General features: G+C 64.6%; 56 protein-coding genes and 1 tRNA gene (2 of these 57 running past the window's edge). 39 read left to right on the top strand and 18 right to left on the bottom strand.

The window, feature by feature from the left end; genetic code table 11:
• The 3 genes from KYE46_RS10595 to mazG all read right to left on the bottom strand — a co-directional run.
• Positions 1–153: the 5' portion of an OmpP1/FadL family transporter gene (locus KYE46_RS10595; protein ID WP_219000592.1), read on the bottom strand. The gene continues 996 nt to the left of window position 1, outside the view; the window shows 153 of its 1,149 coding nt (coding positions 1–153); its start codon is at positions 151–153; its stop codon lies beyond the left edge, outside the window.
• Between the two features lie 159 nt (positions 154–312).
• The gene (locus KYE46_RS10590; RefSeq protein ID WP_219000591.1) at positions 313–1,248 is read right to left on the bottom strand and encodes a DMT family transporter; all 936 of its coding nucleotides are present in this window, start codon (positions 1,246–1,248) and stop codon (positions 313–315) included.
• Between the two features lie 29 nt (positions 1,249–1,277).
• Complete coding sequence (gene mazG, locus KYE46_RS10585; RefSeq protein WP_219000590.1) at positions 1,278–2,075, bottom strand: nucleoside triphosphate pyrophosphohydrolase; 798 nt, start codon at positions 2,073–2,075, stop codon at positions 1,278–1,280.
• Positions 2,076–2,187: 112 nt separating this feature from the next.
• Here mazG and KYE46_RS10580 point away from each other — a divergent pair, with 112 nt between their 5' ends.
• Both KYE46_RS10580 and KYE46_RS10575 read left to right on the top strand, forming a co-directional pair.
• Positions 2,188–3,348 (top strand): M20 aminoacylase family protein, encoded by a 1,161-nt coding sequence (locus KYE46_RS10580; RefSeq protein WP_219000589.1) that lies wholly within the window; start codon positions 2,188–2,190, stop codon positions 3,346–3,348.
• A gap of 90 nt (positions 3,349–3,438) precedes the next feature.
• Entirely contained in the window at positions 3,439–4,677 is a 1,239-nt protein-coding gene (locus tag KYE46_RS10575; protein WP_219000588.1) for a DUF2254 domain-containing protein, read from the top strand.
• Positions 4,678–4,683: 6 nt separating this feature from the next.
• Here the strand turns inward: KYE46_RS10575 and KYE46_RS10570 are convergent, their stop codons facing one another.
• Positions 4,684–5,181, bottom strand: a complete 498-nt coding sequence (locus KYE46_RS10570) for a flavin reductase family protein (RefSeq protein WP_219000587.1) — start codon at positions 5,179–5,181, stop codon at positions 4,684–4,686.
• A 139-nt stretch (positions 5,182–5,320) separates the two neighbouring features.
• Between KYE46_RS10570 and speB the strand changes: the two genes are divergently transcribed.
• The 7 genes from speB to KYE46_RS10535 all read left to right on the top strand — a co-directional run bounded on the left by speB (position 5,321) and on the right by KYE46_RS10535 (position 11,097).
• The gene (speB, locus tag KYE46_RS10565) at positions 5,321–6,283 is read left to right on the top strand and encodes an agmatinase (protein ID WP_219000586.1); all 963 of its coding nucleotides are present in this window, start codon (positions 5,321–5,323) and stop codon (positions 6,281–6,283) included.
• Between the two features lie 91 nt (positions 6,284–6,374).
• Positions 6,375–7,331, top strand: a complete 957-nt coding sequence (locus KYE46_RS10560; RefSeq protein ID WP_428845054.1) for a lysophospholipid acyltransferase family protein — start codon at positions 6,375–6,377, stop codon at positions 7,329–7,331.
• Positions 7,331–8,140: a glutamate racemase gene (locus KYE46_RS10555; protein ID WP_219000585.1), complete on the top strand. Its 810-nt coding sequence runs from the start codon at positions 7,331–7,333 to the stop codon at positions 8,138–8,140. The genes KYE46_RS10560 and KYE46_RS10555 overlap by 1 nt, the downstream gene beginning before the upstream one ends.
• Positions 8,141–8,350: 210 nt before the next feature.
• Entirely contained in the window at positions 8,351–9,379 is a 1,029-nt protein-coding gene (gene argC / locus KYE46_RS10550) for an N-acetyl-gamma-glutamyl-phosphate reductase (protein WP_219000584.1), read from the top strand.
• A 33-nt stretch (positions 9,380–9,412) separates the two neighbouring features.
• Entirely contained in the window at positions 9,413–9,859 is a 447-nt protein-coding gene (gene ccmE, locus KYE46_RS10545) for a cytochrome c maturation protein CcmE (protein ID WP_219000583.1), read from the top strand.
• A 99-nt stretch (positions 9,860–9,958) separates the two neighbouring features.
• Positions 9,959–10,570 (top strand): holin-associated N-acetylmuramidase, encoded by a 612-nt coding sequence (locus KYE46_RS10540; protein WP_219000582.1) that lies wholly within the window; start codon positions 9,959–9,961, stop codon positions 10,568–10,570.
• Complete coding sequence (locus KYE46_RS10535; protein WP_219000581.1) at positions 10,561–11,097, top strand: holin family protein; 537 nt, start codon at positions 10,561–10,563, stop codon at positions 11,095–11,097. The genes KYE46_RS10540 and KYE46_RS10535 overlap by 10 nt, the downstream gene beginning before the upstream one ends.
• Before the next feature lie 7 nt (positions 11,098–11,104).
• On the opposite strand, the gene KYE46_RS10530 is transcribed toward KYE46_RS10535, so the two are convergent.
• A complete protein-coding gene (locus KYE46_RS10530; protein WP_219000580.1) occupies positions 11,105–12,475 on the bottom strand; it encodes a M20/M25/M40 family metallo-hydrolase in 1,371 nt (456 codons plus the stop codon).
• 55 nt (positions 12,476–12,530) lie between these two features.
• Positions 12,531–13,430: a LysR family transcriptional regulator gene (locus KYE46_RS10525; protein WP_219000579.1), complete on the bottom strand. Its 900-nt coding sequence runs from the start codon at positions 13,428–13,430 to the stop codon at positions 12,531–12,533.
• A 102-nt stretch (positions 13,431–13,532) separates the two neighbouring features.
• Between KYE46_RS10525 and KYE46_RS10520 the strand changes: the two genes are divergently transcribed.
• Entirely contained in the window at positions 13,533–14,558 is a 1,026-nt protein-coding gene (locus tag KYE46_RS10520) for an NAD(P)-dependent alcohol dehydrogenase (RefSeq protein WP_219000578.1), read from the top strand.
• Between the two features lie 73 nt (positions 14,559–14,631).
• On the opposite strand, the gene KYE46_RS10515 is transcribed toward KYE46_RS10520, so the two are convergent.
• Positions 14,632–16,596, bottom strand: coding sequence for a bifunctional 2',3'-cyclic-nucleotide 2'-phosphodiesterase/3'-nucleotidase (locus KYE46_RS10515; RefSeq protein WP_219000577.1), 1,965 nt, complete (start codon positions 16,594–16,596; stop codon positions 14,632–14,634).
• 241 nt (positions 16,597–16,837) lie between these two features.
• On the opposite strand from KYE46_RS10515, the gene KYE46_RS10510 reads away from it, so the two are divergent.
• Entirely contained in the window at positions 16,838–17,812 is a 975-nt protein-coding gene (locus tag KYE46_RS10510) for a cupin domain-containing protein (RefSeq protein WP_247716817.1), read from the top strand.
• A gap of 19 nt (positions 17,813–17,831) precedes the next feature.
• Here the strand turns inward: KYE46_RS10510 and KYE46_RS10505 are convergent, their stop codons facing one another.
• The 3 genes from KYE46_RS10505 to KYE46_RS10495 all read right to left on the bottom strand — a co-directional run bounded on the left by KYE46_RS10505 (position 17,832) and on the right by KYE46_RS10495 (position 22,338).
• Entirely contained in the window at positions 17,832–19,478 is a 1,647-nt protein-coding gene (locus KYE46_RS10505) for an FAD/NAD(P)-binding protein (protein WP_219000576.1), read from the bottom strand.
• A 200-nt stretch (positions 19,479–19,678) separates the two neighbouring features.
• Positions 19,679–21,103, bottom strand: coding sequence for a UdgX family uracil-DNA binding protein (locus tag KYE46_RS10500; RefSeq protein ID WP_219000575.1), 1,425 nt, complete (start codon positions 21,101–21,103; stop codon positions 19,679–19,681).
• Complete coding sequence (locus KYE46_RS10495; RefSeq protein WP_219000574.1) at positions 21,103–22,338, bottom strand: putative DNA modification/repair radical SAM protein; 1,236 nt, start codon at positions 22,336–22,338, stop codon at positions 21,103–21,105. The genes KYE46_RS10500 and KYE46_RS10495 overlap by 1 nt, the downstream gene beginning before the upstream one ends.
• 208 nt (positions 22,339–22,546) lie before the next feature.
• On the opposite strand from KYE46_RS10495, the gene KYE46_RS10490 reads away from it, so the two are divergent.
• From KYE46_RS10490 to KYE46_RS10480, 3 genes are all read left to right on the top strand, one after another.
• On the top strand, positions 22,547–22,711 hold the full coding sequence (locus KYE46_RS10490) for a hypothetical protein (RefSeq protein WP_219000573.1): 165 nt from the start codon (positions 22,547–22,549) through the stop codon (positions 22,709–22,711).
• Between the two features lie 60 nt (positions 22,712–22,771).
• Positions 22,772–22,927 (top strand): hypervirulence associated TUDOR domain-containing protein, encoded by a 156-nt coding sequence (locus KYE46_RS10485; RefSeq protein WP_219000572.1) that lies wholly within the window; start codon positions 22,772–22,774, stop codon positions 22,925–22,927.
• 269 nt (positions 22,928–23,196) lie between these two features.
• Complete coding sequence (locus KYE46_RS10480; protein WP_219000571.1) at positions 23,197–24,246, top strand: Hint domain-containing protein; 1,050 nt, start codon at positions 23,197–23,199, stop codon at positions 24,244–24,246.
• Between the two features lie 45 nt (positions 24,247–24,291).
• Here the strand turns inward: KYE46_RS10480 and KYE46_RS10475 are convergent.
• Positions 24,292–24,381 (bottom strand) — tRNA-Ser (locus KYE46_RS10475).
• Positions 24,382–24,590: 209 nt separating this feature from the next.
• On the opposite strand from KYE46_RS10475, the gene KYE46_RS10470 reads away from it, so the two are divergent.
• The 15 genes from KYE46_RS10470 (at position 24,591) to phoB (ending at position 39,733) form a co-directional block, all read left to right on the top strand.
• Positions 24,591–25,505, top strand: a complete 915-nt coding sequence (locus tag KYE46_RS10470; RefSeq protein ID WP_219000570.1) for a hypothetical protein — start codon at positions 24,591–24,593, stop codon at positions 25,503–25,505.
• A 192-nt stretch (positions 25,506–25,697) separates the two neighbouring features.
• Positions 25,698–26,456, top strand: coding sequence for a 50S ribosomal protein L21 (locus KYE46_RS10465; protein ID WP_219000569.1), 759 nt, complete (start codon positions 25,698–25,700; stop codon positions 26,454–26,456).
• A 7-nt stretch (positions 26,457–26,463) separates the two neighbouring features.
• Positions 26,464–26,733, top strand: coding sequence for a 50S ribosomal protein L27 (gene rpmA, locus KYE46_RS10460; RefSeq protein ID WP_219000568.1), 270 nt, complete (start codon positions 26,464–26,466; stop codon positions 26,731–26,733).
• A 155-nt stretch (positions 26,734–26,888) separates the two neighbouring features.
• Positions 26,889–27,428 carry a GNAT family N-acetyltransferase gene (locus KYE46_RS10455; protein WP_219000567.1) on the top strand — a complete coding sequence of 180 codons (540 nt, stop codon included), beginning with the start codon at positions 26,889–26,891 and terminating at the stop codon, positions 27,426–27,428.
• Between the two features lie 92 nt (positions 27,429–27,520).
• Positions 27,521–28,555 carry a GTPase ObgE gene (gene obgE, locus KYE46_RS10450; protein WP_219000566.1) on the top strand — a complete coding sequence of 345 codons (1,035 nt, stop codon included), beginning with the start codon at positions 27,521–27,523 and terminating at the stop codon, positions 28,553–28,555.
• The gene (gene proB / locus KYE46_RS10445) at positions 28,543–29,649 is read left to right on the top strand and encodes a glutamate 5-kinase (RefSeq protein ID WP_219000565.1); all 1,107 of its coding nucleotides are present in this window, start codon (positions 28,543–28,545) and stop codon (positions 29,647–29,649) included. Before obgE ends, proB begins: the two co-directional genes overlap by 13 nt.
• A gap of 66 nt (positions 29,650–29,715) precedes the next feature.
• Positions 29,716–30,999, top strand: coding sequence for a glutamate-5-semialdehyde dehydrogenase (locus tag KYE46_RS10440; protein WP_219000564.1), 1,284 nt, complete (start codon positions 29,716–29,718; stop codon positions 30,997–30,999).
• A gap of 84 nt (positions 31,000–31,083) precedes the next feature.
• Positions 31,084–32,274, top strand: a complete 1,191-nt coding sequence (locus KYE46_RS10435; protein ID WP_219000563.1) for a trans-sulfuration enzyme family protein — start codon at positions 31,084–31,086, stop codon at positions 32,272–32,274.
• Between the two features lie 106 nt (positions 32,275–32,380).
• Positions 32,381–33,421: an ATP-binding protein gene (locus KYE46_RS10430; protein WP_219000562.1), complete on the top strand. Its 1,041-nt coding sequence runs from the start codon at positions 32,381–32,383 to the stop codon at positions 33,419–33,421.
• A gap of 136 nt (positions 33,422–33,557) precedes the next feature.
• Positions 33,558–34,592, top strand: a complete 1,035-nt coding sequence (locus tag KYE46_RS10425; protein WP_219000561.1) for a PstS family phosphate ABC transporter substrate-binding protein — start codon at positions 33,558–33,560, stop codon at positions 34,590–34,592.
• Between the two features lie 73 nt (positions 34,593–34,665).
• Positions 34,666–36,114 (top strand): phosphate ABC transporter permease subunit PstC, encoded by a 1,449-nt coding sequence (pstC, locus tag KYE46_RS10420; protein WP_219000560.1) that lies wholly within the window; start codon positions 34,666–34,668, stop codon positions 36,112–36,114.
• The gene (gene pstA, locus KYE46_RS10415) at positions 36,111–37,466 is read left to right on the top strand and encodes a phosphate ABC transporter permease PstA (protein ID WP_219000559.1); all 1,356 of its coding nucleotides are present in this window, start codon (positions 36,111–36,113) and stop codon (positions 37,464–37,466) included. The genes pstC and pstA overlap by 4 nt, the downstream gene beginning before the upstream one ends.
• A 26-nt stretch (positions 37,467–37,492) precedes the next feature.
• Positions 37,493–38,329, top strand: coding sequence for a phosphate ABC transporter ATP-binding protein PstB (pstB, locus tag KYE46_RS10410; protein WP_428845089.1), 837 nt, complete (start codon positions 37,493–37,495; stop codon positions 38,327–38,329).
• Positions 38,330–38,332: 3 nt separating this feature from the next.
• Positions 38,333–39,043, top strand: a complete 711-nt coding sequence (phoU, locus tag KYE46_RS10405) for a phosphate signaling complex protein PhoU (RefSeq protein WP_219000557.1) — start codon at positions 38,333–38,335, stop codon at positions 39,041–39,043.
• A gap of 3 nt (positions 39,044–39,046) precedes the next feature.
• Positions 39,047–39,733, top strand: coding sequence for a phosphate regulon transcriptional regulator PhoB (phoB, locus tag KYE46_RS10400; RefSeq protein ID WP_219000556.1), 687 nt, complete (start codon positions 39,047–39,049; stop codon positions 39,731–39,733).
• A 4-nt stretch (positions 39,734–39,737) separates the two neighbouring features.
• Here the strand turns inward: phoB and KYE46_RS10395 are convergent, their stop codons facing one another.
• The 3 genes from KYE46_RS10395 to KYE46_RS10385 form a co-directional block, all read right to left on the bottom strand.
• Complete coding sequence (locus tag KYE46_RS10395; protein ID WP_219000555.1) at positions 39,738–40,667, bottom strand: amidohydrolase family protein; 930 nt, start codon at positions 40,665–40,667, stop codon at positions 39,738–39,740.
• 84 nt (positions 40,668–40,751) lie between these two features.
• Positions 40,752–41,093: a RidA family protein gene (locus tag KYE46_RS10390; RefSeq protein WP_219000554.1), complete on the bottom strand. Its 342-nt coding sequence runs from the start codon at positions 41,091–41,093 to the stop codon at positions 40,752–40,754.
• Complete coding sequence (locus KYE46_RS10385) at positions 41,090–42,991, bottom strand: propionyl-CoA synthetase (RefSeq protein ID WP_219000553.1); 1,902 nt, start codon at positions 42,989–42,991, stop codon at positions 41,090–41,092. Before KYE46_RS10385 ends, KYE46_RS10390 begins: the two co-directional genes overlap by 4 nt.
• Positions 42,992–43,112: 121 nt before the next feature.
• Here KYE46_RS10385 and KYE46_RS10380 point away from each other — a divergent pair, with 121 nt between their 5' ends.
• From KYE46_RS10380 to KYE46_RS10365, 4 genes are all read left to right on the top strand, one after another.
• On the top strand, positions 43,113–43,511 hold the full coding sequence (locus KYE46_RS10380; RefSeq protein ID WP_219000552.1) for a rhodanese-like domain-containing protein: 399 nt from the start codon (positions 43,113–43,115) through the stop codon (positions 43,509–43,511).
• 76 nt (positions 43,512–43,587) lie between these two features.
• Positions 43,588–44,025 carry a type II 3-dehydroquinate dehydratase gene (gene aroQ / locus KYE46_RS10375; protein ID WP_219000551.1) on the top strand — a complete coding sequence of 146 codons (438 nt, stop codon included), beginning with the start codon at positions 43,588–43,590 and terminating at the stop codon, positions 44,023–44,025.
• 6 nt (positions 44,026–44,031) lie between these two features.
• A complete protein-coding gene (locus KYE46_RS10370) occupies positions 44,032–44,835 on the top strand; it encodes a helix-turn-helix transcriptional regulator (RefSeq protein WP_219000550.1) in 804 nt (267 codons plus the stop codon).
• A 498-nt stretch (positions 44,836–45,333) separates the two neighbouring features.
• The gene (locus KYE46_RS10365) at positions 45,334–45,519 is read left to right on the top strand and encodes a hypothetical protein (RefSeq protein WP_219000549.1); all 186 of its coding nucleotides are present in this window, start codon (positions 45,334–45,336) and stop codon (positions 45,517–45,519) included.
• A gap of 160 nt (positions 45,520–45,679) precedes the next feature.
• On the opposite strand, the gene tsf is transcribed toward KYE46_RS10365, so the two are convergent.
• Together tsf and rpsB are read right to left on the bottom strand one after the other, a co-directional pair.
• Positions 45,680–46,555 carry a translation elongation factor Ts gene (gene tsf / locus KYE46_RS10360; protein WP_219000548.1) on the bottom strand — a complete coding sequence of 292 codons (876 nt, stop codon included), beginning with the start codon at positions 46,553–46,555 and terminating at the stop codon, positions 45,680–45,682.
• A 78-nt stretch (positions 46,556–46,633) separates the two neighbouring features.
• The gene (gene rpsB, locus KYE46_RS10355) at positions 46,634–47,428 is read right to left on the bottom strand and encodes a 30S ribosomal protein S2 (RefSeq protein WP_219000547.1); all 795 of its coding nucleotides are present in this window, start codon (positions 47,426–47,428) and stop codon (positions 46,634–46,636) included.
• 316 nt (positions 47,429–47,744) lie between these two features.
• Here rpsB and KYE46_RS10350 point away from each other — a divergent pair, with 316 nt between their 5' ends.
• From KYE46_RS10350 to KYE46_RS10340, 3 genes are all read left to right on the top strand, one after another.
• On the top strand, positions 47,745–48,635 hold the full coding sequence (locus KYE46_RS10350) for a PfkB family carbohydrate kinase (RefSeq protein WP_219000546.1): 891 nt from the start codon (positions 47,745–47,747) through the stop codon (positions 48,633–48,635).
• Entirely contained in the window at positions 48,632–49,540 is a 909-nt protein-coding gene (locus tag KYE46_RS10345) for a pseudouridine-5'-phosphate glycosidase (protein ID WP_219000545.1), read from the top strand. The genes KYE46_RS10350 and KYE46_RS10345 overlap by 4 nt, the downstream gene beginning before the upstream one ends.
• Positions 49,541–49,628: 88 nt before the next feature.
• Positions 49,629–50,327 carry a DUF502 domain-containing protein gene (locus tag KYE46_RS10340; RefSeq protein ID WP_219000544.1) on the top strand — a complete coding sequence of 233 codons (699 nt, stop codon included), beginning with the start codon at positions 49,629–49,631 and terminating at the stop codon, positions 50,325–50,327.
• 120 nt (positions 50,328–50,447) lie between these two features.
• Here KYE46_RS10340 and KYE46_RS10335 read toward each other — a convergent pair whose 3' ends face one another.
• Positions 50,448–52,256: an extracellular solute-binding protein gene (locus KYE46_RS10335; RefSeq protein WP_219000543.1), complete on the bottom strand. Its 1,809-nt coding sequence runs from the start codon at positions 52,254–52,256 to the stop codon at positions 50,448–50,450.
• A gap of 284 nt (positions 52,257–52,540) precedes the next feature.
• Here KYE46_RS10335 and KYE46_RS10330 point away from each other — a divergent pair, with 284 nt between their 5' ends.
• From KYE46_RS10330 to KYE46_RS10320, 3 genes are all read left to right on the top strand, one after another.
• On the top strand, positions 52,541–53,326 hold the full coding sequence (locus KYE46_RS10330; protein WP_219000542.1) for a 3-hydroxybutyrate dehydrogenase: 786 nt from the start codon (positions 52,541–52,543) through the stop codon (positions 53,324–53,326).
• Positions 53,327–53,391: 65 nt separating this feature from the next.
• Positions 53,392–53,739 carry a pentapeptide repeat-containing protein gene (locus tag KYE46_RS10325; protein ID WP_219000541.1) on the top strand — a complete coding sequence of 116 codons (348 nt, stop codon included), beginning with the start codon at positions 53,392–53,394 and terminating at the stop codon, positions 53,737–53,739.
• 67 nt (positions 53,740–53,806) lie between these two features.
• Complete coding sequence (locus tag KYE46_RS10320) at positions 53,807–54,835, top strand: patatin-like phospholipase family protein (RefSeq protein ID WP_219000540.1); 1,029 nt, start codon at positions 53,807–53,809, stop codon at positions 54,833–54,835.
• Between the two features lie 10 nt (positions 54,836–54,845).
• Here KYE46_RS10320 and KYE46_RS10315 read toward each other — a convergent pair whose 3' ends face one another.
• Positions 54,846–55,074 carry the 3' end of a helix-turn-helix domain-containing protein gene (locus tag KYE46_RS10315; protein ID WP_219000539.1) on the bottom strand. 398 nt of this gene lie beyond the right edge of the window, so 229 of the gene's 627 nt are visible here — the last part of the coding sequence; its start codon lies beyond the right edge, outside the window; it ends in the stop codon at positions 54,846–54,848.

Below are 55,074 nucleotides of genomic sequence, written 5' to 3'. Positions count from 1 at the left end.
ATCGGCATAGCTAAAGCTCAGTTCTGCGTATGCGCCTTCTTCGAAAAGAATGCCCATGGATTGCGCTGAGCGTTCCACGCCACCCGCGCTTGCGATGGTGGTTGTGGCCAGAAGTGCCGCGAGGGCGGTGGTGGTCGTTGTGAAGCGGGTCATGATGAGTGCCTCCCCGTCGATATGTCCCAATGATCGTTTTCTGCGCTCTCCCACGCAGGGCTGCTCAATCTAAGGGCAAAATATCGTCATTCGGGCAAATGTTCCCCTGCGTCATATGACGTCGGTGGCCATATATGCGCGGACGCTGTGTCACAAAAGTTACACCTGACGGCGGCTGCGGCGGTGTTCGGTCAGGATGTTCATGTAATTCGCCCCGAAGATCAGGACCGCACCGGCGAAGACGGCGAGCTGCAGGGGCTCGTTGTAGAGGGTCATGCCGACGATCGCGATCAGGGGCAGGCGTGCGAAGTCGATGGGCATGACGACCGAGGCCGGCGCGCAGGAGAAGGCCGAGGTCATGCAGAAATGTGCCACCAGCCCGCAGAGGCCGATCAGGACGACGAGCGGCAGGATCGACAGCGAGGGCAGCGCGATCTCTCCGTCATAGAGGCAGAAGGCCAAGCCGAGGACGAGTTGGATCGTGGTCAGCCAGAATAGGATTCCCATGATCGACTGGTCCCGCGTCAGGCGCTTGGTGAAGATCGCGGTGATGGCGAAACTCACCGCCGCGCCCAGTGACGCGGCCATGCCGAGCGAGAAAGGCACGGCGCCGGGCTGCACTACGATCAGGATGCCTATGAACCCGATAAGGCCCGAGGCGATCTTCGCCACGGTCAGCCTCTCGCCAAGGAATAGCGCGGCGAAGATGATCACCCAAAGCGGCGCGGTGAACTCCAGCGCGAAGACCTGCGCGAGCGGGATGGCCCCGACCGCGAAGAACCACAGGTTCTGCCCGAGGAAATGGAAGATGTTGCGGAAAATATGGGTGGGCATCCGGTCGGTCCGGATCTCGCCCAAGCGCCCGGTGAGCCCGCCGATCAGCACCACGAGGATCAGGCCCACGATGGAGCGATATGTCATCAACTCGAAGGTATCGAGCTCGGCCACGACCTCGCGGCCCGCGACCGCCATGGCGGAGAAGGCGACGATCGCGCCGGCCATGAAGCCCGCCGCCTTGGGGATGTTGGAGGCCGGTGCCTCGGGGCGCACGGGATCGGGGCGCACGGGCTCCGGCGTCACCGGTTTGGGGGTCATGGGCCGCGAAGCGGTCGGTGGCTTGTCCATCACAGGCCCTCGGCCTTGGCGGCGTCCCAGAGGGCGTCCATTTCCTCCAGCGAGCTGTCCGCCGGTCCTGTGCCGCGGCTGGCCAGTTGCTGTTCGATATAGGCGAAACGGCGGACGAACTTGGCGTTGGCGCCGCGCAGGGCGGTTTCGGGATCGACCTTCAGGTGCCGCGCGAGGTTGGCCATGACGAAGAGCAGATCGCCCATTTCCTCGGCGATCTTTTCCTGCGGCAAGGTCTCGCGCGCCTCGGCCAATTCGCGGGCCTCCTCGGCGATCTTGTCGATGACGGAGGTGATCTCGGGCCAGTCGAAGCCCACGCGGGCCGCGCGTTTCTGCAGCTTCTCGGCGCGCATCAGGGCGGGCAGGCCGAGCGCTACGTCGTCCAGCACGCCACCGGCATCCTTGGCTGCACGCTCCGCGGCCTTCACCGTCTCCCAATCCGCGACCTGCTGGTCGGCGGACTTGGCGTTGCTCTCGTCGCCGAAGACATGGGGGTGGCGGGCGATCATCTTGTCGCCGATGGCGCGCGCCACGTCGTCGAAGTCGAAATGGCCGCCATCCTCCGCCATCTGGGCGTGGAAGACGGACTGGAACAGCAGGTCGCCCAGCTCGCCGCGCAGCTCTTCCATGCTGCCGCGCTCGATGGCGTCGGCGACCTCGTAGGCCTCTTCGATGGTGTAGGGCGCAATGCTGGCGAAGGTCTGCTCCACGTCCCAGGGGCAGCCGTGAACGGGGTCACGCAGCCGCGCCATGATGGCGCGCAGGCGGTGCATCGGGTCGGTAGGAAGCGTTTCCATGGCGCAAGGGATGGGCCATGCAGCGCGCTTGTGCAAGCTCAGAAGCGACAGCCCCTTGCGCCCGGGCCGCGCGACATATCAAACTCTGCGCGAACCAGAACCGGAGAGCCCCATGCCCATCATCAATTCCATTGCCGCGATGTCCGACGACATGAAAACCTGGCGCAGGCATTTGCATAAGCACCCGGAATTGCAGTTCGATTGCCACGAGACGGCGCGCTTCGTGGTCGACCGTCTGAAGGAATTCGGCGTGACCGAAATCCACGAGGGCATCGCGACGTCGGGCGTCGTGGCGATAATCGAGGGGAAGGGCGCGGGGCCCACGATCGGCCTGCGCGCGGACATGGACGCGCTGCCGATCGAGGAGGCGACCGGGGCGGAACATGCCTCCACCGTGCCGGGCAAGATGCACGCCTGCGGCCATGACGGACATACAACAATGCTGCTAGGGGCGGCGAAATATCTGGCGGAGACGCGCAACTTCAACGGCCGCGTGGCGCTGATCTTTCAGCCGGCGGAAGAGGGCGGCGGCGGGGCCGGCGTGATGGTGGAAGAGGGGATCATGGACACCTTCGACATCGCGCAGGTCTTTGCGCTGCACAATGTGCCGGGCAAGGACTTCGGCCACGTCTTCACCACGCCCGGTCCGATCATGGCGGCGGCTGATACCTTCCATGTCCATGTGAAGGGCAAGGGCGGCCACGGCGCCTACCCCCATGAGACGCTGGACCCGATCCCGGCGGCTCTGTCGGTGGCACAGGCCTTTGGCACTATCGTATCCCGCAATCACCGCTCGCTCGACGATCTGGTGGTGTCGGTGACCCAGATCCATTCCGGCTCTGCGGACAACGTGATCCCCGACAAGGCCTATCTCAACGGCACCGTGCGCACCTTCGATGCCGAGGTGCGCGACATGGTGGAGCGCCGGATGGGTGAGATCGTTCGCGGGCAGGCGGAAAGCTACGGGGTGGAGATCGATTTCACCTACGAGCGCGGCTACCCGCCCACGATCAACGATGCCGAGGCCACGTCCTTCGCCGCAGATGTGGCGCGCGAGGTTGCGGGCGAGGACCGCGTCGATGCGGAAAGCTACAAGGAGATGGGGGCCGAGGATTTCGCCTATATGCTGGAGGCAAGGCCCGGCTCTTACCTGTTCATCGGCGCGGGCGAGGGCGCGGGGCTGCACCACCCCGAGTTCGATTTTAACGACGAGATTTCGCCCATCGGCGCGAGCCTTCTGGCCCGCATCGTGGAGACGGCGAACCCTGCATAGGCGCGCCGCGCGCCGCATCGCGTCTATATTCATCGAATTAATCGTCGACCCGGCCATTGCCGGGCGGCGTGCATAGGTTAGGTTCGCAGAATGATTAGCAAATGGCTCTGGACCCTGCGCTCGGTGTTGCGCGAACTCTGGGTGCGCGTGGCGGCCTTCGCGCTGCTGGCGATCCTCACCGCGGCGATGGCGCCGCTTCTGGCGCCGCTGATCCCGCAGGGATGGGCCGAGGCTTTCGGCGGCGGGGCTGTTTCGGCGGTCTTGCAGATCCTTGCCTCTTCCATGCTTGCGGTGACGACCTTCTCGCTCTCCATCGCGGCCAACGCCTTCACGGCGGCCGAGAACTCTGCCACGCCGCGCTCGACCGCGCTGTTGCAGAAGGACACGACGACCCAGACGACCCTCGCGACCTTTCTGGGCGCTTTCGTCTATTCCGTCGTCGGCATCGTCGGCTTGAACGCGGGCTACTACAGCGCCGGAGCGCGGGTGGTGCTGTTCGGCGCGACGGTGCTGGTGCTCATGATCGTCGTCGTGGCGCTGTTGCGGTGGATGGGCTACCTGCCGGACTTCGGTCGCATGGACAACACGCTCGACCGGGTGGAGGAGGCCGCCCACGACGCGCTGGCCACCCGGCTCGACAAGCCGTGGATGGGCGGACATCCCTACAAGGGTGACGTGCCCGCCGGGGCCGTGCCGGTCCGCGCGACGGAAACCGGCTACGTGCAGCATGTCGACATGGGGGCGCTGAATGAGGCGGCCACCGAAAGGGGATGTCAGATCTACCTGTCGCTTCTGCCCGGCGATTTCGTCTACAACGGTGCCCCGATGCTCTATTGTCTGGGCGAGATCGGCGAGGCCGACGTCCTGCGCGGCGCCATCACCATCCGGCGCACCCGCACCTTCGATCAGGATCCCCGCTACGGCATGATCGTGATGGCCGAGATCGGCTCGCGCGCCCTGTCGCCGGGGGTGAACGACCCCGGCACCGCCATCGCCGTGATCAATCGCGAGCTGGCGGTTCTGGCGCGCTGGCGCAGCCGCGAGGGGCCGGACGTGCATTTCGACGCGGTCCACGTGCCGTCGTCGGAGCCACGCGACCTTGTCGAAAGCGCGTTCCGCCCGATCATCCGCGACGGAGCCTCCAACGCCGAGGTGCAGCTCCACGTGATGGACGCGCTCGACGCGCTCAACAAGATTGCGCCCGATGTCTTTGGCGAGGTGGCGAAAGATCTGCTGAACGAGATCATGGAGCGCACTTCGGAAGGCGTGGGCCTCTCGACGCGCGATCGGGACGATCTGGCCAAACGGCGCGCGGCGACGGGGATCTAGGGGCCGCTAGTGGTCTTCGGCGCGCAGGTAGCGCCGCATGCCGTAGAGCAGCGGCTCACCCTCCTCGGCCACGCGCACGGCCTCGACCGCGCCGATGCAGATGTGATGCGTGCCCAGTTTCTCGGCCGAGACCAGCCGGCAATCAAACCCCACCAGCGCGGCTTTCAGGTACGGTGCGCCCGTTTCCAACGCCATGTGCTCGACCGCGTTGAACTTGTCACCACCGGGCGGCGGCACGCGGGAGGAGAAGACGTCCGAAATCTCCGTCTGTCCGGTGCTCAGCACGTTGATGCAGAAGCACCCGTTCTCCAGCACCAGCGGCAGCGAGGAGGCATCGGCGTTCAGGCAGGTCAGCATCGTCGGCCGCTCGCCATCTGCCGAGATCGAGGTCATCGCCGAGACGGTCACGCCACCGCGTCCCGCCGGGCCGTCGGTCGTCACCACGCAGACCGAGGCCGCCGCACGGCTCATTCCTTCGAGAAATCTTGCCTTCAGATCGTTCATCGTCATTCCTCTATGCGCGGCCAGTCGGTTGCCCGGACACTCGCCCACGCGGCCGGGCGGTACAAGATGGATCAATTCAGGGGTTCGTCTTGTGAAAACTTGCGTATAGCAAGGAAAAATCAAAGCGGAAGGGCATGTCATGGCGCTGGAAGATGCAAAGAACGAAGTGGACGGGGCGATCACGCGGGAGGACCTCAAGGGGCTCGCGTTCGAGAACGCCTTCGCCGGGGCGCCGTCGTTTCTGCGGCGCAAGTACACCAAGGATTTGAGTGGCGTGGACGTGGCGATCACGGGCATTCCCTTCGATCAGGCGGTGACGAACCGCCCCGGCACGCGCCTTGGGCCGCGGGCGATCCGTGCGGCCTCCAGCCTGCAGCCTTACGATCCGCCCTACGGGTGGGAGGGTTATTCGCCGCTCGAGGCGCTCGCCATCGCGGACTACGGCGACATGGCCTTCGACTATGCCCATACCGCCGATGTGCCCGCCCGGATCGAGACCCATATCGCGGGTATTCTCAACGCAGGGACCGCGGCGATCACCCTTGGCGGCGATCATTCGATCACCCTGCCGATCCTGCGCGCCCATGCCGCCCGCCACGGCCCCCTCGCGCTGATTCAGGTCGATGCGCATACCGACACCTGGCCCGATGACGATGCCACCCGCATCGACCATGGCACCTTCTGCTACACGGCCGTGCAGGAGGGGCTGATCGACGTGGCGCGCTCGTCGCACATCGGCATCCGCACGGTGGTGGAGGACAACCTCGGCATCCACATCCATGACGCGCGCGAGGTCCACGAGACGGGCGCCAGCGCCGTGGCCGCCGCCGCGAAGGCGCGCGCGGGCGATGCGCCCGTCTACCTGTCCTTCGACATCGACGCGCTCGATCCGGCCTTTGCGCCGGGCACCGGCACGCCGGTCTGGGGCGGAATGAGCAGCGCGCAGGCCGCGATCCTGCTGCGCGAGCTGGCGGGCATCACCGTCGTTGGCGGCGACGTGGTGGAGGTCTCGCCGCCGTTCGATCAGGCCGAGATCACCTCGGTTGCCGCCGCTCACGTGGCGATGGAACTGCTCTGCCTCTGGGGCTGGACGCGGCGCTGAGCCCCGCGCCCGCGCGCCGTTGCACAAACGTCACTGGACCCGGTGCATCCCACTGCGTAGATGTTTTCGCACGCTCCTCAAGAGGCCCTGAATGCCCAGACGCCGCCGCCCAGAACCCGCGCTTTCCGTGCCGTCTGACAAGGCCGTCGCGCGCGAGATTTCCTACGCCCATTCCGCCGCCACCAAGGGCGGCCGCGTGATGATCCGCGCGATGGAGAACACCACCGGGCGGCTGCGCCTGATCCGGCGGGCGGCGGGCTATGACGCCGAGGTGCGCGCCGGCCGCGACTTCTGGGACGTCATGGTCGGCCGCTACGGGCTGCGCCTCAACGTCATCGCGGGAGCTCTTGAAAACATCCCCCGCGACGGCCCCCTCGTGCTGATCGCGAACCACCCCTACGGCATTCTCGACGGCCTCGTCATGGGCCACATCCTGGCCCAGACCCGCGGCGATTTCCGTATCTTGGCCCACCAGGTGTTTCGCAAGGCAGAAGACCTCCACCGCGTGATCCTGCCGGTCTCTTTCGACGAGACGAAAGAAGCGCTCGCCCAGAACCTCACCACACGCAAGACGGCGCTCTCCTACCTCGGCGAGGGCGGCGCCATCGGCGTCTTTCCGGGCGGCACGGTCAGCACCGCCGCCAAACCCTTCGGGCGCCCGATGGACCCGAAATGGCGCAGCTTCACCGCGCGGATGATCGCGAAATCCGAAGCCACGGTGGTGCCGATCTACTTCGACGGCCACAACTCGCGGCTCTTCCAGATCGCCAGCCACCTGCATTCAACCCTGCGCATGGGCCTCCTGATCAAGGAGTTCCGCGCCCGCGTGAATTCCACCGTCGATATCGCCATCGGCGACCCGATCCCCCGCGCCGCGCTGAATGAGAGGGCAGGGGACGCCACGGCCCTCATGGCTTATCTGCGCGAAACAACCTATGCCCTGTCCCCACGCCCCCTTGACCCCACCGCGCAAGGGTTCGAATTTGAGGCGCACCACCGCAGGCCCGACAAGGGATCGGCACGACAAAAAATGAAGGAGCAGGTCTGATGGCAGTAGGGATTTTCGACAGCGGCCTCGGCGGTCTGACGGTATTGGACGCCGTGACCATGGCACTGCCCGAGGTGCCGCTGATCTACATGGGCGACAATGCCAATGCGCCTTACGGCGTGCGCGACGCCGATGAGATCTACAACCTGACAACGGCGGGCGTCCAAACCCTCTTCGACCGGGGCTGCGACCTGGTGATCCTCGCCTGCAATACCGCCTCCGCCGCCGCGCTGCGCCGGATGCAGGAGGGGTGGGTGCCTGAAGGCAAGCGCGTGCTCGGCGTCTTCGTGCCCCTGATCGAGGCCTTGACCGAACGTCAGTGGGGCGACAATTCCCCCCCGCGCGAGGTCGACATCAAGGAAGTGGCGCTCTTCGCCACGCCCACCACCGTCAGCAGTCGCGCCTTCCAGCGCGAGCTTGCCTTCCGCGCCATCGGCGTCGATGTCGAAGCGCAACCCTGCGGCGGCGTCGTCGATGCGATCGAGCAGGGCGACATGATCCTCGCCGAAGCGCTCGTGCGCTCCCACGTCGACGCCCTCAAACGCCGGATGCCCGCGCCTCAGGCCGCAATCCTCGGCTGCACCCATTACCCCCTCGTCGAAGAGGCATTCCGCAAAGCCCTCGGCGACGGCGTCGCGGTCTACTCGCAACCCGCCCTCGTGGCCGCGAGCCTCGGCGACTACCTCCAGCGCCGCCCGGAAATGATCGGATCAGGAGAGCCCGCCTTCCTGACCACCGGCGACCCGAAATCGGTGGAGGCCCAAGCCACCATCTTCCTGCGCCGCCCGATCAGCTTCGAACAGGTCTGAAAGCGCCTGCCCGCCAAACACGCCGCCGCTCCCTTCATCTTGGCCGATACAACTCCCCCCGGAGGGATCCCACGGCCATCCCGAAGCGCCTGCGGTGGCCGTAGAAACGCAAGCCGCGCAACGCGCCGTGATACCCCCATAACGAGACGTGATTTGTATCGCCCCGCGCTTTGATCTAAGCCCCTGCAGACACCCAGGAAAGCAAGTCCCATGACCCAGAAAATCGCAATTCTCGGCGCCTCCGGCTACACGGGCGCGGAACTCTGCCGCCTCATCGCGGGCCACCCGGAAATGGAAATCACGGCGCTGACGGGCGACCGCAAGGCGGGGCAATCCATGGCCTCCGTCTACCCGTTCCTGCGCAACGCCGGCCTGCCCGATCTGACGCGCATCGAGGATGTGGATTTCTCTGGGGTTGATCTCGCATTCTGCGCCCTGCCGCATGCCACTTCCCAGAGCGTTATCAAAGACTTGCCGTCCAACCTTAAAGTTGTGGACCTTTCCGCCGATTTCCGCCTGCGCGACCCGGAGGATTACGCCAAATGGTACGGCAAGCCCCATGACGCGCCCGAGTTGCAGGCGCAGGCCGTCTACGGTCTGACCGAATTCTACCGCGAAGAGATCGCCGCCGCGCGGCTCGTGGCGGGCACCGGCTGCAACGCGGCGACCGGGCAATTCGCCCTGCGGCCGCTGATTGCGGCGGGCGTCGTGGATCTCGACGACATCATCCTCGATCTCATCTGCGGCGTCTCGGGCGCCGGCCGCTCGTTGAAGGAGAACATCCTCCACGCCGAGCTGAGCGAAGGCACCAACGCCTATGCCCTCGGTGGCACGCATCGGCATCTGGGCGAGTTCGATCAGGAATTTTCCCGCGTGGCCGGGCGCCCTGTGGAGGTTCAGTTCACCCCACATCTGGCCCCCTTCAACCGTGGCATCCTCGCCACCTGCTACGTCAAGGGCGACGCGGACACGATCCACGCCACCTTGCTTGATGCATATCAAGACGAGCCCTTCATCGAGGTGCTACCGATGGGCACGGCCCCCTCGACCCATGACGTGCGCGGTACGAACTACTGCCATATCGGCGTGGTGGCCGACCGGCGCAGCGGCCGGGCGCAGGTCGTGGCGGCGCTCGACAACCTGTGCAAGGGTTCGAGCGGGCAGGCGCTGCAGAACGCCAACCTGATGCTCGGGCTGGACGAGACGGCGGGGCTCCTCGGCCTGGGCGTCTTCCCTTAAGAGCCAGCGCGGGGCCACATCGGAGGCAGTGACATGCGTGGATTGAAGAAACAAAGGCGGATCCAGATCATCGTTCTGGCGATGGTCTTCCTGACGGCCTCGGTCGCGCTGATCATCTATGCCTCGCAGGATTCCTTCAACTTCTTCCGCCCCCCGGCCGAGGTCGCCTCCAACCCGCCGCCGCCCCACGAGGTCTTCCGCATCGGCGGCCTTGTCGAGGAAGGCTCGCTGGTGCGCGGGCAGGGCGAGACGATTACCTTCGCGGTGACCGACGGCGCGGCCTCGATCCCGGTCAGCTACACCGGCATCCTGCCTGACCTCTTTGGCGAGGGCGAAGGCATGGTCGGTACCGGGCGGCTCATTGACGGCACTTTCGAGGCGACGGAAATCCTCGCCCGCCACGACGAGACATATATGCCCGCCGAGGTGATCGAGGCGTTGCAGGAGCAGGGCGTCTACGTCGATCCAAACGAAAGCTAGGGCCGGGTCGTGCCCGGTTTTTTCGCAATTATTAAGGGTTTGTTAACCCCGCCATGATGGATTCGACCCTCCAGTAACCAAGAGCATGGAGGGCGAGCCATGCAATCGGTTCGGTCTATCGCAGAACAAATCGTGGCGCGCGAAGGCGGCTACGTGAACGATCCCGACGATCCGGGCGGTGCGACCAAGCATGGCGTGACGATCCACACGATGCGCGCCCTCGGCCTCGATCTCGACGGCGACGGGGATGTCGACAGCAATGACGTGCGCCGGGTCACGCCGGAACTGGCGACTGACCTGTTTCTCGACCATTACTTCGCCCGCCCCAACATCCACATGTTGCCCGACCCCCTGCAGGCGAGCGTCTTCGACATGCAGGTCAACGCGGGCTCCAATGCCGTGCGCATCCTGCAACGGCTGCTGCGGGACATGGGGCTCGATATCGTCGTGGATGGCCTCATCGGCCCGCAGACCGCGCGGGCCGCCCATGCGGCCCTTGGTGACGCGCCCGACCACCTCGTGGACGCCTATGGCATCGCCCGGCGGAATTATTACTACCGGCTCGCCGACCGCCGCCCGGCCTCGCGCAAATACGCGCGGCGGCGCGATGGCGGCAAAGGCGGCTGGATCATCCGCGCCGAGGAATTCATCTCGCCGCGCTATCACCTGACATCGGCACAACATCGGGAACGCACAGCATCATGGGACTGATTGAACGCGCCTTGGGCGGCAGCAGCACGGTGGAGGGGATCGGCGAGGCGGCGGAGGGCCTCTCCGAGGTTTTCGTGCCAAATGCCACCCGCGCGATGGAGCTGGCAGCTGATATTCATCAGGCCACGCTCGACAGCGCGAGTGCGGAGTTCGAACACGCAGGCACGGGCTGGTTCGACCGAATGGTTAACGGACTTAACCGTCTGCCGCGTCCGATGCTCGCCCTCGGCACCCTTGGGCTGTTCATCTACGCCATGGCCGAGCCGCAAGGCTTTGCCGAGCGCATGTCGGGGCTGCAGGAGGTGCCGGAACCGCTCTGGTGGCTGCTCGGCGCCATTGTCAGTTTCTACTTCGGCGCGCGTGAGTTGCATTACACCCGCGGGGCGGCGCCGGAGGGGAGCGCCGCGCCGCGCCGCGGTCTCCGCGCACGTCTGGGGGGCCTCTTGCGCCGTCGCAATAGTGCGCCGGATCCTGCGGGGCCGTCTGAGCCGGACAATCCCGCGCTGACCGACTGGCGCGGCGGGTGAGGCGGGACTAGCCGCGAAATTCCTCTGGCGTGCGTCCGGCCAAGGCGCCCAGGACCACGCTCATCACGCCGGTCGCGTCTTGCAGCAGGCTCTTTGGCAAATGCTCATCCGGTGCATGTTGGGAGCAATCGGGATAGGAATGGGGCACCCAGACCGTCGGCAGGCCGAGCCCGTCGCGGAAGATATCATTGGGCAGCGAGCCGCCGAGCGAGGGCAGGATCACCGGCGCCGTGCCGGTTCCTTCGGTAATGGCCTGCGCGACGAGCTGTGCGACCGGATGGTCCACAGGCGTCCGGCTGGCGGCGAAGAACGGGCCTTCCTGCGTGATCTGAACGTCGCCAAAACCGCCCGCATCCAGATGATCGCGCAGCGCGGTTTCCAACCCCGACGCGTCGGTTCCGGGGGCGAAGCGCAATTGCACCCAGGCCGAGGCGCGCGGCGGGATCGCGTTGACCGGGGCCGGCGGGTCGCCTGCGTGCATCGCCAGAACCTCCGCCGAGGACCAGGCGTGGATGCGTTCGGCCGGCGTCAGTCCCGGCACGCCCCAATCGGCATCCACGGCGCCGCCGGCAGGGGTTAACCCCGTTAACGCATCGCGCGTCGCTTGCGGGATATGGCCCGGCGTCCAGTCGGGAATTTGCAGCGCGCCATTGCGATCGGTGATGCTGGTTAGCGCATGGGCCATCTCGATCGCGGGATTGCGCAACGCGCCGCCGAAGTTGCCGGAATGCCGTCCCGCCTCGCGGTGTTCGAGGTCCAGCCGGAAGGTGGCCCCGCCGCGGGCGCCGAGGAAGAGCGTCGCGCGCTCGGCCGAGACGCGCGGCCCGTCCGAGGCCAAGAGCAGATCGGCGGCAAGCTCTTCCCTGTAGGTCTCGCAGAACGCGGCCAGACCGGGCGAGCCCACTTCCTCGCCCATCTCGATGATCCAGGTGACATTCGCCCCCAAGGCGCCCCGTTGCGCGAGCACGGTTTCCAGCGCCGTCAGGTTCACCAAGAACTGGCCCTTGTTGTCGGCAATGCCGCGCCCGAACCAATCCTCTCCCCGTTCCGTCAGCGCCCAAGGGTCCAGCCCGTCGCGCCAGCGGCCTTCCATCCCGGGCACCACGTCGCCGTGGGAATAGCTGAGGATCGTCGGCAAGCCCGCGCCCTCGACGCGCTTGGCGAGGAGGAAGGGAAATCCGTCGGCCTCCAGCCGCTCGCAGGCAAATCCTAACGCCGTTAACCATTCCGTCACGTGGGCCAGATAGGCGTCCAACTGCGGGGCAGCGGCGGGATCGGTGACGTCGGTCCGGAAGGAGAGAAGCTTTTCCAGACGTTGGCGAAAACGGGGCGCGCGGGCCGCGTCGGAGCCGGCGGTATAGAGATCGGAATGTGTCATGGCGGCAGGTTAGACCGGGGCATCAAGAAAGGCACGGGGGGATCGTCGGTGCGCTTCAGCGGGAGAGCTCTTCGGTCAGGAAATCATAGACCCGGCGGATGCGACGGCTGGTTGTCACCTCGCGGTGGGCAACGAGCCAGATCGGGAAGGAGAGCGGCTCCAGATCCGGCAGCACTCGCGCCACGGCGGGGTCTGCATCGCCGATCACCGCATCGAGTATGCCAATGGCGCAACCTTGTTTTACTAGCTCCCACATCACGATGTAACTCTCGGTAAACAGGGGGAAATTCGCCTCCGTCAACCCAAGGCCGAGGGTGTTGAGGCCCTTCATCAAGCCGCCGGATCGATCCATGTTGACGAAGTTGGCGCGCCTCAGGTCGAAGGGCGTTTTCGGGTGCCCCAGTCCCGCGAGGTAGGAGGGCGCGGCGAAGAGCACGGCGTCGGCCATGCCGATCTTGCGGGCGATCAGGTCGGGCTCGGTCGGGCGAAAGTTGCGGACTGCGATATCGGCCTCGCGCCGCAGCAGATCGCTGGCGTGGTTGGCCACCACGATCTCCACCTCGATCCCCGGCTCCTCGCGGCGCAGCTTGGCCACGATCGGCGGCAGCAGAACGGCGGCGTAGGTCTCGCTGGCCGAGATGCTGATGCGGCCCTCCAGCGCCTGCGATTGGCCGAGCGCGGTGAGGGAGACGTGCCCCGCCGCTTCCCCCATGGCGCGCACGTGTTCCAAGAGTTCCATCCCGCCGGGGGTCAGGGTCAACCCGCGGCCGACCCTTTCGAAAAGGGCGATGCCAAGCTCCTGCTCCAGCCCGTCCACCTGTCGCCCGAGGGTCGGCTGCGCCATGCCCAGGGCCCGCGCCGCGGCGGAGAGCGAGCCCTCTTCAGCCGTCACGAGGAAGGCCCGGGCCTTGTTCCAATCGAATTTCACCGCGCGCCAATCCATACGAATATGCATATCAAAAGTAGAACATTGGTCAATTCGCATGAGTGATCCGCCGCGCTACACCGCTCTCCATCAGGCCGCAGGGCCGTCATTCCACCGCGAAAGGAGAAACTCATGCGTGCATTTACCTACAAGCAATATGGCTCCCCCGATGTCCTCACCGAGGTGTCTTTGCCCAAGCCGACCCCCAAGGAACACGAGGTGCTGATCCGCGTGCATGCCACCACCGTCAGCAGCGGCGACTGGCGCGCGCGCAGCATGCAGATGCCGCGCGGCATGGGGCTTGCGGGGCGCTTGTTCTTCGGCATCACCGGCCCGCGCAAGAAGGTGCTCGGCACCGAATTCGCGGGCGTGGTCGAGGCGGTGGGCGCGAAGGTCACCCGCTACGCGCCGGGCGATGCGGTCATCGGATTTCCCGGCGCGGATTTCGGAGCCCACGCGGAATATATCGTCCTGCCGGAGGACGGGAAACTGGTGATGAAGCCGGAGAGCCTCAGCTTCGAGGCCGCCACAGCGCTGCCATTCGGAGGCACGGCCGCCTATGATTTTCTGGTTAACAAGGCCGGGATCAAGGCTGACGAAGAGGTCCTGATCAACGGGGCGTCCGGGGCTGTCGGCTCGGCCAGCGTGCAGATTGCGAAGCATCTGGGCGCCCGCGTCACGGCGGTCACCTCGGGCCGCAATGCGGCGATGGTGCGGGCCTTGGGCGCGGATGCGGTGATCGACTATACGACGCGTGATTTCACCCGCGAAGGCGCGCGATACGATGTGGTGGTCGATACCGTCGGCACGGCCCCCTTCCACCGCGCGCGCCATGCGTTGCGGCCCACGGGGCGCATGGTGATGGTGACTGGGAAGGCGTCGGACATGATCTTCGGCGCGCTGAAAGCCCTGTTCTATCGCCGCAAGTTCGTGAGCGGCGTCGCCAGCGAGGACCGGGCCATCCTGCAAGCCGTCGTGGACCTTGCGGAGACCGGAGATTTGCAGCCGGTGATCGACCGTTGCTTCGATTTCGCGGACATGCGCGCCGCGCATCGTCATGTGGATAGCGGCCGCAAGAAGGGGGCTGTCGTGGTTAACGTCACCCCGGCGCGGCGTGGCGAAGGCTCGGGCCATGCCGTCCAGCTTGGGGCGGCCTAGACCGACGCGAGACCGTGAAAAGAATACCCCACCGCCCGAGGAAGGCGGTGGGGTTGAATGCACTGTGACGCGATCAGAGCGTGATGCGATACCGTGCGAAGCCGTCCGGACCGTCGCCCGCAGGCTCGATCGAGACGCCCTCGACGCTGTCGATATAGCCCTCGGCCGCTGGACCGGTATCGAACAGAACGGTGGTGTCGGGCATCGGCGCGAAGGTCCAGTTGGCATCGGCCGAGGGGCTGATGGTGCCTTGCTCGACAATGTAGCGCACGATCACGTCGCGGTTGGTGTCGGGGCCCTCGAAGATCACCGTCTCGGGCGAGGCGCCGGGGAAATGGCCGCCGCCGCCGGCGCGGTAGTTGTTGGTGGCGATGATGAACTCTGCCTCCGGGTCGATCGGCGCGCCGTCGTACATCAGGTTGACGATGCGGTGCGCGTCGGGGTTCACGACTTCGCCGTCATTGTTGTACCGGCTCGGCTGGCTGAGGTCGATTTGGTAGGACACCCCGTCGATTACGTCGAAGTTGTAGGAGGGGAAATCGGGGTTCAGCAGCACCTGGTCGGCCTCGCCGGGGGTGATCTGGTTGAACATGCCCGCCGAACGCTCCAGCCATTCGCGGACCTCGGCGCCCGTCACCCGCACCGCGCGTACGGTGTTCGGGTAGAGGTAGAGGTCCGAGACGTTCTTGATCGCCACCGGGCCGGTTTCCACCTCGGTGTAATACTCGGGCCCTCCACGACCGCCGGCCTTGAAGGGGGCCGCGGCCGACAGGATCGGCAGGCCTTCGTGCTCGGTCCCCTCCATCATCTGGCCGATGTACCAGGTCTGGGCGTTGGAGACGATCTGGACCGAGGGATCATCGGCCACCAGCGCGAAGTAGCTATGCAGCGGCGCGTCGGTCTCGCCCACCGCGCGGCGGACGTAGTCGAGCGTCGCCTCGTGCTCCTCGCGTACCGAGGCCAGCACCTCTTCGTCGCTTTCCACCAGCGCGGTGACGGAGCGGTCTTCCTCGCGGCGCGAGATCGGCCGGGCTTCGGACGTGTGGGAGGCCACGCGCCAGGCGTTGCCGTCACGTTCCAGCATCAGGTCGACGAGGCCCATGTGGCTGCCCCAGAAGCCGGCCATGACGGCGGGCGTGCCCATGATCGTGCCCGCCTCCGAATCGACGCCCGGGGCGTCGGCGTAATCGGGGCCGGGGAAGACGCGGTGATGGTGGCCTGTCAGGATCGCGTCGATGCCTTCGACGGCGGCGAGCGGCACGCTGGCGTTCTCCATCCCTTCGGTGTGATCGGCCGGGCCGATTCCCGAGTGCGAGAGGGCGATGACAATGTCGGCGCCGGCCTCGCGCATCTGCGGCACGTAGGCGCGCGCCGTCTCGACGATGTCGCGGGCCATGACGTTGCCTTCGAGGTGGCGGCGGTCCCATGTCATGATCTGCGGCGGCACGAAGCCGATCACGCCGATGCGGATCGGATGCGTTTCTCCGGCCCCATCGGTGATTTCGCGGTCGAGGATCACGTAAGGCGGCACCAGCGTCGTGTCCTCGGTGGGCGAGGCGCCCATCTCGGTGGCGACATTGGCGCAGACCACGGGGAAGCCGGAACCCGCAAGCGAGTTCATCAGGAAGTTCAGCCCGTAGTTGAACTCGTGGTTGCCGAGCGTCGAGGCATCGAAACCGAGCGTGTTCATCGCGGTGATGATCGGGTGGCTGTCGCCCTCGGACATGCCGCGCTCGTAGGCCATGTAATCGCCCATCGGGTTGCCCTGCAGGAAGTCGCCGTTGTCGAGCAGGATCGAGTTGGTCGCCTCGTCCCGCACGCCCTTGATCAGGCTCGCGGTGCGCGCGAGGCCCACGGTGTCGACAGGGCGGTCGCCGTAGTAATCATAGGGGTAGACGTGGACGTGGATATCCGTCGTCTCCATGATCCTCAGATGCGCCTGGTTGGCCTGGGCGTGGACCGAGAAGGGGTGCAGGGCGATGACGGTGGCACTGGCGCTGGTCGCCAGAAAGCCGCGACGGTCGAGAATGATGGGCATCGGGTATCTCCTCTTTGTGACCCGTCGAGCCTAGCAGCAACCGCGCCAACTCAAAGTGATGATTCCATGTCAATCGCCGCAAGCGGCAATCCATCGCCTGCGCGAAGGCGTGGCGTTGGGCTTTGATTGCAAATGTGAATACGAATGCAAAATCGCTTTATGGCGCCTGCAATGCCGAGTAGCGTGGCATGGAAGACGCGGGAATCGCCGCGTGTATGACCGTTGACCAGATGAGGACGCCATGACCCAGACCACCCCGGCCGAGATGGAACGCAACATCGTCCGCTACGGCGAATTGCGCCCCTGCAAGACCGCTTTCATCGATGCCCATACCCCCGGCAGCGACCAGAAGGAGAACTTCACGATCATCGGCGGCGGGGTGAGCGAGTCGCCCGATCAGCACGTCCACATCGCGGACAAGATCGGCTTCAACATCGGCGCGGCAGGTCAGCCGCCCAAATGCCGCAACTCCCTGCATTCGCACCGCACGGCGGAGGTGTTCTTCGTCCTGAAGGGCCGCTGGCGCTTCTTCTGGGGCCGGTGGGGCGACGCCGGGGAAGTGACGCTGGAAGAGGGCGACATCATCAACATTCCCACCGGCATTTTCCGCGGGTTCGAGAATATCGGCACCGATTACGGGATGATCATGGCGGTTCTGGGCGGCGACGATGCCGGCGGCGGCGTGCTCTGGGCGCCGCAGGTGATCGAGGACGCGCGCGATCACGGGCTGGTTCTGGCCGAGACGGGCCGGCTTTACGACACCAAGAAGGGCGAGGCGCTGCCCGAGGGGGTCAAGCCGATGCCGACCCTGACCGAGGCCGAGCTTGCCGCATATCCCGAGCCGACAACGGCGGAGGTCGTGCCGAACTACGTCGCGCGCTACTGGGACCTCATGGCTCTGGCGGACCATCAGCCGGCCAAGGTCATCGGCGCAGATGCGATCCTTCGCGACCGCCCCGGATTCGAGGTGGAGTTCCTCACCCGCGGCTCCGTGGATGGGTCGCACACCAACGAGGCGCCCGAGGTTCTGATGCCGATGCGCGGCCATTGGCGGCTGTCGTGGGACGGCGGCGAAAGCGTGCTGAACCCCGGCGACACCTGCAACGTTCCCGTGGGCCTCACCCACAGCCTGACCCCGGCGATGTCGGGAGAGGCGAGCCTCTACCGTGTGCGCCGCACCGAGGACGCGCCGGGCGCGACCATGCCGCTTTCGTGAGAGCGGTAGTGGCCCACGTCTAGCCGCGCGCCCGAGCCAGAACGCCCTCGGCCCAACGGTGGGTCGAGGCGCCAAAGCAATCGTGCAGGGAATCCGTGGCGATCACGCTGCCAAGGGACATGCGCCCAAGCAGGCAAAGGCCCGCGCTGGTCTCTCCGTCGCGGGTGACGAGGGATCCGTCGGGCCGCGTTTGCGCGCCAAATCCTTCGTCTACGGCTGTGATCAGGCCCTCGTCGATGGCGTCCACAAAGAGGGGCGCGGTGATCTGGGCGAGGTCCGGATTGGGCAGGACCGCATCGATCATCACGCGGGCAAGGAGGGCGTCGTCGCCCTCCACCAGCCGCCAGCCCGCAGGGTCCAGCGCGATATCGGGATCATCGACGGTCTGAAGGCTCACGAGGCCGTCCTCGATCAGCATAAGCAACTGCTCGGAGGCCTGCACCGGCGGGCCATAGCTGAACCGCTTCATGCCTTCGTCGAACTTCACCAAGGCCGTTGCCGTCTCGGCGGCCACGTCGGTGCTGTTGAAGGCGCTGCGGATCTCGTTTTGCTGTTTGCGCCAGAGCTGCCCGGCGACATAGCCCGTCGTGGGCGCGGCGCGGTCGTGGGCCATCGCGATCGTCGTGCGCAGCGCCTCCACCGTGTCGTCGGTTTCGGGCGCGGCCGTGCCGTCGCGCTCTGCGGTCAACCAAGCGGTGATATCCGCGCGCGTCTGGTTCCCGCCTTGGGCCGATGCGATGCGTCCGACCGGGCTTTCGAGCGCGTCGCATATTGTCTTTAGCGCAGCCTCCGGGCTTTCGCCGACAGCCTTTTCCAAGGCCGCGACGAAGGCCTTCCTCTCGTCCGGGGTCGGGTCGTAGAGCGCGTCGATCTCGGCAGTCGCGGGTTTCGGGGCCGGCGGCAGACCATCGCGCGAGAACGGCAGCAGGTGACGCGGCTCGCGGCCGGAGCGGATGTAGCGCCCGTCCTCGAAACGGCCGCCAAGGCCGAGGGTCAGCATCCGCAGCACATCATGGGTCGAGAGCCCGAGCCCCCGGATGGCCACCTGCGCGTCCTGCCAGCCCTCGGCTGCTTCCGCGAGGTCCTTGGCGGGATACGCCGTCATCAGGGTCAGGTCATGGGCCTCGGCATGGTCGGTCCAGCGCGCGAGTTGCGGGTCAGGCTTCGTGGACGGCTGGCCGGGGCAGAGCAGCACCTCGTCATAGGGTCCGTGGCGCCCCTCGTCGGTGATGATCCAGCAGCCCGCCGCGTCACGCGCAAGCTTGGTGGCCTTCTCGCAGAGGCGCCGCGTCTCGAACACGGGCTCCGACACGGTGCAAAGCGCCTCCAGCCGCGCCGTCATGTAGGCGCCCAGATCGCGGCGGGGCGGAAAATCCTCGCCCGTGCTGGTGGTGCCGGACCATGCGTCGAACGGCGGGATCAGCCGCTGCACGAGGGCAGGGGGATCGATGTCGAGCACGCGCACGGGGATGTTCAGCAAGCACAGGGGGCTTTCATCGGGATGGAAGTTCGGGCCCGCGCCAAGCGCATCACCGGGATCGAGGATATCGATCCGGAAGCGCGTCTCGGCCGACCTCGCCGCGATGCTGAGCGCCTCCAGCGCACCCAGACCGCGCGGGCCAAAGCCGATGACGGCGATTGTTCGGTCGATTGTGCTCTGGGTCATGTCGACATCCTATGGCAGCATCACGCGCGCGCAAGGTGGCCTTCGCCAGCCCTGCCGAGGGGCGGCCGGGGAAGGATGCGCGCGCAAGATGGAATCGGGTGTTCCTGAAGATTTATCAGAACCTTAACGCGAGGCGCGGGTTTTGGGTCCAAACCAATTGAAAAAAATAAGGAAAACCCGCGGCGTAGGCGCGCCGTGCCTCAGGCCGCCTGCTGCTTCCATGCGGTCGCGAGGTCTGCTGAGAGCGCCGCGCGTGCTGCGTCCTGTGCCGCCTGATCGCGCAGGCGCAGGACATAGGCGGGGTGGTAGGTGATCAGCACCGGCACGCCCAGACGCCCCGGCTCCACCGTCCCGCGGCGCGTTTTCATCGGGCCGTTGCGGCCCGTCAGGGACAGCGCCGCCGTCGCGCCGAGGGCCACGATCATCTTCGGTTTTACCCGCCCGACCTCGGCATCGAGCCAGAACTGGCAGTGCTGGATCTCGTCGCGGTTCGGGCTTTGGTGAATGCGACGCTTGCCGCGCACGATATGCTTGTAGTGCTTGACCGCATTGGTCATGTAGACGCCCTCGCGGCTGACGCCCGCCGTCGCCATCGCCTGCGTTAGGACCTGACCGGCGGGACCGACGAAAGGCACGCCTTCCAGATCCTCGCGGTCGCCCGGTTGCTCTCCCACGATCATGAGATCGGCCGCCTCCGGCCCGATACCGGGGACGACCTGGGTGGCATGGTGGCAGAGGTGGCAGCGCTGGCATCCGGCGAGGGCGGCGGCAAAGCCTTCCGAGGGGCCGTCCCAATGGGTGCCGCGCTCGGCGGCTTCCTGCACCCGCGCGGCGCGGAGCGGTGGCAGGGTCGGGGCGGCCTCGGCCATTTCGCGGGCGCGCGTCGGGGCCTGCGCGATCAGGCCGGGGATCGAGGCGGCTTCGGGCAGGTTCTTCCAGTATTTCTTCGGCATCTCCGAGGTCATCGCGTTCACCTTCAGCCGTGCCGGGTTGAAGATGTTGCAGAAGTAGGTGGTCCAGAGATCCTCGTGGGCGTCTTCGGGCATCTCGGGGCGGGGCATGTCGAGCGCGAAGCTCAGCTTGCCGCCCTCGAAGAAGGCCGAAACATCCGGGGTCACGATGCGCCAGTCCATGTCGCCGAAACGGTTGGCAAAGAACTGCGCCGTCGGCTCGACCGTGTGGTGCGTCGGCTCGAACCAGGCGGCGAAGCTGCGGCGGGCGGCGGCGGGATCGCCGATCTCGCGGAAGCGGACGAAGGCCTTCATCTTGTGCTGGCAGCGGTGGACGTTCTTCTCCATCCGGCGCAGGGACTGGACGAGGGGATCGGCGCGGTCCTGCATCAGCCCGCGCTGTTTCTGGAGCCGCCAGAGGCAGGCATAGAGCCGATCAAAGCGATCGGCATCACTGTGCCACACCACCGTTTCCGCCAGCGATATGAAGGACTTCGGCACGTTGATCGCGCGGGTACCGCCTGAGGGCGGCGCAATCACCTCGTCAAAGAGCCCGCCTGCGCCCGCTTCCGAGAAGGTCACCTCGTCCGGCGCGATCCCGGCGGCGAGGCAGCCCCGTGCCGCCTCTCGCCATGCCTTATCCGCCCCAAGCCGAGGCACCACGATCCGCTTCATCAGAACAGGCTCAATTGCTCGGGCGGCGGGGCGAAGAGGCCGCGCAGGTTGGTGCTGTCGATCAGGCCGCCGGGCGTCCACCCCTTCGCGGTGATAAAGGCCCGCGCCTTCTTGAGAGACGCCCCGAGCCGCGCGATATCCTCGTAGCGCAGGGTCCGCTGACGACGCGAGGCGAGGATGCGGTTGACCGTCTTCACGCCGAAGCCCGGCACCCGTAGGAGCATCTCGCGAGAGGCCGTGTTCACGTCGAGCGGAAACAGCCCGCGATGCGCGAGCGCCCAGGCGAGCTTGGGGTCGATGTCGAGGTCGAGGTTGCCGCCAGAGGTCGCGCCGGTGATCTCATCCAGCTGGAAGTCATAGAACCGCAGCAGCCAATCCGCTTGATAGAGGCGATGCTCCCGCTGCAGGGGAGGGCTGACCAGCGGCAGCCGCGAGGAGGCGTCGGGGATCGGGCTGAAGGCCGAGTAGTAGACCCGCTTGAGCCCGTAGGAGCCATAGAGCCGCGTCGACTGGCCGAGAATCGTCGCGTCATTCGCCCCGTCCGCGCCGATGATCACCTGCGTCGACTGCCCCGCCGGCGCGAATTTCGGCGGCCGCTTGCCCGTGTGGGAGCGGTCCTTGCTCACCGTCCGCCGCAACTTCACATCCGCCATTGCCTTGCGGATCTGGTCTGGGCTCTTCTCGGGCGCGTAATCCTTCACCGCCTGATCCGTCGGCAGCTCCACGTTGATCGAGAGCCGGTCCGCCAGCCGCCCGGCCTCGGCGATCAGCTCTGGTGCTGCATCGGGGATCGTCTTGAGGTGGATGTAACCGCGAAAGTTCTCCTCCTCGCGGAGCTTGCGGGCGATGCGGACCATGTCCTCCATCGTCTTGTCAGGCGAGCGGATGATGCCCGACGACAGGAACAGCCCCTCGATATAGTTGCGCCGGTAGAAATCCGTGGTCAGCTGCACCACCTCGTCCACCGAGAAGCGCGCCCGCTCCACGTTCGACGACACGCGGTTCACGCAGTAGACGCAATCATAGATGCAGAAATTCGTCATCAGGATCTTGAGCAGACTGATGCAGCGCCCGTCCGGCGCGTAGGAATGACAAATCCCCGCCCCGGTGTTGGAGCCGAGCCCCTTGCCGTCGCTGGAGTCCCGCTTCGTCGAGCCGGACGACGCGCAGGAGGCGTCGTATTTTGCCGCGTCGCTGAGGATCGCGAGCTTTTCACTGATCGTTTTCTGAGCCATGTGTTCACATTATGTTCTCCTTAACCATTCCGCAACGGTCGCGTTTGTCGCGGAAGCCTGAGTGAGCGGATTGTGACCGGTCCTCGCGCACCAAGGACGCGGGAGCGGAACTTTGCAGCGGCGCGGTGGTTTTCCTCCCATAGCCAAGCGCCCCCGACCCCGCGCGGTTCGCGTGACGGGGCAGGGGCCATGCAGAGAGGATCGAGACATGACCAAGGACAAATCTCAACACATCGACACCGACGGCAAGACCGTAATCGACATGAAGGGCTCGGAACTGCACCACGACCTGAAGAACCAGGAAGGTGAGAAGCAGAAAAAAGACAAGGATGCCAAGGCGAAAGACGCCAAGGACAGCAACGACAAGAAGTGAATTGAGACGCAGGGCGGTGCCGGACGATGGCGCCGCCCTTTCTCCATCCAGGATTGATGCATGAGTGATTTCAGCGAAGGCGACAGCGTCCAGTGGAACTGGGGAGACGGCACCGCCAAGGGCAAGGTGCAATCGGTCTTCACCGAGAAGACCACGCGCAAAATCAATGGCAACGAGGTGACCCGCAACGGCACCAAGCACGACCCGGCGCTTTAAATCAAACAAGACGACGGCGACGCCGTGCTGAAACTGGCGTCAGAGGTGAAGAATGGGTGAGGGGGTGCCCCCATTCCCAAATTCTCAATGTCTCATCGAGCGAAAATTCTGTATTTGTCGACCGCGCAACCGTGTCGCGCATCTGTCACAGGCGGATAATAGTTAACGCGATTGTCGACACTGGGCCTGAGAGCCATCGCGAACCGTGCTAGTCTTCTCCTGATTGCGTCCACCCTCACAAACGAGACGCGACGAGGCAGGAACGGCAGATGGCCAACCATAACGTCACCTCGAGTGGCTCAGTTGTTGTCGGTGACAATGACGTCGTGAAGATCAAGATCAATGGCGGCGGCAACCTTAACGTTGCAGCCGATCCGAACGACGATGTCGCCAAGATCAAGATCATGTTCATCGGTGATGGGCATGTCGACAACCTGACCGTTGACCTCGGAACCTTCAGCGAAAATAACCTTCAGATCGACATCCACGATTACGATCCGATGGATACGATCTCGCTGCCGGGCGCGTTTGATTTTTACGTGGACCCCGACAATCCTGACGAGTTCACGTTCAGCTATTATGGCTCCGACGGGGGTGTTTACACCGGGTACATCAAGGCAAAGGACGGCGGCGAGAAGGATTTCACCGACCCGTTCCAGCCGATCAACATCATCTGTTTCGCCGATGGCACGCTGATCGACACGCCCTCGGGTCCGGTCGCGGTCGAGACGTTGCGCCCCGGTGATCTGGTACTGACGCGCGACAGCGGGCCTTTACCGCTGCGTTGGGTCGGACGGCGCGAATTGAGCGCGCGGGAGTTGTCGGAGCAGCCGGAGCTGCGCCCTCTGAAAGTCGCGCGCGGCACCTATGGTGAGAACCGGCCTTCGCGCGATCTGGTGCTTTCGCCCAACCACCGCGTCCTTCTGAATGATTGGCGGATCGAGTTCCTCTTTGGCACCCGCGAAGCGCTGGCCGCGGTGCGGTTTCTGGTTAACGAGACCGGCATCGACGACGCCCCTTGGCGGCGCGGCGTGGCGTACAATCATTTGCTTTTCGACCGCCACGAAATCGTCACCGCGAATGACATGCCTTGCGAGAGCCTCTATCCCGGGCCGGTCGCGCTCGACGCGCTGGACGACAGCGCTTTGTCCGAGATCCGCGCGATCTTCCCCGAAGCGCTCGATGAAAGCGTGGACATCGGCGCGCCCGCCCGCCGCATATTGCGCGGGTTCGAGGCGCGGGCATTGGTGGAGGCGCTGGCAGAACCCGCCGAAGGGCGCACAAGCCCGATCGAAAAGCTCTCCGCCCGCGTCGCCTGACGCGTGACCGAGTTTGGTAAGTGTGGATCTTCAAGGTAAAATAGTTGGCGGAGAGACAGGGATTCGAACCCTGGGTAGGCTTGCACCCACAACGGTTTTCGAGACCGCCCCGTTCGACCACTCCGGCACCTCTCCGCGGTCTCGGCCGATTGGCCGTGGCGGGTCGATAACGGCAAGCGGCGGGGCACGCAAGACCTGCGGCGCGTTGGGGGCGTGGTTTTTTCGCCATGACGCAGGGACGGGGGCTTGAGATGAGGCTATCGGGGCGCATCTATTTCCCTGAAGGCATGGTCATCGGCGCGTATCCACGCCATTCTGCCGCGCGAGAGAGAAGGGAGCCCGCCATGATCCGCACCACGACCCGAAGCTTGGCCCGCATCATGATCCGGAGCGCCTGCCTGTCCTTGGCGATTGCCACCGGCACCTTGGTCGTCAACGGCACGGCGCTGCGCGCTCAGGAGGTTCAGGCTGTCGCCTCGCCGCAGTTGGCGAGCGAAGAGCCCGCGCTCTACGAGATGCTCGCGGCCCTGGGGATCTATGACATCATCGCCTTGATGAGCACCGAGAACATCCAGGGCGGGATTGATCTGGAGCCGCAGCTATTTCCCGGCGTGGGCGGCGCGGCGTGGCAGGCCGCCGTCACGCGGCTGCATCAGGGCAACCGGATGGCTGTCCTGTTCGAGGAGGCGTTCGATCGCGACGGGATGACGCCCGAGCAGGTCGCCGCCGTGCATGACTTCGCGACCTCGGATGTGGGGCAACGGCTCGTGTCCGGCGAGATCGCGGCGCGGCAGGCATTTCTGGACCCCGACGAGGTCTCGGCCGCGACCGAGGAGTTCCTGACGGCGGTGGCCGAGAATGATCCCCGCATCGGCCTCCTGCGGGAGTTCAACGACATCAACGGCTTGGTCGAGCGTAATGTCATCGGCGCGCTGAACCTGCGGCTGGCCTTCTACCGCGGATTGATCGATGGCGGTGCCTTCGACAACGAGGTGCCCGAGGGGCTGATGCTGTCGGAGGTCTGGTCGCAAGAGGCCGAAGTGCGTGAAATGACCATCGAATGGCTCTACGGCTACCAGCTGCGGGCCTATGCGGAAGCGTCCGAAGCGGATTTGCGGGCCTACATGGAGCTCGCCGGCTCGGAGGCGGGCCGGGCGGTCAACAACGCGCTATTCAACGCCTTCGACGCGATGCTGACGACGCTGAGCTACGAGTTGGGCGCCGCCGCCGCGCCGTTCATCGCGGGCGAAGACACCTGACGCGCGGAGCCTGTTGACAAAACCCGAGCCATGGACGATACGGCGGCTTCCATTGCGCCTGCGCGCGAGGATTTTGCATGTATGACGTTCCGAGAGGGACGCGCAGCCCGAGGTGGGGAAACCCGAAACTTGGAAGATGGCCCGAGGGGCGATCGACCGGACCACAGGGCGCGGAAGAAAAAGGAAGATACCATGTTCGCTGTCATGAAGACAGGCGGCAAGCAATACAAGGTTCAGGCGGGCGACAAGCTGCGCGTGGAACTGCTTGCAGCAGAGGCCGGTGAAACGGTCCAGTTCAACGAAGTTCTGATGCTTGGCGGTGACGACGTCACCGTGGGCGCGCCGTTCGTCGAAGGTGCGGCTGTTCAGGCCAACGTGATCGACACGGTGAAGGGCGAGAAGCTCATCCACTACGTCAAGCGTCGCCGCAAGCACTCCTCGCAGCGCAAGAAGGGCCACCGCCAGAAGCTGACCCTGATCGAAGTGACGGACATCCTCGCCTCGGGCGCAGACAAGTCCGGCATGAAGACCGCCATTGGCGCGGGCATGGTGGCTGTTGCTGCCGGTGCCGCCGTCGCCGCAGCGGTCGTGGCAACGAAGAAGTCTTCCGAGAAGTCCGAGACGAAAGCTGCGCCCAAGAAAGCCGCGCCCAAGAAGGCGAATGCCGAGAAGGCACCCGCCGCCGAGGCCGCGTCTGAAGAGGGCACGCGCCCGACCAACCTGCTGGACGGTCCCCGTGACGGTCAGGCCGACGATCTCAAGAAGATCTCGGGCGTTGGACCGAAGCTGGAAGGCCTGCTGCACGAAGCCGGTGTGTACCACTTTGACCAGATCAAGGATTGGGGCCCCGAAGAGATTGCCTATATGGATGACAAGCTGTCGTTCAAAGGCCGCATTGAGCGTGACAACTGGATCGAGCAAGCGACGACGTTTGCCGCAGAACAGGAGTAATTGACCCATGGCACATAAAAAAGCAGGTGGTTCCTCCCGCAACGGCCGCGACTCAGCCGGTCGCCGCCTTGGCATCAAGAAATTCGGTGGCGAATCCGTCATCGCCGGCAACATCATCGCGCGTCAGCGCGGCAACAAGTGGTGGCCGGGTGAAGGTGTGGGCGAAGGCAAGGATCACACGATCTTTGCGCTGACCGAAGGTCACGTCTCGTTCCGCAAGGGCTTCAAGGGCCGCACGTATATTTCGGTACTCCCGGCAGCGGAGGCTGCAGAGTAATCGCCACATCCCGTGGGTATGACATTTCAGGGGGCCGGCGACATCGCCGGCCCTTTTCGCATTTTGCACCTGTTCTTGTGCACGGAGGCTCTCAACCCCATCTGAGATGGGCCTGGGAGGCATAGGAGCAGACGGGTCGGAGGAGGCCCATAAAGATGAAACAGGAAACGATTTTGGCACAAGCGGTCATAGAAACGCCGCGCATGTATCTGCGCCCCATGCGGACATCGGACGCGGGGCTTCTGGGCATGTATCACGCCGACAAGCGCGTGGCGGAGATGACAACGTCGATCCCGCACCCCCTGCCGCCCGGCGCGGCCGAGAGCTTCATCGCGAATTACACCAAGCCCGAGCGCCAGTCGTTCGCTTGGGTGATGGATGCCACGGAGTTTGGCGGCTCCGAGGTGATGGGCATGATCTCGCTCGACCAGATGGACCGCAACCAGTCCGAGATCGGCTACTGGGTGGCGCCTGCCATGTGGAACACGGGCTTCGCGTCGGAGGCGGTGCACGCCCTTGTGGAAGCGAACCCGCTGGAAAACTGCACGATCTTCGGGTCAGTGTTCCAGGACAACCCGAGCTCGGCCCGGGTGTTGACGAATGCCGGGTTCGACTACCTCGGTGATGCCGAGGCGTTCTCGGTCGCGCGCAATGCGAAGGTTGCGACGTGGACTTACCTCAAGCGCCTGTCGTAAGAGGCTGATGACTGCGATGGGGGCCAGCCCCCATACCCCCGCAGTATTTATGAAAAGATGAAGGGCGGGGCGCAATTTGTCCCGGCAATGGTATGAAGTTTCTCGATCTGGCCAAGGTTTACATCCGCTCCGGCGGCGGCGGCGGCGGGTCGGTCTCGTTCCGGCGCGAAAAATACATCGAGTACGGCGGCCCTGACGGCGGCGATGGCGGCTCGGGCGGCAACGTCTATATCGAGGTGGTCGAGGGGCTGAACACGCTGATCGACTTCCGCTATCAGCAGCACTTCTTCGCCAAGAACGGCCAGCCCGGCATGGGCAAGCAGCGTACCGGCAAGGATGGCGCGGACATCGTCCTGCGGGTTCCCGCCGGCACAGAAGTGCTTGAAGAGGATCAGGAAACGCTGATCGCGGATCTCGATACGGTCGGGCAGCGTATCTGTATCGCCAAGGGCGGCAACGGCGGCTTTGGCAACCTGCACTTCAAGAGCGCCACGAACCAGGCGCCGCGCCGCGCCAACCCCGGCCAGGAAGGCGTGGAGCGCACGATCTGGCTGCGGCTGAAGCTGATCGCTGACGTGGGCCTTCTGGGCCTGCCCAACGCGGGCAAATCCACCTTCCTTGCGGCGACATCCAACGCCCGTCCAAAGATCGCCGATTACCCCTTCACGACCCTCGTGCCGAACCTCGGCGTCGTCGGCGTGGACGGAACGGAATTCGTTGTCGCGGACATCCCCGGCCTGATCGAGGGCGCGAGCGAGGGCAGGGGGCTTGGCGATACCTTCCTCGGCCACGTGGAGCGCTGTGCGGCGCTGCTGCATCTGGTCGACGGCACCTCCGAGGATGTGGTGAGCGATTACCAGACGATCATTGCCGAGCTGGAAGCCTACGGCGGCGAGCTTGCCCTGAAGCCGCGGATCACCGTGCTCAACAAGATCGACGCGATCGAGCCGGAAGAGCTGGCCGAGAAACGCGAAGCGCTTGGCGCGGTTGCCGGCAACCTCATGGAGATGTCCGGCGTGGCGCGCACCGGGGTGACTGAGGTGCTGCGCGCCCTGCGCGCGCGGGTCGATGCCAATCACAAGGCGGCCCGAGAGGCCCTTGAGGAGCCGGAAACATGGCGTCCCTGACGGGGGCGAAACGCGTTGTCATCAAGATCGGCTCGGCGCTCCTCGTCGACCGGCACTCCGGCGATTTGCGTGGCGCGTGGCTCCATGCGCTGGCCGAGGATATTGCCGATCTGAAGCGGGCGGGCACCGATGTGATCGTGGTGTCCTCGGGCGCCATCGCGCTTGGCCGCGGTGCGCTGGCGCTAGGGCAGGGCGCCTTGTCTCTCGATGAGGCGCAAGCGGCGGCGGCAGTCGGACAGATCCGCCTCGCGCGGGCCTATGAGGAGGCGCTGGCGCCCCACGGGCTGACCTCGGCGCAGATCCTGCTGACCCTGGACGACAGCGCGGACCGACGCCGCTACCTCAACACCCGCGCGACGATGGCGGCGCTCCTGTCTCGGGGCGCGGTACCGATCGTGAACGAGAATGACACGATTGCCACGGACGAAATCCGCTACGGAGACAACGACCGCCTCGCCGCCAATGTGGCGGTCATGGCCGGCGCCGATGTCTGCGTGCTGCTGAGCGACGTGGACGGGCTTTACACGGCGAACCCCAATGACGATGCCGCAGCCCAACACCTGCCGATCATCGACGCCATCACCCCCGAGATCGAGGCGATGGCAGGCGATGCAGGCTCCGGTCTTTCCAAGGGCGGCATGAAAACCAAGGTCATGGCGGCCCGCAACGCGACAGCTGCCGGCTGCACCATGGCCATCACGCAAGGGGCAATCGCCCATCCCCTAGCCGCCCTGCAAAACGGCGCCCGGGCCACATGGTTCACGGCAAAAGTCTCGCCGCAACAGGCGCGCAAGGCTTGGATCGGAGCAATGAAGCCGAAAGGGACGCTCGGGCTCGACGCAGGCGCGACCGCCGCGCTCACTAAAGGCAAATCCCTGCTCCCCGCCGGCGTTCGCGCGGTAGAGGGGGATTTCCAACGCGGCGACCCGGTCCGGATCGAGGCCGCCGACGGAAATACCATCGGCATCGGGCTCAGCCGCTATGCCGCGGACGAGGCGCGCGCGATCAAGGGCCACCATTCCGACGACATCGAAGACATCCTCGGCTACCCGGGCCGCGCGGCCTTGGTGCACCGAGATGACATGGTGCTCTGACGCCAACAGCTTCATCTTTTCATAAATACGGGTATCCTGCCTTCACCCCCCGCGACGAGGTTTCCGATGGAAGACCATTCCCATACCGACCTGCACGATGACATTCCGGCCCTGATGGCCGACATTGGCGCGCGCGCGAAAGCGGCGAGCGCCGAGCTTGCCTTTGCCGCGCCGGAAGCCAAGACCAAGGCGCTGACCGCGGCAGCAGATGCCGTGTGGGCGCGCCGGTCCGAGATCATTGAGGCGAATGAGAAGGACATGGTCTTCGGCCGCGACAAGGGTCTCTCGGACGCGATGCTCGATCGCTTGATGCTGGATGAGACGCGGGTCGAAGCGATCGTGGCCGGACTGCGGGCCGTTGCCGCGCAGGAGGATCCGGTGGGGCAGGTGATGACCGAGTGGGACCGCCCCACCGGTCTGCATATCAAGCGGGTCCGCACGCCGCTTGGCGTCATCGGCGTGATCTACGAGAGCCGCCCGAACGTGACGGCGGATGCGGGTGCCTTGTGCGTGAAGTCCGGCAATGCCGTCATTCTGCGTGGCGGCTCAGAAAGCTTTCATTCCTCCGGCGTCTTGGCCGATTGCCTGCAGGAGGGCCTGCGCGCGGCGGATTTGCCGGCGGATGCGGTGCAGCGGGTGCCGACGCGCGACCGGGCCGCGGTGTCCGAGATGCTGACCATGGCCGACACGATCGACGTCATCGTGCCGCGCGGTGGCAAGGGGCTGGTCGGGCTCGTCCAGCGCGAGGCACGGGTGCCGGTTTTCGCGCATCTCGAAGGGATCTGTCACATCTATCTCGACGCCTCCGCTGACCCTGAAAAGGCGTTGCGGGTCGTTCTGAATGCCAAGACACGGCGCACGGGCATCTGTGGCTCGGCGGAATGTCTGCTCATCCATCGCGATATCCTCGACACTATCGGGCAGGGCGTTGTCCGCGCCTTGCTGGACGCGGGCGTGGAGGTGCGGGGCAGCGCCGATCTTCTTGCGATCGAGGGCGTGACCGCGGCGCAGGAGAGCGATTGGGGCCGGGAATATCTCGACATGATCATCGCCGCGCGGGTCGTCGATGATATCGACTCCGCACTGTCGCATATCCGGACCCATGGCTCGAACCACACCGACGCGATTATCGCCGAGGATGAGGCGGCGGTTGCGCGGTTCTTCCAGCGGCTCGATTCCGCGATCCTGATGCACAATGCCTCGACGCAATTCGCTGACGGCGGCGAATTCGGGATGGGTGCGGAGATCGGGATTGCCACTGGAAAGATGCATGCGCGCGGGCCGGTGGGGGCCGAGCAATTGACCTCGTTCAAGTATCTCGTTACGGGCGATGGCACGATCCGGGGATAGTGTTACGCTTTGGATCACGGAGCGGCGGGGGACCTGTCCCCCGCACCCCCTGCCGTATTTTTGAAAAGATGAAGGAGAGCCGGAATGGCGAATGGGCGGAATGAAAAGCCGGGAACCTTGGTGCGGCGCGCGGCGCTGCGAGAGGGCGTTAGCCGCGCGGTTGTCACTCCGATCCAGCCTTCTGTCGTCTATGCCTCGCCTTCCATCGCCACTCTTCATGATCAATACGAGGGGCGCGCGCACGGCTATACCTACGCGCGGGAAGGGCATCCGAACGCCGAGTTGCTGGCGCGCAAGATCGACATGCTGGAAGAGGCCGAGGGCGGTTTGATCCTGGGATCCGGCATGGCGGCTGTTTCTGCCACTATCATGGGGCTCTTGGGGCAAGGGGACCACATTCTGGGGGGTAACCAGCTTTACGGGCGGTCATTGCGGTTGATGCACCAGGATCTGGCGCGTTTCGGGATCGAGACCTCGGTTGCCGATCCCACGGATGTCGAGGCCATGCGGGCCGCGCTGCGGCCGGAGACCAAGATGATCCTCGTCGAGGTGATCTCTAACCCGACATTGCGGGTGGCGGATATGGCCGGCATCGTGGCGCTGGCGAAAGAGGCGGGCGTGATCCTGGCGGTGGACAACACCTTCACCACGCCGATCGGCTACAAGCCTCTGGTCGAGGGCGCGGATATCACCATCCAGTCGGTAACCAAGCTGCTTGCGGGCCATTCCGATGTGACGCTCGGCTACGTGGCGGCGCGCGATCCGGAGATGATGCGCAACATTTACGACTTTGCCGTGACCGTCGGGATGACGCCCGCGCCGAACGAGTGTTGGCTGGCAGAGCGCGGCCTCTACACCTTTCCACTGCGGTTCGAGAAGGCGCAGGCCAATGCGAAGGGGCTGGCGGATTGGCTGGCAGCGCATCCGAAGGTGGGGCGGGTGCTCTATCCCGGTCGCGCGGATCATCCCGACCATGAAATCGCCAAGTCCATCGTGGGCGATGCCTTTGGCAACATGGTCAGTTTCGAATTGAAGGACCAGACCGAGGCCGCCGCCGACCGAATGGTGCAAGCGGCACCGGACCTGCCGTTCGCGCCGACCCTGGGCGATGTCGGAACGACGTTGAGTCATCCGGCCTCTTCCAGCCACCGCGGCCTTGGCGCGGAGGGGCGTGCTGCGCTCGGCATCTCGGACGGGTTCTTCCGGGTCTCTGTCGGGATCGAAGACCTCGACCTGCTGATCTCCGATTTCGAGGGCGGCTTGCGCGCTGTCTGACCGGGAATGGTCCTGAATGCGGCCTCGGGGTCCGGGGCCGCAGGGGCGTTGCACAGGCGCGCAGAATCGCGCCACATCCCGGAGACATTGGCAGGGAAAGCCACCGATGACCCGAGACCTGATCCATTCCGTGATCAACGCCGTGCCCGATCCGATGCTGTTCATCGGCGCAGATGGCACGATTGATGACGCAAATCCCGCGGCGCTTGCTCTTCTGGGGGACTGGATCGTGGGGCGCAATCACGGCGTGGTGCTGCGTCAGCCCGCCTTGCTGCGCGAGATCGAGCGTGTTGCCGCGGGCGGCCCTGATGTCGAGGTCCGGATCGAGCGGGCCGATCAGGATCGCTCCACCCACTACCAAGTGCGCATCTCGGCCGTCACCGGGCAGAGCGGCCGGCCAATGTTGTTACATTTTGCCGATATCACGCATCTGGGGGAAGTGCAGGAAATGCGGCGTGATTTCGTGGCGAATGTCTCCCATGAATTGCGCACACCGCTGACCTCGATGATGGGGTTCATCGAAACGCTCAAGGGGCCGGCGCGCGGCGATCCGGCGGCCCAGGATCGTTTCCTCGGGATCATGGAGGAAGAGGCGCTGCGGATGGAGCGGCTGATCGCCGACCTCCTGTCACTGAGCAAGGTCGAGGCCGTGGCGCGCATGCGGCCGAGCGACAGTGTTGATCTGGCGGGCGTTCTGAGCAGCGTCATCGCGACACTCACCCCGCGCGCGCAGGACAGCGCCACGAGCATCGACCTGGTCCAGGAGGCCGAGCCTGCCGTGATCCAGGGTGACCGGGATCAATTGATTCAAGTTTTCCTCAATCTTACCGAGAATGCGCTGAAATACGGGGGCACCGGACAGACGGTTACCTTGAGGATTGCGCGGCTTCCGGCGAGCGGCGCGCAGAAGGATGATCTGCTGGTGGTCGATGTCATGGACGAGGGCGAGGGCATCGCCCCGCAGCACCTGCCGCGCCTGACCGAGCGATTCTATCGCATCGATTCGCATCGCTCGCGCGAGATGGGGGGCACCGGTCTTGGGCTGGCGATCGTCAAACATATCGTGGCCCGACACCGGGGGCGGCTCAAGATATCCTCCAAGGAAGGGCAGGGCAGCACCTTTTCCGTGCAGTTTCCGGTGAAATAAACCGCGGCAAAGCGATGTGTCATAAACCTGTTACAGGCGTGTCACAAAAGCATAGCGAACTCGGCATAGGTCAGCCCCCAAGCGTTGCAGCAAGCGGCGTGACCGAAGCCTGACACACAACTGGAGATCCTCCGACATGTCGTTCGCAAAACTGAGCGTATCCGCCCTTGCCCTTGCCGCCACCGCCACCGGTGCCGCGGCCCAGAGCCGGGAGAATGTGCAAATTGCCGGTTCCTCGACCGTGCTGCCCTATGCCACGATCGTCGCCGAAGCCTTTGGCGAAAACTTCGACTTCCCGACCCCGGTCGTGGAATCCGGCGGCTCTTCCACCGGGTTGCGTCGCTTCTGTGAAGGCGTGGGCGAGAACACGACTGACATCGCCAATTCCTCGCGCTCGATCCGCGAGAGCGAGATCGCGACCTGCGCCGAGAACGGCGTGACCGACATCATCGAAGTGCGCTTCGGCTATGACGGCATCGTCTTCGCCTCGGACATCAACGGCCCTTCCTTCGAGTTCACCCAAGAAGACTGGTACCGCGCCCTCGCCGCTGAACTGCCCGTCGACGGCGAGATGGTGGCGAACCCCAACACCAACTGGAACGAGGTCAACGCCGACCTTCCCGACCAGCCGATCTCGGCCTTCATCCCCGGCACCCGCCACGGGACCCGCGAAGTCTTTGACGAGCGTGTGATCCTGCAGGGCTGCGAAGATGCCGGCGCCTATGACGCGATGCTGGAAATGGGCATGGACGAGGATGCGGCGGAAGAGGCCTGCATGGAAATCCGCGCCGATGGCGTCTCGGTCGACATCGACGGCGACTACACGGAAACGCTGGCGCGCATCAACGCCGACAGCAACGGCATCGGTGTCTTCGGCCTCGCGTTCTACGAGAACAACACCAGTGTGCTTCAGGTCGCCACCATGGCCGGCGTCGTGCCGACGGTCGAGGCCATTGCCACCGGCGAATACCCGGTCTCGCGTCCGCTCTACTTCTACATCAAGGCGGCCCACCTCGACGTGATCCCCGGCCTGCAGGAATACGCGGAGTTCTTCGTCAGCGACGATATCGCCGGCGAATGGGGGCCGCTGGCTGCCTACGGCCTCGTGGCTGACCCCGAGCTTGCCGAGACCCAGGCCGTCGTGGCCGAGCGTCGCCTGATGGGCAACTGAGCCTCAACCAGACCAAGGGCAGGGGCCGGCATTCGGCCCCGCCCGATCCTTTCTACCGCGAAAGCTGCCTTTCATGCTCTGGATCCTCTTCATCATCGTGGCCCTCGGAACCCTCGGCTTTGTCCTGGGGCGGGGTCGCGCCATCTCGAGCGCCGGGGGCGACACGCGGCTGCTGCATTCGCTTCCGACTTACTATGGATTGAACGTCGCCCTGCTGACGGTCGTGCCGGCTCTGCTGGTTCTGGTCGTCTGGCTGGTGGTCCAGCCGATGGTCGTCGACGGGATGATCGCCGCCTCCATGCCCGCCACCGAGGCGGATCAGGGTGCGCGGGATCTCCTGATGACCGACGTGCGCCGACTGGCGGATGGCATCGATACCGCGATTGACCGCGGGGCCTTCTCGGCGGGCGAGGCGCAGGTCCTGAGCGCCAGCGAGGACATCCGCGCGCAACTTGCGGCGGCAGGTGTGGCGCTTGGCTCGGACGTCAGCGACGAGGTTCTGGTCGCCGCGCAGCGCGCCCGTGCCCTGAACGCGGCAGGCCGCATCTGGATGCTGATCGTGGTGGGCGTGCTCGCCATCGCGGGGCTGACCTACGCGTTCCTGAGCACCCACAAGAACCAGCGCGCGCGAAACGCGGTCGAGCGTGCGATCCTTGGCCTTCTCATCACCGCCTCGACCATCGCGATCCTCACGACCGTCGGCATCGTGCTGTCGATGCTCTGGGACACGGCCAACTTCTTCCAGCTCTACCCGTGGCAGGATTTCTTCTTCGGCCTCGAATGGCGCCCGTCGTTCGAGGGCAATTCGGAACTGGGCCTGCTGCCGCTGCTCTGGGGGACGATGTATATCTCGTTCATCGCGCTGCTCGTGGCGGTGCCGATCGGCCTCTTCGCCGCGATCTACATGGCGGAATACGCCTCCAACCGCGTACGCTCCGTTGCCAAGCCCATGATCGAGGTGCTGGCGGGCATCCCCACCATCGTCTACGGCCTCTTCGCCCTGATTACCGTCGGTCCGATGCTGCGCGACTACTTCGCGCAACCTCTCGGACTGGGCGACTCGTCGTCCTCGGTGATGACGGCGGGCATCGTCATGGGCATCATGCTGATCCCCTTCGTATCTTCGCTGTCCGATGACATCATCAACTCGGTACCGCAGAACCTGCGCGACGGCTCCTTCGGGTTGGGCGCCACACAATCGGAAACCATCAAGCAGGTGGTTCTGCCCGCCGCTCTGCCGGGCATCGTCGGCGCCGTCCTGCTGGCCGCATCTCGTGCCATTGGCGAGACGATGATCGTGGTGCTCGGGGCAGGGGCCGCGGCCCGGCTTGACCTCAACCCCTTCGAGGCGATGACGACCGTCACCGTCAAGATCGTGGGCCAGCTGACCGGTGATACCGACTTTTCCTCGCCCGAGGCGCTGGTGGCCTTCGCCCTGGGCCTCACGCTCTTTGTCCTCACCCTGGCACTAAACGTCGTCGCACTGCTGGTGGTGCGCAAATACCGGGAACAATACGAATGACCGATTTGACACAGGCCCCCGTTCCGGCCCGGTCGCTCTTTGCCGCCGACAGCCGGACCGCCAAGCGCAACCGTGCCGAGCGCAGGTTCCGCGCCTATGGCATCGCGGCGGTCGCCGTGGGCATCCTAGCGCTGGTCGTGCTGCTGACCTCGATCCTCGGAAATGGCCTCGGCGCCTTCCGGCAAAGCTACGTGACCTATCCGCTGGAGCTCAGCGCCGAGCGGCTCGACCCCGATGGAAATCGCGATCCTGCCGAGATGGCGCGGGTCACGACCTTTGGTTACCTCCCGGTCCTTGCCCTGTCGCTGGAGGCCTATCTGGAGGCCGAAGGGATCGAGCACGATATGGCGGGCCGCGAATTGGCCGCGATGCTGTCCGAGGAGGCCCCGGCCCAGGTCCGCGCCATGGTGCTGGCAAACCCCGACCTTGTGGGCCAGACCATCGACGCAGAGGTGCTTCTGGGCGGGCGCATTGACGGCTTCTTCAAGGGCCGCGTTTCGCTCGAGACGGCCGAGCGGGACCGCAACGTCTCGGTGAACCAACTGCTGGTGGCGCAAGAGCTGGCCGAGCGCGGCGCCGTCGAGACCCGCTTCAACTGGGACTTCATCACCTGGCCCGATGCCTCCGGCTCGCGCCCCGAAGCGGCGGGCCTTGGCGTGGCGATCATCGGCTCTCTCTACATGATGATCGTGGTGCTGGTGCTGGCGCTGCCCATCGGTGTCGCCGCCTCGATCTACCTCGAGGAATTTGCGCCGAAGAACAAGTTCACGGACCTGATCGAGGTGAATATCTCCAACCTCGCAGCCGTGCCCTCCATCGTCTACGGCATCCTCGGCCTTGCGGTCTTCATCAACTTCATGGAGTTCAACCAATCCTCGCCGCTGGTGGGTGGTTTGGTGCTGACCCTGATGACACTGCCCACGATCATCATCGCCACCCGCGCCAGCCTGCGGGCGGTGCCGCCGAGCATCCGGCAGGCGGCGCTTGGGCTTGGGGCGTCGAAAATGCAATCGGTGTTCCACCACGTCCTGCCGCTGGCCATGCCCGGCATCCTGACCGGCACGATCATCGGCCTCGCCCAGGCCCTGGGTGAGACCGCGCCTCTCCTGCTGATCGGGATGGTGGCCTTCGTGCGCGAATATCCCGACCTTCTGTCGTCCCACTCCAACTCCTTCCCGCTGATGGGCGACGGCGCGACGGCGCTTCCGGTGCAGGTCTACAGCTGGACCCAACGCAGCGACCCCGCCTTCGTCGAGCGCGCATCCGGCGCGATCATTGTACTGCTGATTTTCCTTCTGGTGATGAATGCCATCGCCATTGCCCTGCGGCGCCGGTTCGAGCGCCGTTGGTGAGAGGTGAGAGACAAGATATGAAAGACATGAGCTTAACCCAGGAAGGTGTCGCCTTGGACACGTTGAAAATGCAGGCCCGAGGCGTGGACGTGTTCTACGGGGCAGGGGGCGCACGCCGCTCGGCCGACGAATTGGCCGCCGACCCCAACGTCACTCAGGCCATCAAGAACGTCGACGTCGATATCGCCGACAAGACCGTGACGGCCTTCATCGGCCCCTCGGGTTGCGGCAAGTCCACGTTCCTGCGGGCCTTGAACCGGATGAACGACACGATCGACGGCTGCCGCGTCACCGGCAAGATCACCTTGGAGGGCGAGGATATCTACGACCCGAAGGTCGACCCGGTGCAGCTTCGCGCCTCGGTCGGCATGGTGTTCCAGAAGCCCAACCCCTTCCCGAAATCCATTTTCGACAATGTCGCCTATGGCCCCCGCATCCATGGCCTTGCCCGCAACAAGACCGACCTGGCCGAGATCGTCGAGAAATCGCTCCGCCGCGCCGCAATCTGGGACGAGGTGAAAGACCGCCTCGATGCGCCCGGCACCGGGCTCTCGGGCGGCCAGCAGCAGCGCCTCTGCATTGCGCGTGCCGTGGCGACCTCTCCCGAGGTTCTGCTGATGGACGAGCCATGCTCGGCCCTCGATCCCATCGCCACGGCTCAGGTCGAAGAGCTGATCGACGAATTGCGCACGCGGTTCTCGGTGGTGATCGTCACCCACTCCATGCAGCAGGCTGCGCGGGTGAGCCAGAAAACGGCGTTCTTCCATCTGGGCTCGCTGGTGGAATTTGACGACACCGAGAAGATCTTCACCAACCCCGGCGACCCTCGTACGGAAAGCTACATCACGGGACGGATTGGATAAACCATGCCGAAACAAGAACATATCGTCAGCAGCTTCGACCGCGACCTTGAAGGGATCCAGACCCGGATCATGCGCATGGGCGGCATGGTGGAGGAGGCCATCGCCAATGCCTCCACCGCGCTCAACACCCGCGATCTTGAGCTGGCTCAGGCCGTGCGCGCCGGAGACCGAGCCATCGATGCCGCCGAGATGGACCTCAACGAAGAGGCCGCCCGGATCATCGCCCTGCGCCAGCCCGCCGCCTCCGATCTGCGCACCTTGCTTTCGGTTTTCCGGGTGTCCGGCAACCTCGAACGGATTGCCGATTACGCGAAGAACATCGCCAAACGGTCCGAATCCGTGATCGAGCTGCCCGCCATCCCCGGCGATACCGCCGCGCTCAAGCGCATGGCCCGGCAGGTGGAGATGATGCTCAAGGACGTGCTCGACGCCTATATCCAGCGCGACGCGGACCTGGCGGAGGACGTGCGGCAGCGGGATCTGGAAGTGGACCAGATGTACTCCGCACTGTTCCGCGAGTATCTGACCCACATGATGGAAGATCCGCGCCATATAACCACCTGCATGCACCTACATTTTATGGCCAAGAACATCGAGCGGATGGGCGATCACGTGACCTCCGTCGCCGAGCAGGTGATCTACCTCGTGACCGGCGAGATTCCCGGCGACGAGCGCCTGAAACACAACGACACTCCGTTCATTCAGGGGGCTTGAGGGATGGCTGGAGAACCCGTTGTTCTGGTGGTGGAAGATGAACTCGCGCAGCGCGAGGTGCTGGCCTACAACCTGCGCGCCGAGGGCTATGAGGTGGTGACCGCCGCCTCGGGCGACGAGGCGCTTCTTGCGGTGCAGGAGGCTTTGCCCGACGTGGTCGTGCTCGACTGGATGCTGCCGGAGGTGAGCGGGATCGAGATCTGTCGCCAGCTCAAGGCAAACACCGAGACCGCGAAGCTGCCGGTCATCATGCTCTCGGCCCGGTCCGAGGACAACGACAAGGTGCGCGGCCTCGAAACCGGCGCGGACGATTACATCACCAAACCCTATTCCGTGGCCGAGCTGCTTGCCCGAGTACGCACGCAGCTGCGGCGCGTGCGACCCTCAACGGTGGGGGAACGGCTGGAGTTCGAGGATATCGTCGTCGATTTGGCCGAGCATCGGGTCTATCGCGGTGGGGACATCGTAGCGGTCGGCCCGACCGAGTTTCGCCTGCTGACCGCCTTCATGGAACGGCCGGGCAGGGTCTGGGCGCGCGAGCAACTGCTCGACCGGGTCTGGGGCCGCGACATCTATGTCGACAGCCGCACGGTGGACGTGCACGTGGGACGCTTGCGCAAGGCATTGAAGGTCTCGCAAGCCGGCGACCCGATCCGAACCGTGCGCGGCGCGGGCTATGCCTTGGGTTAAAGCGCTAGGTGAGCTTCAACCCGTAAGCCTCTGCCGCAGAATGATAAAAAACATCACTGACGCTCTCGGGCGGCAGGTATTCCACGACGTTTCGAAGGCACGTCTCGTAAGGCGTAGCGAGCTTCTCGACGGGATAATTGCTGCCCCACATGACACGCTCTGGTCCGAATTCTTTCAAGATCACATCGATGTACGGCGCGAAAAACCCGACTCCGCGCTCGGCCCAGTCGTTTTCATACATGCCCCAACCGCTTAATTTCATGTAGGTATTCGGCCGTTTGGCCATTCGAGACACGGCTTCGGCCCACAGGTTTTGCCCCTCGACACTCTGATCGTAGGGACAAAGCGCGTGGTCGATGATGACCTTGAGGGCAGGGGTCGCGGACAGCGCCTCCAGCGCGGCGGAAGCCTGCTCGGGGTACATCTGGAGATCGAAGGTCAGGCCGCGGTCCTCCAGCTGCTTGAGGCCGCCGATCCACTGCGGATCAGACAGGTAGTCCCGTGGCGCGAAGCTCAGGTCCGGGCGGTCGGACAGCCGCGCTACGATCTGCCGCACACCGCAGAAATCACGGCTCTCAGCGTGATCTGAGAGGGTATCGGCCAAGTTATCCGCGCTCAGGTCGACGAGAGCGACGATCTTGACCGCATGACCGGCGGCGTCGGCCTGAGCCTGCACGAAGCGTGTTTCGGCCACGGGATCGGCCAAGGCGCCGTCGGTCTGCACGTGGATCGACGCGCGCGGCGCGACCGAGGCTTCGGCAAGGAACTCCATCATCAGGTAGTCACGCTGGATCGGGGTTGGATCACCGAAAGGCTTCGGCGCACCGATGTCCCGCAGCCAGCCGTAGCCGATCTGCTCGCCGAGGCTCTCGGGCGCCCAGACGTGGTGATGGGCATCGACATAGCCGGAAGGGAGGAGGTCACTCAGGCGCATATCACGCAATCCATTTGGCCAGTAATCATGATTATGTTAAATGTCGTATAGTCCTGCGAGGTCAGACCCTTGAGCGCCGTACCTTTACTTGACGGCCGCCGTCACGATCATCTCGACCTTCAACACGTCCCGCGCCAAGCGCGCTTCGCCACAGGCGCGCGCTGGCGCGTGACCCTCTGGCACCCACGCGTTCCAGACTTCGTTCATTGCGGCGAAATCCGCCATGTCCGCAAGCCAGATCGTCACCTGCAACATGTGCTCACGCGATGAGCCGGCTTCCTCCAGCAGCGCATCGACGCGGCGCAGGCATTCGACGGTCTGCTCGGTGATATCGGCACCCTCGCCCACCTGGCCCGTCAGATACGCCACGCCATTGTGTTTCACGATTTTCGAGCTGCGCACGCCCGGCTCAATACGTTCAATCATCCGATCAGTCCCTTGTCGGTCAAAACTTTAGTAATCTCATCGAGGATCGCGGGATCGTCGATGGCGGCTGGCATCTTGTAACTCTCGTCGTCCGCGATCTTCTGCATCGTGGCGCGCAGAACCTTGCCCGAGCGCGTCTTGGGCAGCCGTTTGACAGCCACGGCAAGCTTGAAGGCGGCCACGGCGCCGATGTCCTGGCGCACCTTTTGCACCAGCTCGGCCGCGACTTCTTCGGCGTCTTGGGTCACGCCCGATTTCAGGACGAAGAACCCGAGCGGCACCTGACCCTTCAGCGCGTCCGCCTTGCCGACGACGGCACATTCGGCCACCGCGTCGTGGCCGGCCAGCACCTCTTCCATGGCGCCGGTCGACAGCCTGTGTCCGGCGACATTGATGATGTCATCGGTGCGCGCCATGATGTGTAGATAGCCTTCCTCGTCCAAGATGCCAGCGTCGGACGTGGCATAATATCCTGGAAATTCATTGAGATAGGAGGAATGAAACCGCTCTTCCGCGTTCCAGAGCGTCGTGAGGCACGACGGTGGCAGCGGCAGCTTGACCACGATATTGCCAAGCGTTCCGTTGGGTACGGGATGGCCCGCGTCATCGAGAACCTGCACGTCGTAGCCCGGCATCGGCACACCCGGAGAGCCATGTTTCACCGGGAGCGGCTCGATCCCCATCGGAATCGCGGAGATCGCCCATCCGGTCTCGGTCTGCCACCAGTGATCGATGACCGGCACGCCCAGTTGCGCCTCGGCCCATTCCAGCGTTGTCGGGTCCGAGCGTTCGCCCGCCAGAAACAGCGCGCGCAGGCAGGAAATGTCGTATTTCCTGACGAATTCTCCCTCTGGATCCTGCCCGCGAATGGCGCGGAACGCCGTGGGCGCGGTGAACATGACGCTGACATCATGCTCTGCGATGACGCGCCAGAAGGTGCCGGCGTCTGGCGTCCCGATGGGCTTGCCTTCGAAGACGACCGTGGTGCAGCCCGCCAGCAAGGGCGCGTAGCAGATGTAGGAGTGCCCGACGACCCAACCCACGTCCGAGGCGGCCCAAAAAACCTCTCCCGGATTGGCGCCGTAGATGTTCTTCATGCTCCAGTTCAGCGCGACCATATGGCCGCCGGTATCGCGTACCACACCCTTGGGCTGACCTGTCGTGCCTGAGGTGTAGAGGATATAGGCCGGATCCGTTGCGGCCACCTCGGCACAATCGGCGCGGCGGCCCTCTGCCCGGGCGCGCGCCATTTCTTCTGCCCAGTCCAGATCACGGTTTTCGGTTAACTCGCAGGGTTGGATGTCGCGCTGGAGCACGAGGCATTTGGCGATCTTGTTGTCCGCAATATCAATGGCTTCCGACAGGAGGCTCATGTAGTTTATCACACGGCCCGGCTCGACCCCGCACGACGCGGTCAACACCGCGGAGGCGCCCGCGTCATCGATGCGGGTGGCGAGTTCCGCCGCCGCGAAGCCGCCGAAGACAACCGAATGCACAGCCCCGATACGGGCGCAGGCAAGCATCGCAACAAGCGCCTCGGCGACCATCGGCATATAGATGATGACGCGGTCCCCCTGCCCCACGCCCATGTCGTGCAGGACAGCGCCGAGCGTCGCGACCTCGTCCTGCAATTCGGCGAAGGTCAATGTGCGCTTGGTGTCCGTCACCGGGCTGTCGTAGATGATTGCCGGCTGATCACCGCGCCCGGCGGCGACGTGGCGATCAACGGCGTTGTAACAGGTGTTGCCGACCGCGCCTTCGAACCAGCGCCCATAGACACCGGAGTTCGGCTCGAACGCGCGGGTCGGCGGGACCATCCAATCGATGTCGCCCGCGGCCTCCATCCAGAACCCCTCGGGGTCGGTGCTCGCGCGGTCATAGGTTTTCTGATACGTCATCGGCCTTCCCCCTTGCAGGCCCCGTCCCGGCCCGCCTCTTGCAGTCGGGCGCAGGTTGCGGCTCCCTGCGCGTGGGGTCAATGTGCCTTCATGCACCTGCGACAGAATGGGAGACGCCACCATGAGTTTGAAGATCACCGCCGCGCAAATGGTGGCCGACGCCCGCGCCCGGATCGAAGAAATCGAGACCGCGGATCTGATTGCCAAGGTGGATGATCCGGATGTCGTCATCGTGGATATCCGCGATATCCGCGAACGCAATCGCGGCTTCATTCCGGGTTCGATCCACGCCCCCCGCGGGATGATCGAGTTCTGGGTCGACCCGGAAAGCCCTTATTACAAGGAGGTCTTTGGGCAAGAAGGCAAACGCTACGTGTTCCACTGCGCATCGGGCTGGCGCTCGGCGCTGACGGTGGCAACGCTGCAAGACATGGGGTTCGAGGCGGCGCATCTGCGCGAGGGCTTCTCTACCTGGGAAGCACAGGGCGGCCCCGTCGCCATGCCGGAACCCAAGCCGTGAGGCCGTCTTTCGCGTCAACCGCGACTCGACGCAAGGCACGCGTTGAATATACAGTGACGTCAAAGGATTATGACGCATGAAGCTATTGGTGTTGAACGGGCCGAACCTCAACCTGTTGGGAGAGCGTGAGCCGGATATCTACGGGGCGGCGACGCTTGCCGATATCGAGGGCACCTGCAAAGCGCTGGCAGAGAGCCTTGGCGCCTCGGTTCGGTTCGAGCAATCCAACCACGAAGGGGGTCTGGTCGATGCGCTCCATGCGGCGCGGACGGACACGGCAGGCGTCGTGATCAACGCGGGCGCCTATACCCATACGTCCATTGCCCTGCGCGACGCGATCAGCGCCACGCAATTGCCCACGGTCGAGTTGCACCTTTCCAATACCCACGCCCGCGAGGATTTTCGTCATCAATCGATGATCGCACCGGTCTGCGTGGGCGTCATTCAGGGCTTCGGCGCCGAGGGCTACCCCCTCGCCCTGCGCGCGTTGCACGCCCACCTTTCAGCAAAGTAGCATTCCATGAAAAGCCTCCGCCCCTACCTTGAAATGTCCACCGTCGAAGACCTCTGGTCACATCACACCAAGGTTCTTGCAGGCTATGGCTTCGACCGCGTCTTCTACGGCTTCAACGCCTTCCGGGGTGCGGGGCTCTACGACAACCCCGAGGATGCCTTGCTGCTGACCAACATGCCAGCCGACTATGTCGAGGCCTATGTCGACGGCGGCATGTTCCGGGACGGCGTGATGATGCGGTGGGCGACGGAGAATACCGGGGCCGCCTCTTGGCGCGACGTGTATCTGGCGATGGCAAAAGAGGCGCCCTCCAAGGGCGAGTTGGCCATGCGGGCGATGAACGAAAAGCACGGGATCACGGCCGGTTATACCATTAGCTTTCCCATGGCGATCAAGAACGCCAACGCCGGGATCGGGATGGCGGTCAAGAAGGGCATGGGTCAGGACGAAGCCGATGCGATCTGGGACGAACACGGCGAAGACATCGAAACGATCTGCCACGTGGCGCACCTGTGCATCCTGCAACTGCCCGCGACTGGCCAGCGCAAACTGCTGACCCCGCGCCAGTCCGAAGTTCTGGAGCTGGTCGCCGATGGCAAAACCATGGCCGATATCGCCCTGCTTCTGGAGCGGAACGTGGCCACGATCGAGAAACACCTGCGCGGCGCGCGGGATGCCTTGGGCGTCGAGACCACGGCGCAAGCAGTGCGAAAGGCCTCGATCCTGAACCAGATTTTCCGCCTCGACGAGCGCGAGGACAAGACACCCCGCCTGCCCCAGATGGCCGGCTCGGTGAGCGACCGGAGCTAGGTCGGAAGCGAGGCACCGCCCTCACTGTCAGGATGTCTGTACGCACCTGGACCTGCCGGAACCGGGTGGCAGCCGCGCGTCGAGATCTTACCGAAAGCGTGCCGCGGGTAAGGATTTCCGCAACTTTCCTGAAGCTCGCGAATATCGCAAAGTAAGGATGTTCCGTGAGTGATGGCAATTACAGCCAGGAACACCGGGTTTCGGAGGTTGTATTTTTCCCGCCTCCGAGCCCGCCTGGACGCCTTCTGCGGCGCGAAGGTTCGAAGCGGTTGGTTCGTATTTTAAGGGCCGCCGCCGCTTCGGGGAAACGGATTGCGCAAAGCTGCCCCCTGCGCCGTCCGCTCAGCATACACCTTGGCTGTCCCCCAAGGTGCTCGGTCCGGCGCTTCGTTCCCTTGCGCGCGGATGCCGAAGACGGCGCTGCCCCTGTCCCGGGCAGCGCTGTTTTTGTTTCAAACCCCGAAATGCGCTATAATGACAGGATGGAGGGAGACCATCATGACCAAAAACATCCTTGATCGCGCACGTTCCAAAAGAGACTCCGAGCGAAACATCCAGTTTTTCCGGATCGAAACGACGGGCCGCCCCCGGAAACAGACGAAGCAGCTGCAGACGTCCCGGAAGATGATGAACCCGGCCTCACTCACGCGGCACTTCCTCGAAATCGAGCGCCGCGGCGGTTAGGCAAGGCGCTGCGTTGCGACGAAAAAGGCCGCCCGGAATAGGGCGGCCTTGGTTGCTGCGTTCAAGCTACGTTTGCGCCGCCCGCGATCCGATTTGTCAAAACGCAAACGGGGCAGAGGATTGCTCCCCCGCCCCGCGGCTCTGTCCACTGGTCAGGCGTTTAGCCCTTGGCGGTCTTGGCGACTTCTTCGGCGAAGTTCTCGACCTTTTTCTCGATGCCTTCGCCCACTTCGAGGCGAACGAAACCGGTGATCTCGGCACCGGCTTCCTTGGCGGCTTCACCGACGGTGAGGTCGGGGTTCACCACGAAGGCCTGGTTCACGAGGGTAATCTCGGAGAGGTACTTCTTCATTCGGCCTTCGATCATCTTCTCGATGACCTGCTCGGGCTTGCCGGACTCGCGCGCGATGTCGATCTGCACCTGACGCTCTTTTTCGAGCGTATCGGCGTCGACCTCGGCCTCGTTCAGCGCGGCGGGGTTCACCGCGGCAACGTGCATCGCGACCTGCTTGGCGAAGGCTTCATCGCCGCCCTTGGTGGAGACCAGAACGCCGATCTTGCCCATGCCCTCGGCGGCCGCGTTGTGGACGTAGGAGACGACGGTTTCGCCTTCCAGCGTAGCCATGCGGCGCACGGACATGTTCTCGCCGATCACGGCGACCGCGTCGGTGACGGTCTGCTCGACCGACTTGCCGTTCATATCGGCGGCTTTCAGGTCCTCGACGGTGTCGACACCCATGGCGACGTCGGCGATGCCGGCAACCATCTTCTGGAAATCGGCGTTCTTGCCAACGAAGTCGGTCTCGGAGTTCACCTCGACCGCCACGCCCTTGTTGCCCGAAACGGACACGGCCACGAGGCCTTCAGCCGCGGTGCGGCCGGACTTCTTGGCGGCCTTCGCGAGGCCCTTGGTGCGCAGCCAATCGACCGCTGCTTCCATGTCGCCGTCGGTCTCGGTCAGTGCCTTCTTGGCGTCCATCATGCCTGCGCCGGTGGTGTCGCGCAGCTCTTTAACCATGCTTGCAGTGATTGCCATGTCATGGGTCTCCTGAAATTGAAAAGGGTTGGGCCCGGTTTAACCGGGCCCTGATGTCAGTTCCGTGACGCTTGAGCCTCAGGCTTCGGCGGCAGGCGCTTCCTCGGCGGGTGCTTCTTCGGTGAGCGACTCTTCGACAGAGCCCTCTTCCAGCGCGCCAAGGTCGACACCGGCGGTCTCAAGCTGCGTGGACATGCCGTCCAGCGCCGCGCGGGAGATCAGGTCGCAGTAAAGCGCGATCGCACGGGCCGCGTCGTCGTTGCCGGGGATGATGTAGTCCACACCGTCGGGCGAGCAGTTGGTGTCGACCACGGCCACGACCGGGATGCCGAGCTTCTTGGCTTCGGCGATGGCGAGGTCTTCCTTGTTGACGTCGATCACGAAGATCAGGTCGGGAAGGCCGCCCATTTCGCGGATGCCGCCGAGCGAGGCCTGCAGTTTGATCTGGTCACGCTCCATGCCCAGACGCTCTTTCTTGGTCAGGCCTTCGAGCGAGCCGTCCGCCGTCTTCTCGTCGATCTCTTTCAGACGCGAGATGGAGTTGGACACGGTCTTCCAGTTGGTGAGCGTGCCGCCCAACCAACGGTGGTTCATGTAGTACTGGGCGCAGCGCTCGGCCGCGTCGGCGACGGGCTTCTGGGCCTGACGCTTGGTACCGACAAAGAGGATCCGGCCGCCCTTGGCGACGGTCTCGCGCACGACCTGAAGCGCTTGCTCCAGCATCGGGTGCGTCTGTGTCAGGTCGAGGATGTGGATGCCGTTACGCTCGCCGTAGATGAACTCGCCCATGCGGGGGTTCCAGCGTTGCGTCTGGTGGCCGAAGTGAACGCCAGCTTCAAGAAGCTGACGCATGGAGAAATCAGGAAGCGCCATGCCATATTCCTTTCCGGTTTGCGCGTAGGGCGAAGGATCAGAGGCGGATGCCTCAACCGGTGGACCTGATCCGGGGAATTTGCCCCGGGAGCCCGCCTTCGCCTGAGAAGTGAGCGCCTGTTAGGAGGTTTGGAGGTCTTGTGCAACCCCAAGAATGGCCGGGAGGGCTAGGCCGGGGGGAGGGACAGGGCGGTGCAGCGTCAATGCGCCGTAATTGAGGGCGCGACCGGGTGCGGGCGTTCCGTATGAGTTGTATTTGCCAAGATGAAGCAGGGAGCGTCTTGCGGGATCGCTGCCGTCAAGGCAAGAGGACCGGATGGAACACAGACCTGACATTCTTTGTATCGGCGCGGTGCTCTGGGACATCATCGGGCGCAGCGACGCGCCGATGGTGCTTGGAAACGACAAACCCGGCCAGATCACGCGGGTTCCCGGCGGTGTGGCATTGAACATCGCGATGACCCTGACGCGGTTCGGGCTGCGCCCGGCGCTGCTTTCTGTTGTGGGCGAGGATGCCGATGGCCAGCAGCTCCGCGCGGCCTGTGCCGAGATGGGGTTGGACGTGGCGCATATGCTCGTCGATCCGTCTCTGCCGACTGACCGCTACATGGCCATCGAAGCGCAGGGCGCGCTGATCGCGGCCATCGCCCATGCCCATTCGCTGGAGAAAGCAGGCGCGCGCATCCTTGCACCGCTGGCCGACGGGCGCTTGGCCGGTGAGGATGCGCCTTGGGCAGGGCCGGTGGCGCTCGATGGCAATCTGACAGAAGCGCTATTGCACGATATTGCGGAGAGCCCGCTTTTTGCCGAAGCTGATCTGCGCATTGCGCCTGCCTCGCCCGGCAAGGCGCTCCGCCTGCGGCCCCTGCTGTCGCATCCGCGTGCCACGATCTACGTCAACCGCGAGGAAGCGGGGCTTCTGACCGACAGCCACCCGGCCAATGCCGCCGCCGCCGCCGCCGCGCTGATCGAGGCGGGCGCCCGCCGCGTGCTCGTGACCGAAGGCGCGCAAATGGCCATCGACGCCTGCGCCGAGACGAGCCTTTCGGCCGTGCCGCCTGCCGTCGAGGCGCGCCGCATCACCGGGGCGGGCGACACTTTCATGGCAGCCCATATCGCCGCTGAAGTAGCCGGAAAATCGCGCGAAGACGCTTTGAATGCCGCGGTCGAGGCCGCAGCCACCTATGTCTCAGGAGACACATTATGACGCTTCCCCTCACGTTTTCGCCCGAGGTCACCGAAGCCCGCGCCAAGGGCCTGCCGCTCGTGGCGCTTGAATCGACGATCATCACCCACGGGATGCCCTACCCTCAGAACCTCGAGACCGCGCGCCAGGTGGAGGCGGATATCCGTGAGGCAGGCGCCGTGCCCGCGACCATCGCGATCATGGAAGGGCGGGTGCACATCGGTCTGACGGAGGATGAGCTCGAAGCACTGGCACAGGCCAAAGACGTCTCGAAGCTGAGCCGCGCGGATCTAGCCGCCTGCCTGGCCAACGGCGGGGTCGGCGCCACCACCGTGGCGGCCACGATGATCTGTGCGGCCCTGGCCGGGATCAAGGTCTTTGCGACCGGTGGGATCGGCGGCGTCCACAAAGGCGCCGAGGAAAGCTTCGACATCTCCGCCGACCTGCGCGAGCTGGCGCATACCCCCGTGTCCGTCATCGCTGCGGGCCCCAAGGCGATCCTCGACCTGCCCAAGACGCTTGAAGTGCTCGAGACATTGGGCGTACCGGTCTTCGCCTATGGCCAGGACGCGTTCCCCGCTTTCTGGAGCCGTGACAGCGGGCTGGCCGCGCCCCTGCGCGCCGACAGTGCCGCGCAGATTGCCAAGGCGCATCTGATGCGAGAGCGTCTCGGGCTGCCGGGAGGCCAGCTGGTCACGAACCCGATCCCCGAGGACGATGAGATCCCGGCCGCCACACTCGCGCCGCTGATCAAACAAGCGCAGGCCGAGGCTGATGCTCAAGGCATTTCCGGCAAGCAGGTGACACCGTTCCTGCTACAGCGCCTCTTCGAGCTGACCGACGGCGCGACGCTCACCTCGAACATCGCGCTGGTGCGCAACAACGCGCGCCTGGGCGCTGCCGTGGCACGTGAGATGCAACGTTAGATCAGGCCCGCGACTTGCCTGCAGACCCTGTCCAGCCTAGATAAATCAAAGCTTCGCCCCCGCCGCCTTATCGAGAGCCACCGCGCCCATGCAATTGCCCCAATCTCCGCCTCCGCCGCGCCGTGGCAGGTTCACCGCGATGCGGTCGAACTTCCTGACGGGATTGATCGTGATTGCCCCGATCGGCATCACCATCTGGCTGATCTGGACACTAACGGGCTGGATCGACTCCTGGGTGCTGCCCTTCATCCCCGATCGCTACAACCCCTCGCTCCTGATCAATGACTGGACGGGGATCCAGATCAACATCCGGGGCATCGGCGTGGTGTTGTTCCTCGTCTTCACCATGCTCGTGGGCTGGATCGCGAAGGGATTGATCGGCCGTTCGATGATCCGTTGGGCAGAAAGCCTCGTGCTGTCGATCCCGATGGTGCGAACGGTCTACTCGGGCCTGAAACAGATCGCAGAGACGATCCTCCAGCAAGGCCAACAGAACTTCGACAAGGCCTGCCTCGTGGAATATCCGCGCAAGGGCATCTGGGCGATTGCCTTCATCTCGACCTCGGCGAAGGGCGAAATCGCCAAGCGCGCGCCCGAGGACATGGTCTCGGTGTTCTTGCCGACGACGCCAAACCCAACCTCGGGCTTTCTGCTCTTCGTGCCGGTCAAGGACACCATTGTGCTCGACATGACGGTGGAGGACGCGGCCAAACTGATCATCTCTGCCGGTCTGGTCTATCCCAACGGTCAGGATCCCACGCAACCGCCCCTGCCCCCCCCCGCCTGATCCAGGCACGAGCCAAAACAAAAAAGGCGGCCCGCATGACGGACCGCCCTTCTTCATCTTTTCTCAAATACGGCGGCGGGTTTGGGGGGCTGGCCCCCCAAGAACAACGCGCCCCATCCGTTACTCTTCCTCAACCCACCAGACGTCAGGCTGCCAGCCGATCCAGTCGCCGTAGATCGGGATATAGTCCGGATAGTTCAGCTCCGCATCATAGGCGATGCGGCTGATCGGGTTGTGGTGGAACGGAACAACGTAGCGCCCCGAGATCAGGATCCGGTCCAAGGCGCGCACGGCGGCGCGGTAATCTTCCTGCGAGGACGCGTTCAGCATCTCGTCGATCATCGCCTCGATGGCCGGGTTGCAGCCCCCGTGCAGGTTGCGCCCGCCATCGACGAGGCCCGCCTCACAACCCCAATAGTTGCGCTGCTCGTTGCCGGGGCTGAGCGACAGGCCCCACCGGTAGTAGATCATGTCGTAGTCGTAGACGTCCCGACGCTCCCGGAACTGGGCGCTGTCGACACGGGTCACGGTCACGTCGATGCCGAGCCGTTCCAGCGCCTCGGTGTAGATGTTGGTGATCGCGTCGTTCTCGGAGCTGCCGGTCTGCAGCAGGATCTCGAAAGTCACGGGGCCGTCGGGGCCGGTCATGACACCTTCTTCGATGGTGTATCCGGCGTCCTCCATCAGGGCGATGGCGGTGCGGATGCCGTCACGGTTGCGCGCCGAGCCGTCCGATACCGGCAAGGCATAGCCTTCGATCGCTCCGGGGAGGAGTTCGGCCTCGAAGGGCTCGAGCAATTCCAGCACGCGGCCCTCTGCCGGTCCCGGCTCCATGGCGAGGGGGGAGTTCGAGAAGGGCGAGGTGATCCGGGGGTCGACGCCGCCATTTACCGTGGCGTTAATGAACTCGAAGTTGAAGGCCTGGATCATCGCCTCGCGCACACGCCAGTCCATGAACAGCGGGCGCCGCGTATTCATCACGTAGCCGGTCATGCCGGACGGACGCTGGTGCGGGATCTCGGCGAGGATGACCTCTCCGGCCTGCACGCGGGGGAAATCGTAATCGTTGGCCCAGGCCTGCGCCGAAGTTTCGCGCTGCGTGGTCACGATGCCGCTGGTGAAGGCCTCTGTCATCGCGGTGCCGTCGGCGAAGAACTCCATCCGGATCTCGTCGATGACGTTGGTGCCGCGCCGGAACGGCAGGTCGGCGCCCCAGTAATCCGGGTTGCGGGTCAGCGAGACATAACGCCCGGCCTCGAAATCACTCACCACGTAGGGCGCGGTAGAGATCGGGATCACGTCGAGCCCGGATTCGAGAAAATCATTCTCCTCCCATTGGTCCGCTTTCAGGATCGGACGCAGTCCCATGATCATCGCCAGCTCGCGGTCGGGCTCCGCGAGGGTGATACGCACGGAGCGCTCTCCGGTGGCCTCGATACCGTCGACCCGGCCCCATGCCCCCAGGTACCGGGGATGGCCTTCCGTCCCCAGTGTCTCGAACGACCAGATCACATCCTCGACCGTGACAGGGCTGCCGTCGGAGAACCGCGCCTCTTCCCGCAGGACGAATTCGACCGAGAGGTTGTCCTCCGCAATGTCCACCGATTCGGCTAATAACCCGTAAAGGGTGAACGGCTCATCCCAGGAACGCCCGAGGAGCGATTCGTAGGTGAGGAACCGCAATTGCCACGGTGTGGAGCCTTGGCGGATATGGGGGTTCAGACTGTCGAAGCTGCCCACCTCACCGGTAACAATCCGCCCTCCGGTGGGGGCGTCGGGGTTGGCATAAGGGAGATGCGTGAAGTCAGCGGGTAGCGCCGGTTCCCCATACATGGCCACACCATGTTGTGGGTCGGCTAGGCCCGCGGTGCCAAGGCTCAGACCTAGCACAAGCGACAGCGCGCATTTCTTGAAACAATTCGTCGACATTTGCGAACAATCCTCCGGCGGCTCGATATCGTTAACGCTGACGCTATCGGGCGCGGCGATGGGGCGCAAACTTTTCAGTTGGACTCCGGCCAAGTCATTGCTTATAAAGAACTCACTGCTCGATAGGTTTCTTGCCTGTATGAAACCTGCCTCAATGACTTAGCCCTGGCCTTGTGCCAGGGTTTTTTTTGGCCAGAAGCGAGCCTCTCCAGCCCCGCCCCCTGTTCATTTCGCGCTTGCAGCATTAGCTTATTTCTCAACGCGTGTTACAGGAGCAAGCCCCCATGGCCATCATCACAGACATGTCCGGCAAGACCGCCGTGATCACCGGTTCGAACTCTGGCATCGGATTGGGAATCGCCCGGGAATTGGCCCGCGCCGGCGCCGACGTCGTGCTCAATTCCTTTACCGATAACAAGGAGGATCACGAGCTTGCGCAGGAAATCGCCGATGAGCATGGCGTAAGCGCGCGCTACATCCAGGCCGACATGTCCAAAGGCGATGACGCCCGCGCGCTGATCGAGAAATCAGGGCGCTGCGATATCCTGATCAACAACGCCGGTATCCAGCACGTCGCCCCGATCGACGAGTTCCCGACCGCCAAGTGGGACGCGATCATCGCCATCAACCTCTCTTCCGCCTTCCACACCACCGCCGCCGCCCTGCCAATGATGCGCAAGGCCGGCTGGGGCCGGGTCATCAACATCGCCTCCGCCCATGGCCTGACGGCTTCGCCCTACAAATCTGCCTATATCGCCGCCAAGCACGGCATCGTCGGCATGACCAAGACCGTCGCGTTGGAGACGGCGCAGGAGCCGATCACCGCGAACGCCATCTGTCCGGGCTACGTGCTGACGCCTTTGGTGGAATCGCAGATCCCCGACACGATGCGCGAGTACGACATGTCGCGCGAGGACGTGATCAAGAACGTCATGCTCAAGCGTCAGCCGTCGAAGGAATTCGCGACGACCGAGCAGATGGGCGGCACCGTGGCGTTCCTCTGCTCTCCGGCGGCCGATCAGATCACCGGCACGACGATCAGCGTCGACGGTGGCTGGACGGCCCTCTGAACGCTCGGGCCGTGCCTTGGGCGCGGCCCGGACACAACAACCCCGAGAGGCCGGAGGCTCTTCCCATGTCCGATCAATCCGACGTCGCCCGCGACAAGCTGGAGATACGCAATATGTATCTCTGCGGCTCCACCTTCACCTCGGTGAGCCTGAAGGACGCCGAGTTCCGCGAGGTGCATCTGATGGGCGCGCTCATCGATGATGCGAACGCGGCGGGCCTGCGGGCGCAAAACGTCAACTTCTCCGGGGCCTCGTTCGAGGACGTCGACCTGTCCGGCGCCACCATCACGGCGGCCAACCTCGAAAACCTTGCGATTACCAGTGCCGATGTGACCGGCATGACCATCGACGGGATCAACGTCGCGGACCTTCTCGAGCTCTGGTCCAAGATCCACGGCGACGAAGACCCGTGACGGCCCGCCGCCCTGCCCTACATCCAAGCTACGCGCCGTTTCGGACGGCCCAGAACAGGACGTTTCCATGATCAAGAAGATCAATCTCGCGCTGCAAGGCGGCGGCGCTCATGGCGCCTATACCTGGGGCGTGCTGGAGACCCTGCTGGCGGAGCCGGAGATCGAGATCGCGGCAATGTCGGGCACCTCGGCCGGGGCGCTCAACGGCTCGGCGGTGAAATCGGGGCTCGCGCAAGGCTCTCGCGATCTGGCGATCGAGAACCTCGCCGAGGTCTGGGAACAGGTTGGCGCCATCACTGACGAGCGCCTCGCCCCCTGGCTCAACATGTTCTCGCCGCAGGGGGTCAGCGCGATGCTCGAAACCTCCCTGCCCTTTCTTGCCGGAGATGCCTATTCCCGCTCCGTCAGCCCCTATGCGACCGGCCCCTTCTACCGCAATCCGCTAGAGCCCATCGTCTCCACCTTCAACTTCGAGGCGATCTGCTCCGACAAGGGGCCTGCGTTCTTCATCTGCGCCACCAATGTCCGCTCGGGCAAGATCCGGATTTTCACCAAAGAGGAAATCTCAGACCGTGCGATCATGGCCTCCGCCTGCCTGCCCACGATGTTCCGCGCGGTCGAGATCGAGAGCCCCAACACTGGCGAGGTAGAGGCCTACTGGGACGGTGGCTATACCGGCAACCCGGCGCTTTTTCCCCTGTTCGACAAGGACTTGCCGCGCGACATCGTGGTGGTGAACATCAACCCGCTCTACCGCGAGGAAGTGCCGAAGACGGCGCGGGCGATCCAGAACCGGATCAACGAGATCAGCTTCAACACCTCGCTCTTGCGCGAGTTGCGGGCCATCGATTTCGTGCAGCGCCTGCTGCACCGGGATATGATCGGGGGCGATGCATTCAAGGATGTGCTGCTCCACATGATCGCCGACGACGATTTGATGCGGCAACTCTCCGTCGCGACGAAGGTCATCGCGACGCCGCAGGTGATGCACCAGTTGCGCACGGCCGGTCAGCAGGCGGCCGAGCGTTTCCTGCGCACGTCGATCGATCATATCGGAGAGGACAGCACCCTCGACCTGCGCGCGATGTTCGAATAGCCGCGCGCGCTCAGGCCAGCGAGGTCACCCAGAGGATCGTCGCGTCGTCGTCCGAGATCGACACCACGTTATGGCCCATGGCTGCGTCGTAATAGGCGCTGTCGCCCCGCACCATCTCGACCGGCTGGTAGAACTCGGTGAAAAGACGAATGGCGCCGGTGAGGACGTAGAGAAACTCCTCGCCCTCGTGCCGCACCCATCCGTCGAACTCGTCGAACGACCGCGCCCTGATGCGGGCG

Origin of the sequence: Gymnodinialimonas ceratoperidinii, assembly GCF_019297855.1 — a bacterium.
Taxonomy (GTDB): Bacteria; Pseudomonadota; Alphaproteobacteria; order Rhodobacterales; family Rhodobacteraceae; genus Gymnodinialimonas; species Gymnodinialimonas ceratoperidinii.
Note: the sequence above shows the minus strand (reverse complement) of the source record. Positions and strands in the feature narration are given on the sequence as shown.

What these genes read in the sequence shown, in the direction of transcription:
- KYE46_RS10590 (WP_219000591.1), bottom strand. Translation starts at nt 1,248, where the DNA reads ATGACCCCCAAACCGGTGACGCCGGAGCCCGTGCGCCCCGATCCCGTG.
- mazG (WP_219000590.1), bottom strand. Translation starts at nt 2,075, where the DNA reads ATGGAAACGCTTCCTACCGACCCGATGCACCGCCTGCGCGCCATCATG.
- KYE46_RS10580 (WP_219000589.1), top strand. Translation starts at nt 2,188, where the DNA reads ATGCCCATCATCAATTCCATTGCCGCGATGTCCGACGACATGAAAACC.
- KYE46_RS10575 (WP_219000588.1), top strand. Translation starts at nt 3,439, where the DNA reads ATGATTAGCAAATGGCTCTGGACCCTGCGCTCGGTGTTGCGCGAACTC.
- KYE46_RS10570 (WP_219000587.1), bottom strand. Translation starts at nt 5,181, where the DNA reads ATGAACGATCTGAAGGCAAGATTTCTCGAAGGAATGAGCCGTGCGGCG.
- speB (WP_219000586.1), top strand. Translation starts at nt 5,321, where the DNA reads ATGGCGCTGGAAGATGCAAAGAACGAAGTGGACGGGGCGATCACGCGG.
- KYE46_RS10560 (WP_428845054.1), top strand. Translation starts at nt 6,375, where the DNA reads ATGCCCAGACGCCGCCGCCCAGAACCCGCGCTTTCCGTGCCGTCTGAC.
- KYE46_RS10555 (WP_219000585.1), top strand. Translation starts at nt 7,331, where the DNA reads ATGGCAGTAGGGATTTTCGACAGCGGCCTCGGCGGTCTGACGGTATTG.
- argC (WP_219000584.1), top strand. Translation starts at nt 8,351, where the DNA reads ATGACCCAGAAAATCGCAATTCTCGGCGCCTCCGGCTACACGGGCGCG.
- ccmE (WP_219000583.1), top strand. Translation starts at nt 9,413, where the DNA reads ATGCGTGGATTGAAGAAACAAAGGCGGATCCAGATCATCGTTCTGGCG.
- KYE46_RS10540 (WP_219000582.1), top strand. Translation starts at nt 9,959, where the DNA reads ATGCAATCGGTTCGGTCTATCGCAGAACAAATCGTGGCGCGCGAAGGC.
- KYE46_RS10535 (WP_219000581.1), top strand. Translation starts at nt 10,561, where the DNA reads ATGGGACTGATTGAACGCGCCTTGGGCGGCAGCAGCACGGTGGAGGGG.
- KYE46_RS10530 (WP_219000580.1), bottom strand. Translation starts at nt 12,475, where the DNA reads ATGACACATTCCGATCTCTATACCGCCGGCTCCGACGCGGCCCGCGCG.
- KYE46_RS10525 (WP_219000579.1), bottom strand. Translation starts at nt 13,430, where the DNA reads ATGCATATTCGTATGGATTGGCGCGCGGTGAAATTCGATTGGAACAAG.
- KYE46_RS10520 (WP_219000578.1), top strand. Translation starts at nt 13,533, where the DNA reads ATGCGTGCATTTACCTACAAGCAATATGGCTCCCCCGATGTCCTCACC.
- KYE46_RS10515 (WP_219000577.1), bottom strand. Translation starts at nt 16,596, where the DNA reads ATGCCCATCATTCTCGACCGTCGCGGCTTTCTGGCGACCAGCGCCAGT.
- KYE46_RS10510 (WP_247716817.1), top strand. Translation starts at nt 16,838, where the DNA reads ATGACCCAGACCACCCCGGCCGAGATGGAACGCAACATCGTCCGCTAC.
- KYE46_RS10505 (WP_219000576.1), bottom strand. Translation starts at nt 19,478, where the DNA reads ATGACCCAGAGCACAATCGACCGAACAATCGCCGTCATCGGCTTTGGC.
- KYE46_RS10500 (WP_219000575.1), bottom strand. Translation starts at nt 21,103, where the DNA reads ATGAAGCGGATCGTGGTGCCTCGGCTTGGGGCGGATAAGGCATGGCGA.
- KYE46_RS10495 (WP_219000574.1), bottom strand. Translation starts at nt 22,338, where the DNA reads ATGGCTCAGAAAACGATCAGTGAAAAGCTCGCGATCCTCAGCGACGCG.
- KYE46_RS10490 (WP_219000573.1), top strand. Translation starts at nt 22,547, where the DNA reads ATGACCAAGGACAAATCTCAACACATCGACACCGACGGCAAGACCGTA.
- KYE46_RS10485 (WP_219000572.1), top strand. Translation starts at nt 22,772, where the DNA reads ATGAGTGATTTCAGCGAAGGCGACAGCGTCCAGTGGAACTGGGGAGAC.
- KYE46_RS10480 (WP_219000571.1), top strand. Translation starts at nt 23,197, where the DNA reads ATGGCCAACCATAACGTCACCTCGAGTGGCTCAGTTGTTGTCGGTGAC.
- KYE46_RS10470 (WP_219000570.1), top strand. Translation starts at nt 24,591, where the DNA reads ATGATCCGCACCACGACCCGAAGCTTGGCCCGCATCATGATCCGGAGC.
- KYE46_RS10465 (WP_219000569.1), top strand. Translation starts at nt 25,698, where the DNA reads ATGTTCGCTGTCATGAAGACAGGCGGCAAGCAATACAAGGTTCAGGCG.
- rpmA (WP_219000568.1), top strand. Translation starts at nt 26,464, where the DNA reads ATGGCACATAAAAAAGCAGGTGGTTCCTCCCGCAACGGCCGCGACTCA.
- KYE46_RS10455 (WP_219000567.1), top strand. Translation starts at nt 26,889, where the DNA reads ATGAAACAGGAAACGATTTTGGCACAAGCGGTCATAGAAACGCCGCGC.
- obgE (WP_219000566.1), top strand. Translation starts at nt 27,521, where the DNA reads ATGAAGTTTCTCGATCTGGCCAAGGTTTACATCCGCTCCGGCGGCGGC.
- proB (WP_219000565.1), top strand. Translation starts at nt 28,543, where the DNA reads ATGGCGTCCCTGACGGGGGCGAAACGCGTTGTCATCAAGATCGGCTCG.
- KYE46_RS10440 (WP_219000564.1), top strand. Translation starts at nt 29,716, where the DNA reads ATGGAAGACCATTCCCATACCGACCTGCACGATGACATTCCGGCCCTG.
- KYE46_RS10435 (WP_219000563.1), top strand. Translation starts at nt 31,084, where the DNA reads ATGGCGAATGGGCGGAATGAAAAGCCGGGAACCTTGGTGCGGCGCGCG.
- KYE46_RS10430 (WP_219000562.1), top strand. Translation starts at nt 32,381, where the DNA reads ATGACCCGAGACCTGATCCATTCCGTGATCAACGCCGTGCCCGATCCG.
- KYE46_RS10425 (WP_219000561.1), top strand. Translation starts at nt 33,558, where the DNA reads ATGTCGTTCGCAAAACTGAGCGTATCCGCCCTTGCCCTTGCCGCCACC.
- pstC (WP_219000560.1), top strand. Translation starts at nt 34,666, where the DNA reads ATGCTCTGGATCCTCTTCATCATCGTGGCCCTCGGAACCCTCGGCTTT.
- pstA (WP_219000559.1), top strand. Translation starts at nt 36,111, where the DNA reads ATGACCGATTTGACACAGGCCCCCGTTCCGGCCCGGTCGCTCTTTGCC.
- pstB (WP_428845089.1), top strand. Translation starts at nt 37,493, where the DNA reads ATGAGCTTAACCCAGGAAGGTGTCGCCTTGGACACGTTGAAAATGCAG.
- phoU (WP_219000557.1), top strand. Translation starts at nt 38,333, where the DNA reads ATGCCGAAACAAGAACATATCGTCAGCAGCTTCGACCGCGACCTTGAA.
- phoB (WP_219000556.1), top strand. Translation starts at nt 39,047, where the DNA reads ATGGCTGGAGAACCCGTTGTTCTGGTGGTGGAAGATGAACTCGCGCAG.
- KYE46_RS10395 (WP_219000555.1), bottom strand. Translation starts at nt 40,667, where the DNA reads ATGCGCCTGAGTGACCTCCTCCCTTCCGGCTATGTCGATGCCCATCAC.
- KYE46_RS10390 (WP_219000554.1), bottom strand. Translation starts at nt 41,093, where the DNA reads ATGATTGAACGTATTGAGCCGGGCGTGCGCAGCTCGAAAATCGTGAAA.
- KYE46_RS10385 (WP_219000553.1), bottom strand. Translation starts at nt 42,991, where the DNA reads ATGACGTATCAGAAAACCTATGACCGCGCGAGCACCGACCCCGAGGGG.
- KYE46_RS10380 (WP_219000552.1), top strand. Translation starts at nt 43,113, where the DNA reads ATGAGTTTGAAGATCACCGCCGCGCAAATGGTGGCCGACGCCCGCGCC.
- aroQ (WP_219000551.1), top strand. Translation starts at nt 43,588, where the DNA reads ATGAAGCTATTGGTGTTGAACGGGCCGAACCTCAACCTGTTGGGAGAG.
- KYE46_RS10370 (WP_219000550.1), top strand. Translation starts at nt 44,032, where the DNA reads ATGAAAAGCCTCCGCCCCTACCTTGAAATGTCCACCGTCGAAGACCTC.
- KYE46_RS10365 (WP_219000549.1), top strand. Translation starts at nt 45,334, where the DNA reads ATGACCAAAAACATCCTTGATCGCGCACGTTCCAAAAGAGACTCCGAG.
- tsf (WP_219000548.1), bottom strand. Translation starts at nt 46,555, where the DNA reads ATGGCAATCACTGCAAGCATGGTTAAAGAGCTGCGCGACACCACCGGC.
- rpsB (WP_219000547.1), bottom strand. Translation starts at nt 47,428, where the DNA reads ATGGCGCTTCCTGATTTCTCCATGCGTCAGCTTCTTGAAGCTGGCGTT.
- KYE46_RS10350 (WP_219000546.1), top strand. Translation starts at nt 47,745, where the DNA reads ATGGAACACAGACCTGACATTCTTTGTATCGGCGCGGTGCTCTGGGAC.
- KYE46_RS10345 (WP_219000545.1), top strand. Translation starts at nt 48,632, where the DNA reads ATGACGCTTCCCCTCACGTTTTCGCCCGAGGTCACCGAAGCCCGCGCC.
- KYE46_RS10340 (WP_219000544.1), top strand. Translation starts at nt 49,629, where the DNA reads ATGCAATTGCCCCAATCTCCGCCTCCGCCGCGCCGTGGCAGGTTCACC.
- KYE46_RS10335 (WP_219000543.1), bottom strand. Translation starts at nt 52,256, where the DNA reads ATGTCGACGAATTGTTTCAAGAAATGCGCGCTGTCGCTTGTGCTAGGT.
- KYE46_RS10330 (WP_219000542.1), top strand. Translation starts at nt 52,541, where the DNA reads ATGGCCATCATCACAGACATGTCCGGCAAGACCGCCGTGATCACCGGT.
- KYE46_RS10325 (WP_219000541.1), top strand. Translation starts at nt 53,392, where the DNA reads ATGTCCGATCAATCCGACGTCGCCCGCGACAAGCTGGAGATACGCAAT.
- KYE46_RS10320 (WP_219000540.1), top strand. Translation starts at nt 53,807, where the DNA reads ATGATCAAGAAGATCAATCTCGCGCTGCAAGGCGGCGGCGCTCATGGC.